The organism is Desulfosarcina variabilis str. Montpellier (assembly GCF_048565275.1).
In the GTDB taxonomy this organism is placed as follows: Bacteria; Desulfobacterota; Desulfobacteria; order Desulfobacterales; family Desulfosarcinaceae; genus Desulfosarcina; species Desulfosarcina variabilis.
Window position 1 is genome coordinate 6572254 of sequence record NZ_CP159846.1, and the last position, 57671, is coordinate 6629924.

49 protein-coding genes and 1 tRNA gene (2 of these 50 only partly in view) are annotated in these 57671 nt (G+C 46.6%); 7 read left to right on the forward strand and 43 right to left on the reverse strand.

Features of this window, described 5'->3' with window-relative positions:
• The 19 genes from Dvar_RS29815 to rho form a co-directional block, all read right to left on the reverse strand.
• On the reverse strand, positions 1-367 hold the start of the coding sequence (locus tag Dvar_RS29815; RefSeq protein WP_419656769.1) for a lysophospholipid acyltransferase family protein. 554 nt of this gene lie to the left of the window's left edge; 367 of the gene's 921 nt are visible here — the first part of the coding sequence; its start codon is at positions 365-367; its stop codon lies off the left edge, out of view.
• 4 nt (positions 368-371) lie between these two features.
• Positions 372-1313: a glucosamine inositolphosphorylceramide transferase family protein gene (locus tag Dvar_RS29820; RefSeq protein ID WP_419656770.1), complete on the reverse strand. Its 942-nt coding sequence runs from the start codon at positions 1311-1313 to the stop codon at positions 372-374.
• Positions 1306-2538 carry an O-antigen ligase family protein gene (locus Dvar_RS29825; protein WP_419656771.1) on the reverse strand — a complete coding sequence of 411 codons (1233 nt, stop codon included), beginning with the start codon at positions 2536-2538 and terminating at the stop codon, positions 1306-1308. Before Dvar_RS29825 ends, Dvar_RS29820 begins: the two co-directional genes overlap by 8 nt.
• A gap of 195 nt (positions 2539-2733) precedes the next feature.
• Positions 2734-3774: a lipopolysaccharide heptosyltransferase II gene (gene waaF / locus Dvar_RS29830; protein WP_419656772.1), complete on the reverse strand. Its 1041-nt coding sequence runs from the start codon at positions 3772-3774 to the stop codon at positions 2734-2736.
• A 441-nt stretch (positions 3775-4215) separates the two neighbouring features.
• Entirely contained in the window at positions 4216-4410 is a 195-nt protein-coding gene (locus Dvar_RS29835; protein ID WP_419664177.1) for a DUF6625 family protein, read from the reverse strand.
• A gap of 28 nt (positions 4411-4438) precedes the next feature.
• The gene (locus Dvar_RS29840) at positions 4439-5254 is read right to left on the reverse strand and encodes a phosphoribosylformylglycinamidine synthase subunit PurQ (RefSeq protein ID WP_419656773.1); all 816 of its coding nucleotides are present in this window, start codon (positions 5252-5254) and stop codon (positions 4439-4441) included.
• A complete protein-coding gene (locus tag Dvar_RS29845) occupies positions 5251-8247 on the reverse strand; it encodes an AIR synthase-related protein (RefSeq protein WP_419656774.1) in 2997 nt (998 codons plus the stop codon). The genes Dvar_RS29840 and Dvar_RS29845 overlap by 4 nt, the downstream gene beginning before the upstream one ends.
• Before the next feature lie 84 nt (positions 8248-8331).
• A complete protein-coding gene (gene rseP / locus Dvar_RS29850; RefSeq protein ID WP_419656775.1) occupies positions 8332-9696 on the reverse strand; it encodes an RIP metalloprotease RseP in 1365 nt (454 codons plus the stop codon).
• Positions 9697-9707: 11 nt separating this feature from the next.
• On the reverse strand, positions 9708-10871 hold the full coding sequence (locus Dvar_RS29855; RefSeq protein WP_419656776.1) for a 1-deoxy-D-xylulose-5-phosphate reductoisomerase: 1164 nt from the start codon (positions 10869-10871) through the stop codon (positions 9708-9710).
• A 36-nt stretch (positions 10872-10907) separates the two neighbouring features.
• Positions 10908-11714, reverse strand: coding sequence for a phosphatidate cytidylyltransferase (locus Dvar_RS29860; RefSeq protein ID WP_419656777.1), 807 nt, complete (start codon positions 11712-11714; stop codon positions 10908-10910).
• A gap of 4 nt (positions 11715-11718) precedes the next feature.
• A complete protein-coding gene (locus tag Dvar_RS29865; protein ID WP_419656778.1) occupies positions 11719-12483 on the reverse strand; it encodes an isoprenyl transferase in 765 nt (254 codons plus the stop codon).
• Entirely contained in the window at positions 12473-13030 is a 558-nt protein-coding gene (gene frr, locus Dvar_RS29870) for a ribosome recycling factor (protein WP_419656779.1), read from the reverse strand. The genes Dvar_RS29865 and frr overlap by 11 nt, the downstream gene beginning before the upstream one ends.
• Positions 13031-13071: 41 nt before the next feature.
• Positions 13072-13785: a UMP kinase gene (pyrH, locus tag Dvar_RS29875; protein WP_419656780.1), complete on the reverse strand. Its 714-nt coding sequence runs from the start codon at positions 13783-13785 to the stop codon at positions 13072-13074.
• A 2-nt stretch (positions 13786-13787) separates the two neighbouring features.
• Positions 13788-14387, reverse strand: coding sequence for a translation elongation factor Ts (tsf, locus tag Dvar_RS29880; protein ID WP_419656781.1), 600 nt, complete (start codon positions 14385-14387; stop codon positions 13788-13790).
• Positions 14388-14392: 5 nt separating this feature from the next.
• Positions 14393-15292 (reverse strand): 30S ribosomal protein S2, encoded by a 900-nt coding sequence (rpsB, locus tag Dvar_RS29885; protein ID WP_419656782.1) that lies wholly within the window; start codon positions 15290-15292, stop codon positions 14393-14395.
• Between the two features lie 158 nt (positions 15293-15450).
• Positions 15451-16371 carry a peptide chain release factor N(5)-glutamine methyltransferase gene (gene prmC, locus Dvar_RS29890; protein WP_419656783.1) on the reverse strand — a complete coding sequence of 307 codons (921 nt, stop codon included), beginning with the start codon at positions 16369-16371 and terminating at the stop codon, positions 15451-15453.
• The gene (prfA, locus tag Dvar_RS29895) at positions 16349-17425 is read right to left on the reverse strand and encodes a peptide chain release factor 1 (protein WP_419656784.1); all 1077 of its coding nucleotides are present in this window, start codon (positions 17423-17425) and stop codon (positions 16349-16351) included. Before prfA ends, prmC begins: the two co-directional genes overlap by 23 nt.
• 202 nt (positions 17426-17627) lie before the next feature.
• A complete protein-coding gene (rpmE, locus tag Dvar_RS29900) occupies positions 17628-17837 on the reverse strand; it encodes a 50S ribosomal protein L31 (RefSeq protein ID WP_419656785.1) in 210 nt (69 codons plus the stop codon).
• 26 nt (positions 17838-17863) lie between these two features.
• On the reverse strand, positions 17864-19111 hold the full coding sequence (gene rho / locus Dvar_RS29905; protein ID WP_419656786.1) for a transcription termination factor Rho: 1248 nt from the start codon (positions 19109-19111) through the stop codon (positions 17864-17866).
• Positions 19112-19521: 410 nt separating this feature from the next.
• Here rho and Dvar_RS29910 point away from each other — a divergent pair, with 410 nt between their 5' ends.
• From Dvar_RS29910 to Dvar_RS29935, 6 genes are all read left to right on the forward strand, one after another.
• Complete coding sequence (locus tag Dvar_RS29910; protein ID WP_419656787.1) at positions 19522-20946, forward strand: CCA tRNA nucleotidyltransferase; 1425 nt, start codon at positions 19522-19524, stop codon at positions 20944-20946.
• A gap of 364 nt (positions 20947-21310) precedes the next feature.
• Positions 21311-21988: an adenylate kinase gene (locus tag Dvar_RS29915; RefSeq protein ID WP_419656788.1), complete on the forward strand. Its 678-nt coding sequence runs from the start codon at positions 21311-21313 to the stop codon at positions 21986-21988.
• Positions 21989-22220: 232 nt separating this feature from the next.
• The gene (gene rpsU / locus Dvar_RS29920) at positions 22221-22427 is read left to right on the forward strand and encodes a 30S ribosomal protein S21 (RefSeq protein WP_054691100.1); all 207 of its coding nucleotides are present in this window, start codon (positions 22221-22223) and stop codon (positions 22425-22427) included.
• A gap of 135 nt (positions 22428-22562) precedes the next feature.
• Entirely contained in the window at positions 22563-23858 is a 1296-nt protein-coding gene (locus Dvar_RS29925; RefSeq protein ID WP_419656789.1) for a bifunctional folylpolyglutamate synthase/dihydrofolate synthase, read from the forward strand.
• Positions 23859-23929: 71 nt separating this feature from the next.
• Positions 23930-24005, forward strand: a tRNA-Arg gene (locus Dvar_RS29930).
• A gap of 269 nt (positions 24006-24274) precedes the next feature.
• Positions 24275-25924 (forward strand): AAA family ATPase, encoded by a 1650-nt coding sequence (locus Dvar_RS29935; RefSeq protein WP_419656790.1) that lies wholly within the window; start codon positions 24275-24277, stop codon positions 25922-25924.
• Between the two features lie 85 nt (positions 25925-26009).
• Here Dvar_RS29935 and Dvar_RS29940 read toward each other — a convergent pair whose 3' ends face one another.
• From Dvar_RS29940 to Dvar_RS29960, 5 genes are all read right to left on the reverse strand, one after another.
• Positions 26010-27701, reverse strand: coding sequence for an FG-GAP repeat domain-containing protein (locus tag Dvar_RS29940; RefSeq protein ID WP_419656791.1), 1692 nt, complete (start codon positions 27699-27701; stop codon positions 26010-26012).
• Between the two features lie 69 nt (positions 27702-27770).
• Positions 27771-29120 carry a S8 family serine peptidase gene (locus Dvar_RS29945; RefSeq protein ID WP_419656792.1) on the reverse strand — a complete coding sequence of 450 codons (1350 nt, stop codon included), beginning with the start codon at positions 29118-29120 and terminating at the stop codon, positions 27771-27773.
• 312 nt (positions 29121-29432) lie between these two features.
• Positions 29433-30002, reverse strand: a complete 570-nt coding sequence (locus tag Dvar_RS29950) for a hypothetical protein (protein ID WP_419656793.1) — start codon at positions 30000-30002, stop codon at positions 29433-29435.
• A 28-nt stretch (positions 30003-30030) separates the two neighbouring features.
• Positions 30031-30735, reverse strand: a complete 705-nt coding sequence (locus tag Dvar_RS29955; RefSeq protein WP_419656794.1) for a hypothetical protein — start codon at positions 30733-30735, stop codon at positions 30031-30033.
• A 188-nt stretch (positions 30736-30923) separates the two neighbouring features.
• Positions 30924-31454 (reverse strand): VPLPA-CTERM sorting domain-containing protein, encoded by a 531-nt coding sequence (locus tag Dvar_RS29960; RefSeq protein ID WP_419656795.1) that lies wholly within the window; start codon positions 31452-31454, stop codon positions 30924-30926.
• A gap of 645 nt (positions 31455-32099) precedes the next feature.
• Between Dvar_RS29960 and Dvar_RS29965 the strand changes: the two genes are divergently transcribed.
• On the forward strand, positions 32100-33338 hold the full coding sequence (locus Dvar_RS29965; RefSeq protein ID WP_419656796.1) for an ExeA family protein: 1239 nt from the start codon (positions 32100-32102) through the stop codon (positions 33336-33338).
• A gap of 14 nt (positions 33339-33352) precedes the next feature.
• On the opposite strand, the gene Dvar_RS29970 is transcribed toward Dvar_RS29965, so the two are convergent.
• From Dvar_RS29970 to rfbD, 19 genes are all read right to left on the reverse strand, one after another.
• Positions 33353-34201, reverse strand: a complete 849-nt coding sequence (locus Dvar_RS29970; protein WP_419656797.1) for a CpsD/CapB family tyrosine-protein kinase — start codon at positions 34199-34201, stop codon at positions 33353-33355.
• A gap of 97 nt (positions 34202-34298) precedes the next feature.
• The gene (locus tag Dvar_RS29975) at positions 34299-35867 is read right to left on the reverse strand and encodes a GumC family protein (protein WP_419656798.1); all 1569 of its coding nucleotides are present in this window, start codon (positions 35865-35867) and stop codon (positions 34299-34301) included.
• Between the two features lie 121 nt (positions 35868-35988).
• On the reverse strand, positions 35989-37245 hold the full coding sequence (locus tag Dvar_RS29980; protein WP_419656799.1) for a hypothetical protein: 1257 nt from the start codon (positions 37243-37245) through the stop codon (positions 35989-35991).
• A gap of 112 nt (positions 37246-37357) precedes the next feature.
• Complete coding sequence (locus tag Dvar_RS29985) at positions 37358-38020, reverse strand: polysaccharide biosynthesis/export family protein (RefSeq protein WP_419656800.1); 663 nt, start codon at positions 38018-38020, stop codon at positions 37358-37360.
• 140 nt (positions 38021-38160) lie between these two features.
• A complete protein-coding gene (locus Dvar_RS29990) occupies positions 38161-40485 on the reverse strand; it encodes a tetratricopeptide repeat protein (protein WP_419656801.1) in 2325 nt (774 codons plus the stop codon).
• Between the two features lie 254 nt (positions 40486-40739).
• Positions 40740-42146, reverse strand: a complete 1407-nt coding sequence (locus Dvar_RS29995) for a sugar transferase (RefSeq protein ID WP_419656802.1) — start codon at positions 42144-42146, stop codon at positions 40740-40742.
• A 334-nt stretch (positions 42147-42480) separates the two neighbouring features.
• On the reverse strand, positions 42481-44097 hold the full coding sequence (gene xrtD / locus Dvar_RS30000) for a VPLPA-CTERM-specific exosortase XrtD (RefSeq protein WP_419656803.1): 1617 nt from the start codon (positions 44095-44097) through the stop codon (positions 42481-42483).
• Between the two features lie 43 nt (positions 44098-44140).
• Positions 44141-44896, reverse strand: coding sequence for a sulfotransferase (locus Dvar_RS30005; RefSeq protein ID WP_419656804.1), 756 nt, complete (start codon positions 44894-44896; stop codon positions 44141-44143).
• Positions 44897-44994: 98 nt separating this feature from the next.
• Positions 44995-47259, reverse strand: coding sequence for an endo-1,4-beta-xylanase (locus Dvar_RS30010; RefSeq protein ID WP_419656805.1), 2265 nt, complete (start codon positions 47257-47259; stop codon positions 44995-44997).
• Positions 47243-48565 (reverse strand): O-antigen ligase family protein, encoded by a 1323-nt coding sequence (locus Dvar_RS30015; protein WP_419656806.1) that lies wholly within the window; start codon positions 48563-48565, stop codon positions 47243-47245. The genes Dvar_RS30010 and Dvar_RS30015 overlap by 17 nt, the downstream gene beginning before the upstream one ends.
• The gene (locus Dvar_RS30020) at positions 48555-49493 is read right to left on the reverse strand and encodes a glycosyltransferase family 2 protein (protein ID WP_419656807.1); all 939 of its coding nucleotides are present in this window, start codon (positions 49491-49493) and stop codon (positions 48555-48557) included. The genes Dvar_RS30015 and Dvar_RS30020 overlap by 11 nt, the downstream gene beginning before the upstream one ends.
• Before the next feature lie 209 nt (positions 49494-49702).
• Positions 49703-50497, reverse strand: coding sequence for a WecB/TagA/CpsF family glycosyltransferase (locus Dvar_RS30025; protein WP_419656808.1), 795 nt, complete (start codon positions 50495-50497; stop codon positions 49703-49705).
• A 227-nt stretch (positions 50498-50724) separates the two neighbouring features.
• Complete coding sequence (locus Dvar_RS30030; protein WP_419656809.1) at positions 50725-51681, reverse strand: glycosyltransferase family 2 protein; 957 nt, start codon at positions 51679-51681, stop codon at positions 50725-50727.
• Between the two features lie 30 nt (positions 51682-51711).
• Positions 51712-52443 (reverse strand): sulfotransferase, encoded by a 732-nt coding sequence (locus Dvar_RS30035; RefSeq protein ID WP_419656810.1) that lies wholly within the window; start codon positions 52441-52443, stop codon positions 51712-51714.
• A 19-nt stretch (positions 52444-52462) separates the two neighbouring features.
• Positions 52463-53905, reverse strand: coding sequence for a lipopolysaccharide biosynthesis protein (locus Dvar_RS30040; RefSeq protein WP_419656811.1), 1443 nt, complete (start codon positions 53903-53905; stop codon positions 52463-52465).
• 27 nt (positions 53906-53932) lie between these two features.
• Positions 53933-54868, reverse strand: a complete 936-nt coding sequence (locus tag Dvar_RS30045) for a DapH/DapD/GlmU-related protein (protein ID WP_419656812.1) — start codon at positions 54866-54868, stop codon at positions 53933-53935.
• A gap of 51 nt (positions 54869-54919) precedes the next feature.
• A complete protein-coding gene (locus Dvar_RS30050; RefSeq protein WP_419656813.1) occupies positions 54920-55747 on the reverse strand; it encodes an amidohydrolase family protein in 828 nt (275 codons plus the stop codon).
• A 22-nt stretch (positions 55748-55769) separates the two neighbouring features.
• On the reverse strand, positions 55770-56927 hold the full coding sequence (locus Dvar_RS30055) for a DegT/DnrJ/EryC1/StrS family aminotransferase (RefSeq protein ID WP_419656814.1): 1158 nt from the start codon (positions 56925-56927) through the stop codon (positions 55770-55772).
• A gap of 376 nt (positions 56928-57303) precedes the next feature.
• Positions 57304-57671: the end of a dTDP-4-dehydrorhamnose reductase gene (rfbD, locus tag Dvar_RS30060; RefSeq protein ID WP_419664178.1), read on the reverse strand. It continues 496 nt past the right edge of the window; only the last 368 of its 864 coding nucleotides appear in the window; the start codon falls outside the window, past its right edge; the stop codon is at positions 57304-57306.

Below are 57671 nucleotides of genomic sequence, written 5' to 3' on the forward strand. Positions count from 1 at the left end.
CCCCTTTTCCCTTTTCAAAGGCGGCGCGGTAGTGTTCCAACCCCTCAATGTGAATCGATCGGTCCAATTCCGCATCCGATGCCCTCATGGACCAGCCCACTTCAAAAAGGATCTGGCCCAAATGATGGTATACCGACCGCGCCAGCACCCACCGTTGCCTGGCGGTCAGTTCGTCACCGAAGGCAAGAGACAAATTGTCCAGGGCGACCTTGCGGTGCCGGCGGTCCAGCCGGAAACCGAGGTTTCCCAATCCATTGCCCAGCCGGCGGGCCACAGGGCGCGGAATCCTTCCTATGGCCGATATCAGGCAGGTAATGATACCGCAAATTTTTATATCAATCGGCGTCGGTGGTTTTCTTTTGGCCATATCATCAATCTCCAAATCCATCCACGCAAGCGATCCAACGACCATCTTCCAATTGATGCGGATCGACGGTGTGCATGCCGAATTTGTTCCAGCCACTTCCGCTGGGTTGTATCACAGGGTCGGGATATTTCTCCTCCTTGTATGTCTTTCTCGTCAGCTCAGTTATTTTGAATGCCCACACCTTATTTCCATAGAAAGGGTAGCAATCCTGAGCAAAACGGACGATGTGATCGTCCACTATCGTCACCCGCCCCCCCGGGCGGGCGGCAGACAGATTTTTTTTGATGATCGGACTTTTTGAGTGTTCTTTCCATCCCTGTTTCAAATTCGTTGAGACATAAAGTCTCAAGGTCGTGTTACCGGAATCCGTCAGCAACCACCACTGGTTATCGTACCTGAAAATCGAAGCATCCGCAAAGCGTTTCCCTTTGAGAAGCGTTTTCTCAAGCCGCCATTTGTTCGGAAATGTTTTTGCTTTGTATAAGTAAATGGACCGTACGGATCGGGTTTCCGGTATCATATAATAGTCGCCATTGCATTCGAAAACATAAGGGTAGGAGAGATGAAAGGGTGCTTCAAGAACGATTCTTTCATACGTCCATAAATATCCATCCCGGCTGCTGGCCATGCCAATTTTGCCGATATTGCCCGCATCGCGGATCGTATCGACTTCAAAAAACATATACCAGGTCGACCCTTCACGAATCATAAATGGATCCGCAACAAAATTGGCATGCACATCGGTTACATCGGATGCGGTGAGCACAGGATTCATGACGGCAGGTTCAGACTGCAAATCAATGGGAGAGACACCTGCGTATATACCGATGGACCACTTGCCATTGACTTCTATTTTCGGTTCACGTTTGTTGTGGGAGAAAAGGTTCTTTATTCTTTTCATGAAAGACGGCATCGTCGACGTTCCCTGAGCTTGGATGTCAGTCATAGGCTGAGTCCTCAAACGCCTGCTGCAAGCCAACCGCCAATGATATAAGCAATGCCGTCCCGAGGTCTATTATTTGTGTATTGAATAACCCCGTCATCAACATGACCAGAATTACAGAAAATACAAAATATCCCTCCGGTGCCGTTCTGTTCCGCCAACTTTTCGAAATAACGGAGAATATAAACCAACAAAAAATCACCAGGCCAAACAAGCCGTAACTCACCCCGATGTGGAGAAAATTATTATGGGGATGGGACTGGGGCGGGATATTGGGATCAGGGTCTTTTTCCTTGAGGGCTGTTTTGTACCCCCCGGTTCCCACACCGATCAATGGATGATCTCGAATGATTCGCAGTGCACCATTCCACATATAAAACCGATCCTGTTTTTTTGTATATTGATTGCCCCATGCGGCGCCTGCATCTGCCTCAACATGATACGTCAACTCATGAATGGTTTTTTTAATGCGCTCTCGCACGACCGGGGACAGCATCATCAAAGCGGGTACCAACAGACAAATGGTAGCTGTTTTAAGCAACTTTCGCGTTTTAAAATAAGTCATTCCAATAAACGGTATCAGAAGAACAAAAGCGACATAGCTGGCCCGACTCCGTAGAATCAACAAATGGAAAAAATAGAGCCCAAGAAGTCCCCACAGGGCAACGGTGGTTGGGGTTCGCTGTTGGCTGCGGTTCAGGAAGAAAACCGTCATCATGATGCCGACAATCAGATAAGCGGACAATGTGCTGTAATCAGGCCCCAATCCCCGGTGCTGGCCGTATCTATCCTGCAAGTTGAAAATGATCTGAGCCATGGCCGCAAACACATTAATGGCCAACCCAAGCATAAATGCCTGAACCAGGCGCAATGCTGGCAATCGCCGAAATGAAATCGCCGCCACGACCAAACCAAACAGCCAGTAATATGCCTTTCCACCATAATCTGCACTCATCCCGTATTTATCATGGGTGTAAATCATTCCGATCAAAGGTAGAATTGCCATTGCGTATACCGGCATCCAGTACGTTGACCGATAAACACGTCGCTTAGCAATGGCAATTCCTGAAAAAAGCCATATTGCCACGGACAGCGCCCCGGCAATCGTCGGTGGAGCGGTTCCCAAGGGCAGGCAGAAAAATGTCAGCAGAACGGCTACGTATAGTGCCTTTTCATTGAATGTCGCATCCGAAACGGAAAACCACTCCTTGGGTGAGGCAATCATCATTGGCTAGATCCTCCATCTCTGTAACCATCATTTCCAATGACTACTTTTTATGGAGCGCTTGGGCTAAGGCCTGTTCCACCGCCTCAACCACCATCGCTACCGAAATATTTTTCCTGCAACGTCATTGGTGCACGTTCCAGGACCTTTTAAAACAGGGGCTGCAAGATAGCGCTGTGCGAATGACGGTGAGTATATTCAAAGCAGATCCTTTACGGCAGCGGCCACCATGTCTACAGTCACCTGGCGCATGCAGTCCATATGGCCTAACGGACATACCGGCTGCATGCAGGGACTGCAGGGGGTGGGCACCCTGACGATACGGCTCGTATGGCTGAAGGGGCTCGTGGTGGTCGAATTGGTCGATCCAAAAACCGCCACCAGGGGAGTAGTCAATGCCGCGGCCACGTGCATGAGTCCCGAATCGTTGGTCACAAAGGCAGCACAGCGACCGATCAGAGCCATGGCCTCGCCCAGACTGGTCCGGCCACTCAAATCAACGGCCGGCGCCGACATTTGAGCAGTAATCGACCGGCCCAGCTCACGGTCCCCGGGACCGCCAAAGACCAGGATCGTGGCGTCAAGGTCCTGGTTCAATCGATCGCCCAGGGCAGCATACCGTTCGGGAAACCACTGCTTGGCCGGGCCAAACGTGGCGCTGGGATTGAGACCGATGATCGGCCGGTCCGGCGCCACACTGAATTCGGCGAGCAATTGCCCCCCCCGCCGGATGTCCGCAGGGTCCAGGTGCAGCTCGAGGTCGGGCGAGCCCGTGGACAGTCCGGCGCCCTCCAGGATCTTGAGATAGTATCCAGTCTGGTGAATGGATCTGATCGCCCGGGTGCGGCGCACCGGATGGGTCAGTAACAGACGCCGGCCATCGCTGTCAAACCCGATACGTCTGGGGATCCCGGCCAAAAAGGCAATGATGGCCGCCTCGATGGCATTTTGCAGCAAAATGGCCGCATCATATCGCTGTGTGCGAAGATCCTTGGCCAATCTGAGGGTTCCTGGTGCACCGGCATGGCGGCCACCCGCATCGTAATTCACAATTTCGTCCACATGGGGACTATGGGCAAACACCGGTGCGACCCAGGGTTTGGCCAGCATACTGATGTGGGCGTCCGGGAAATTGCGCCGGATGGCCCGTACCGCCGGCGTGGTCATGATGGCGTCACCAATCCAGTTGGTCGATCGAATCAACAGCCGCTTGATCGCTTTTCGCGCTTTGAGATTCATTGGCAATCCGAAGTCTTTGTCTTAGGGCGCAGGAAAAAAATAATTACCCCATCTTGCTTGTCCTTGCGCCCGTCTACGGCGTTCCATCCGCCGGCACAGATTCCAAATATGCACCGGCAGATGCGCCTTGTAGACGATGTGCAAATCCGGCGCAATCTGATGTAATTATTTTTTTCCTGCACCCTTATTCAGCGTTACTGCCTGGTCCTGGGGCGCCACTTCTTCGCCCCCCTTTTGCTACAGATTTCAAATCCCTTTTATGCCACCGGTTATCATAGACCGTCACATCACCGTTATTCCATATGGAGAAGATCTGTCGGTAGTTAAAGGGTTCCACCATCATCGGTTGCAGGGATCCGGAACGACACCAATAAGCATCCCCGTTGGAAACGATCTTTAACAATTCCTCCGACTCATTGAACGAGCGATGACATTGCCTGCTCATTTCCGCCCGAACAATATCATTGTCCCCCAGCGTCCTGACCCGATCGATTCGCATACGGACATTTGTGATTCGATCTGGTCCGAATACACGAACCAATGGAAATCGTCCTTATTGGCTTCACAAGATTTGGCCCAAAATGCGAAATAAGGCGGCAGTGGACCCATGAATGGTAATAAGAAAGCGCTTTTCATGGCTATTGGTGATAAATCCAATCAGGGTTTAGTCAGCCCTGAAATAGTCTACGGCATTCTCAAAGATACGAATCCCCATCCCAACCGTCGACTCCCGGTGCCCGCCGCCGCGCTTGGCCAGTTCCCGCTGCCGGGTCCAATCCGGATGGTTGGTGGTGTGGTTGTAGGCCTCCGGATGGGGCATCAAACCGAAGATGCGCCCGGTGGGATCGCAGATGCCGGCAATATCGTTCAGCGAACCATTGGGATTATGGGGAAATGCCCCGCCTGCCGGCTGACCGTCGGTCAGTGCATACTGCATGGTTGTCTGGTGATTGGCGGCAAGGACCTTGAGCATGGAAGCATCCGCATAGAACTTGCCTTCTCCATGCCTTACCGGCAGATCGATGGCATCGATCCCACGGGTGAACACACACGGAGAAGCAGGGTCAACGGTAAGCCGCACCCACTGGTCCCGAAAATTGCCGCAATCGTTGGTCACCAGGGCCACGCTGCGCCGGGTGTAGTCACCGTCAATGCCCGGCAGCAGGCCGAGATTGACAAGGGTCTGGAACCCGTTGCAAATACCGATGACCAGTTTCTGCGCCTCGACAAAAGCCAGCAGCTGATCACCAAGATTGGTTTTCAGGCGCAGAGCCTGAACCACCCCGGCTCCATGATCGTCACCCCAGCTGAATCCACCGCCAAAGGCCAAAATCTGGAATTTTTCCAGGGTTACATCGCCGGCAATCAGGGCGTTGATGTGCACCCGCTGGGCCGTCGCGCCGGCCAGTTCAAAGGCATAGGCCGTTTCATGATCACAATTCAGGCCGAAGCCCGTCAACACCAATGCATTTGGTTTCATATCAAATCCCCGAATGGCCCGTTCCAGGCCGCCTTCATTTCCGCCACGGTTAGTGTGGCCAAAACGCTGCCATCCATGCCGGTAATTTTAAGTTCCGGCGCTTCGGTCACCGCACCCACGCAGGCCACCGGCATCCCCTCGAACAAGTTCTCAAAAGCGGTTTTGTTTGTCGGAGCGACGCTAACGATAAATCGGCCGGCACTCTCCGAAAAAAGCAGTGTGTCATCACGATCGACCCCGTTGGCCGGCACCCTGGCCAAATCCACGGTGAGTCCCAGGTTGCCGCCCATGGCCACCATTGGCAGATGAACACCCAACCCGCCCCGATACACCCCGTGACAGGAGGCCAGCAGTCCCTGGCGGATGGCCTGGGCCATACGGCCATAACACGCAGCAAAGGCATCCGCATCGACTTGGGGAACATTCAGCCCCACTTTGCTTAAGGTTGCATAATACTCAGAGCCGCCGAGCTCGTTTTGCGTGGTGCCGACAACGTAGACCCAATCACCGGGGACCTTGAGGTCCATGGTCTGGCATTGCCGTGCATCAGCAATCACGCCGGTCACGGAAAACTGCAGTGTCTCCAGCGCCGACACCTTGTTGGTTTCACCATAGCGGCCCGGCAGATGGCCATCCACATACATGGAATCCTTGCCGGAGAGCAGCGGAATGCCGTATGCCAGGCACATGGCCTTCAACGCCTGGCAGGAGCGTACCAGTTGGGCAGCCTTGTGGCGGCCATCGGGATTCTTGACCGGATCATGCTGAATATTGGGCCAGCAAAAGTTATCCACCCCGCCCAGATGCTCAGGATCACCGCCCACGGCAACGGCCCGCCGAACCGCTTCGTCGATGGTGCAGGTCGTCATGTGGTAGGCATCGATCGCCGAATACATAGGCAGCAGGGCCTGTGAGAAGACCAGCCCCTTTTTTGAGGTCAGAACGGGGCGAATCACAGCGGCATCCGTGGGCACGTCACGCTCGACGCCCACCAGCGGTTTGATCACGCTGCTGCCCTGTACCTCATGATCGTACTGGCGGCAAATCCACGCTTTGGAGCAGATGTTGGGACGGGCCAGAAGGTCCAGGATCAGCGTCTGGTAATCATCGGGCGGTCCCAGGACCGGCTCGCTCAGCCCACGCCGGGCCGGCGGCTGCCAGTGGGCCTCGAACTCCCATTTGGGGAACGCCGAGGTGAGCAGATCCAGATCGATATAGGCACAAGTGACACCGTTATAGGTGATATGGATTTTACCGGTATCGGTATAGGTGCCGATGACGGTGCTTTCCACGGCATGCAGCCGGGACAGGGTCATAAAACGCGAAAGGTTTTTTGGATCGATGGCCACGGTCATCCGTTCCTGGGATTCTGAAATCCAGATTTCCCATTGATCCAATCCATCATATTTAAGGGGGACTTTGTCCAACTGAATCTCGCAGCCGCCCGAAAAAAGGGCACTCTCCCCCACCGACGAGGAAAGCCCGCCGCCGCCGTTGTCGGTGATGAAACGAATCAGGCCTTCATCACGGGCCTCCATCAGAAAATCGTGCATCTTCTTCTGGGTGTAAGGATCGCCGATCTGCACATGGCCGGCCGGTGTATTTTCCGAAAAGGTCGCCGACGAGGCGGTTACACCGTGAATGCCATCCTTGCCGACCCGGCCGCCGCACATGATCGCCAGATCCCCGGGCAGGATGGTTTTCTGATCGGATGGCTCGCCGTCGACCACAGCCGGCATCATCCCCAGGGCCGTGACAAAGACCAGGCATTTGCCCAGGTATCCGGGGTCGAAGAGTACCTGGCCGAAAGGCGTGGGAATCCCGCTTTTGTTGCCTCCGTCACGGACCCCCTCGATCACGCCGTCCAAAAGGCGTTTGGGATGCAGGCGCGGTTTGAGCGGTCCGGGGTAATCCCGCGGGCCGACACAATAGCCGTAGCTACCCATGATCAGCCGGGATCCCTTACCGGTGCCCATGGGATCACGATAAATCCCCACAATACCGGTAATGGCACCGCCGTAGGCCTCCATGTTGGAGGGCGAGTTGTGGGTCTCACCGGTAATCACATAGAAATGATCGTCATCAAAGCGCCCGACACCGGCATTGTCCCACAGCACCGATACCACCCACGGTTTTTTGGCTTTGAGTTCCAGGGTGGGGGCTTCGATATAGGTTTTGAAAAGGCTCTCGATGGTCTGCGTTTCGCCTGTAGCCAGATCCTGGTAAGAAAACCGACCGCCAAAAGTATTGTGGTTGCAGTGGTCGCTGCGCGCCTGGGAGATATACTCCAGCTCCACATCCGTAGGATCACCCAGTGATACCTCGCCGCGCTTTTGCTTTACATCGGGGTCGAGAAAATATGCCCGGATGGTCGGGATGTCATTGGGGTTGAGCGACAGGCTGCGCTCGTCGCTGAGCCGGACCAGGGTTTCGTCACTATCGATGGAAAGCGTGGTCACTTCCGGTTGGTGATTGAGAATGACCTTGGGAATGACAAGCCCGATGCCGGTGGCCGGATCCCACCCGGCTTTATCGTACACGGCCCACTGCTGGATGATATCGTTGGCCAACAGTTCGCCGGCGATACGCTCCACATCCCGGCGCTTAAGACGGCTTCCCGTCAGGCAGTAGCGTTTCGAGGTGTAAATGGCCTCCCCGGTTTTGAGCTTGACCCGCAAGAGGTCTTCCACGGCCTCAACAGCAGTGGCACCGGGGTTGTCCCGAACGCCGGGCCTGAACCCGATCCAGATGATCCAATCGAAATTCACGGCCAGGGGCTTGATGGAGGATACCTGGGTGACCGGATTGGTGAAGATTTCACTGCGAATCGTTTCCACCTGAGAGTCCGTCAATTCAGCATCGATGGTCACCACGGTGATGGTGCGGACCGCATCGATGTGGATGCCGAAATAGTTTTTGGCCTTGAGGCGCAAGGCCTCGCCTTCCGCATCGAACAGCTCATCCTTGAGGGTTATTTCGATTCGTTGGGGCATGGGAAAACCTATGAAAACGTTTAAAGTGTCAAAAGAAAGGAAAACGAACCAACAAACTAATTAACCAATCAACCAATCAACCAATCAGTTTGAAAACAGTCGCATGATATCATTATAGAATACAAAAATCATCAGCATGATCAGGATAAAAATACCCGCCTGCTGGGCAATTTCCCGCATACGCAGATTGACCGGACGCCGGATGATTGCCTCGATAAAGAAAAACATCAAATGCCCGCCATCGAGCACCGGAATCGGCAAAAAGTTCAGGATCGCCAGATTGATACTGAGCACGGCAATGAAAAAAATAAGATTGGTTAATCCCGCCTTGGCCTGCTGGCCGGCCATCTCGGCAATCATGATGGGGCCGCCCAGGGTCTTGGTGGAGACCGTGCCTTTAATGAGTTTACCAATGCTCAGGATGGTCAGCCGCGAAATCTGGTACGTTTGCTTGACGCTTTCCAGGGCCGCATCGATTGGCCCGAGCTTGATAATGACGAGATCGGCCTCGGGAATATCGACCCCCGGAGTGGAAATCCCGATGCGGTAGCTGTTCACTTTTTCACCGAGTACGTTCTCTTCACTGAACAGCACCGGCACAATCTCTACGCTGAGGGACTCCTGCCCGCGCAAGACACGCAGGGTCAACGCCTCTCCCTTGCTCTGGGAGATAATGTCCTTCATATCGTGCCAGCCGTCCACCGGCGTACCATTGATCTCAACGATGCGATCGCCTTTTTTAAGCCCTGCCTTTTTGGCTGGATAGCCCTCGGCCACATCCCCGACAACAGCTTTTAAAGGCGGCAGACCGGAAAACCCCGCATCAAAATAGGGCATATCATCGCCCAATATATCCTTGGCCACTTTTGTTTGGGGCGTTACCGTGGTTTGGGCGAGTCTGTCCGCGTGGGTATACTGGATTTTCACGGGATTGCCATCGGCATCGGCGATCAGACGATTGATATCCCCCCAGGCGGTGACCGGGGTGCCGTCGACACTGTTGATGGTATCTCCGATATGAATCCCTGCCTTGTGTGCCGGGCTGTCGGGGGTCACATGGTTGACCACCGGCCGAATATCCTCGGTACCGATAAAAATGAAAAAGGCCGTGTAGATGATCGCTGCCAGAAGCAGGTTGAAAAAGGGGCCGGCAGCCACAATCAGGATGCGTTTATACACATTTTTGTGGGTGAACGAGTAGGGAATCAGCTCCGGTTCAAGCTCGGCGTCGGGTTCATCCCCCACCATCTTGACGTAACCGCCCAGTGGAACGGCGGAGATGCGGTAATCGGTCAGGCCAACGGTTTTGCCGAAAAGACGCGGACCGAACCCCAAGGAGAATTTTTCGACACCGACCCCAAAAAGTCTGGCGACAAGGAAATGGCCCAGTTCGTGAAAAAAAATGAGCACCCCAAGGACAATCACAAAGGCAAAAATATTCGTGGTCATAAGCGAATTTGTTAACACTCCTGACGGCGAATCAGGGACCTGGCCGTTTCCCTGGCCCAGTGGTCCGCCGCGATAATCTGATCAAGATCAGTGCCGGAGGCCCGGCAATGTTGATTCAGGGTCTGATCCACGATTGCATGGATCCCGGTGAAAGGCAGTCTTCCATCCAAAAAGGCGGCCACCACTTCCTCGTTGGCGGCGTTGAGTACCGTGGGCATGGTCCCGCCGGCTTTTCCGGCTGAGAAAGCCAGGCCCAAACAGGGAAAGCGTTCAAGATCCGGTTCCTCAAACGTGAGCGTTCCAATACGAGGAAAATCAGGCGCGGGGAGATTCAGTGGCAACCGGTGGGGGTGGGACAGTCCATAGGCAATGGCACCTTTCATGTCCGGCACCCCCATCTGGGCCAGCACCGCCCCATCGGCATAGGTCACCATGGAATGAATGATGCTCTGGGGGTGAATCACAACCTTGATATCGTCAAAATCAGTATCAAAAAGCCAGTGGGCCTCGATCACCTCAAGCCCTTTGTTCATCAACGTGGCTGAATCAATGGTAATCTTGTTGCCCATGGACCAGTTGGGATGATCAAGCGCTTGGGCAGGGGTAATGGCGTCAAAGTCACAAATTTTTCGCTCGCGGAACGGACCACCGGAGGCCGTTAGCAGGATTTCCCGGATTCTGTTGGGGCCCTGGCCGGCCATACTTTGGAAAATGGCGCTGTGCTCACTGTCCACAGGCATCAGTTTGACCCCGCGCTCTCGAACTCGCTGCATAACGATGGCCCCGGCCATCACCAGGGTTTCCTTGTTGGCCAGAGCGATATCCTTGCCGGCGTCAATGGCCGCCAGGGTAGGCACCAATCCAGCGGCCCCCACCATGGCGCCGAGAACAATATCGGCCGCTTCACAGGTGGCGGCCTGAACATATCCGTCCTCACCGTGCACAATCGCCACATCAAGGTCCGCTGGCAACAAGGTGCGCAGTTGGTCGGCATAATCGGCGTCTGCCACGGCGGCAATCCTGGGCCTGAATTCAACAATCAGCTCGGCCAGGGCGGCCGCCCGGGTATTCGCAGTCAGTGCCGCAACAGCGAACCGATCGGGAAATTGTCTTACAATTTCAAGAGCATTCGTGCCGATCGAACCGGTCGCCCCTAAAATGGATATTGATTTCATGGTGATTTTTCTCTTGGCCGTGGCAATGATTTTGAATCAGAATATACTAATTTTCAACAGATAGGCAAGCGGTGAGGCAAACAGCAACGCGTCCAGACGGTCAAGAAATCCCCCGTGCCCGGGAAGCAACGTCCCTGAATCCTTGATGCCGGCGGCACGTTTGAATTCCGATGCGAATAAATCCCCGACCTGCCCGGCAACGCCGATCAAAAGGGCGAAAACCACACATGGCAGGGTGGTTAGTTCGGGCAGCAGCACCATTTTAAGCAGCAAGGCAACAATGACATTGGCACATAGGCCACCAATGCTGCCCTCGATCGTTTTTTTGGGGCTGACCCAGGGGCAGAGTTTGTGCCGCCCAATGCTTTTACCCGTATAAAATGCCCCGGTATCGCCGGCGGCAACAATGCAAAGCAACCAAAAAATCCACTGGGCGCCCGCTTCCCCGGACCGCAAAAGGACTAAAAAGGATAAAAACAAAGGAATGTAAACCAACCCCAACACCTGTTTGGCCACCAAATGAGGCGCCTGGTCGTCGTCCTTGAAATGCGGCAGGGTCAATCCGGCCGTCACAATCAGATCGATCGCAATAATCAGGGGGGCATGGGCCATGCTTTTGTAGTTCACGACCCAGACAATGACCGGCGCCAAGACCAGCCCCAGCCAGGGCATCAGCTGCGCCGGACCCCGCCCCGCGGGTTTGAAAACCGCCCGGTAGTACTCGGCCAGGGTTACCACACTCACGGCGGCGACAAGCAGAAAGAATATCGTCTCTCCGGCCACCACCAGCAGATAAATGATGGGCACAGCGACGATGCCGGTTATCCAGCGTTTCAGATGCATGTGCCTAAGGTCCAGTACTTGCGGAAGGCACCGCGCCAAAACGGCGTTCACGGCGCTGGTAATCTTGTAGGATGCGGATAAACTCGTCTTTGCTGAAATCAGGCCACAAGGTGGGTGTGAAATAAAGCTCCGCGTAAGCAATCTGCCACAGAAGAAAATTGCTGATGCGTTGCTCTCCACTGGTGCGAATCAGAAGATCCGGGTCCGGCAGTCCGCGGGTGTAAAGGTGATCAGCAATGGTTTCGGCCGATATCGCCTCGGGATCGAGACTACCCTGCCGGGCGGACGTGGCGATTTTTCTGACCATGTCCACAATTTCCGCCCGCGCACCGTAACTCAAGGCCAGTGTGAGCACCATGCCGGTATGGCCGGCGGTTTCAGCGATGGTGGATTCGAGCTTTTGGCGCACGCCGTTGGGCAGTCGCTCGGTCTGACCGATGGTGTTGAGCCGGATCTGGTTGTCGAATAGCGTCGGGCGTTCGGTGTCCAGGAACCGCGTGAGCAGCAGCATCAGACCGGCCACTTCGGCTTTCGGGCGTTGCCAGTTTTCAGTAGAAAAGGCGTAGAGGGTCAGGGCGGCGATATTAAGCTGGCGTGCGGTGCGCACAATGGTGCGCACGGTTTCCACCCCTTTTTCGTGCCCGTTGATGCGGTTCATCAACCGTTTTCTGGCCCAACGGCCATTGCCATCCATGATGATGGCGACATGCTTGGGCAGCCGGTCAGGGTCGAGTTCATTCCGCACCAGGGAGGATGAACTAGAATTCAAGAATCTCTTTCTCTTTTTTTTTGTAGATATCGTCGATCCGATTAATAAATTCGTCGGTAATTTTCTGGACCTGATCCTGGGCTTTAAAAGCATCATCTTCAGCGATGTCGCCGTCTTTTTTAAATCCTTTGAGCAGCTCGTTGGCGTCCCGACGGATATTGCGGGTGGCGATCTTGTGTTCCTCGCACATTTTGCTGACCACTTTGACCAGCTCCTTGCGACGTTCCTCCGTAAGCGGTGGAATGGAAATGCGAATCAGCTTGCCGTCACTGGAAGGTGTCAACCCCAAATCCGATTTCAAGATGGCCTTTTCGATCTCCTTGATGCCGGAAACATCCCAGGGCTGAATGACAATCAGGCGGCTTTCGGGAACCGAGAGGGAAGCCATCTGGTTGAGTGGGGTCTGCGTGCCATAGTAGTCTACCCGAATACCGTCCAACAAAGATAGCGACGCCCGTCCAGTTCTGACCCGCTTCAGCTCATTTTCGAGATCGTCGATGGTCTTGCCCATGCGCGCTTTGGTTTCTTCAAGGGTTTCTTCGATCATGGTTTCTAATACCTCATTGGATGGATGATAGAACGTGTCTGCTAACCGCTGATGGTGGTGCCCACATCTTCTCCAAGAACGACCTTTTTTATATTTCCCTTTTCCTTCAGGTTGAATACCATGAGCGGCAGATGATTGTCCATGGCCAGTGATATGGCGGTCATATCCATCACCTTCAGCTGACGTTCGAGGACCTGCATGTAGCTGATGGTTTTAATGAATTTGGCATCGGCATGGCTTTCCGGATCGGCATCGTAAAGTCCATTGACTTTGGTTGCCTTGAGCAGGATTTCCGCGTGGACTTCTTTGGCCCGCAGCACCGCAGCGGTATCCGTGGTAAAGTAAGGATTCCCGGAACCGGCGGCAAAAATCACCACGCGGCCTTTCTCCAGATGCCGCAAGGCCCGGCGCAAGATATACGGCTCGGCGACTTCATGCATGGAGATGGCGGTCTGAACACGGGTTTGAATCCCTTTTTTCTCCAATGCATCCTGCAGGGCAAGACTGTTCAGCACCGTTGCCAGCATGCCCATGTGATCCGCCGATGTTCGCTCCATGCCGAATGAACTGGCGGCCACCCCCCGGAAAATATTCCCACCGCCAACAACAATGGCCAGTTGAACACCCAATTGACCAATTGAACCGACCTCTTCGGCCACGTAGGACAACATGTCGGGAGAAATGCCGAAGCCCTGATCACCCATCAGGGCTTCTCCGCTTAGTTTCAGCAGGATGCGTTTATATTTGGCGGCCACGGTTATTCCGCCCCGATTTGAAATCTGGCGAACCGTTTGATGGTGATTTTTTCACCGGTTTTGGCAATGGTTTCATTCAGGTAGTCGGCAATGGTCTTGTCCGGCTCCTTGACATACTGCTGGTTCATCAGGCAGTTTTCCTTGAAAAACTTATTCATTTTGCCCTCGGCGATCTTGTCGACCATCTGCTCGGGCTTACCCATCTCCAGCACCTGGGCCTTGTAGATTTCGCGCTCCCGATCAATGACGTCCTGGGGGACGTCCTCGGGAACGATGCCAACCGGGTTGGTGGCGGCAATATGCATGGCTAAATTTTTGGCGAACTCGTTGAAATCGTCGGTTTTAGCCACGAAATCGGTTTCGCAGTTCACCTCTACCATCACGCCGATTTTACCCCCCATGTGGATGTAGGATTGCACCGTGCCTTCGGAAGTCGCCCGACCCGCCCGTTTGGTGGCGGTGGCAATGCCTTTTTTTCTTAAAAAATCCATTGCCTTTTCAATGTCGCCATCGCATTCGGTCAACGCGGCTTTACAATCCATCATTCCGGCCCCGGACTTCTCCCGGAGTTCTTTAACCATTGCTGCACTAATATTTGACATGTGATTTATTCTCCTGTCGGTTCTGCTGCTGGAGCGTTTTCGCCCTCGGCGGATTCACTTTCCTCGGCGGCTGCAGCCCCTTTGCGGATAATTTCAACAACCGGTCCGTCAGTACCGTCAGAAATCACTTTGCGCTCACCAGGCTTGAGGTCTGCCGCTGCATTTTCCAATTCGGAGGGATCTTCCTCACCCTTATCCATTTCCGCCTGTTGCCGTTCCTTGAAACGGGCCTTGCCTTCGATACACGCATCAGCCATTTTGGAGGTAACCAGGCGAATGGCCCGGATGGCGTCATCATTGCCCGGAATACCATAGTCGATTTCATCGGGATCACAGTTGGTATCAACAATGGCGATAATGGGAATTCCCAAGCGACGGCCTTCACGAACAGCGATGGCTTCGTTTTTCGGATCAATGATAAAAATAGCCCCGGGCAGTTTGGTCATGCTGCGGATGCCGCCCAAGGTGTTGTCCAACTTCGTACGCTCTTTACCCAGTTTCAACCGTTCTTTTTTAGGAAACAGGCTGATGGATCCATCATTTTCGATGGTATTGAGATAATTCAGCCGGTCAACGCTTTTCTTGATGGTCTGAAAGTTGGTCAGCATGCCGCCCAACCAGCGGTTATGCACGTAAAACATCTCAGCGCGGTTGGCCTCTTCATAGATCGATTCGCGGGCTTGCTTCTTGGTCCCGACAAACAGCACCGTTTTGCCGCCGGACACCGTATCGACGATAAAATCGTAGGCGTCACGAAACATCCTCACGGTCTTTTGCAAATCGATGATATAGATGCCGTTTCTGGCCCCAAAGATATAGGGTTTCATTTTGGGGTTCCAGCGTTTGGTCTGGTGACCAAAGTGGACACCGGCTTCCAGTAATTCTTTCATTGTTACGTAAGCCATTGCTTTCTCCTTGTGGGTGGTTAATCCTTCCGCCCGCTTCAATCCTGCATCCGACTTTCTTTGTGGAAAGCACCGGGATGAGGTCCACGGGCGTGCGGTTTATAAAAACGATTTTAGTTAACAAAAATTGCATGGGGTCGCAAGCAATTTTTCAGTTATCAGCCCACCATTTCGGATTTTGAGGACAATTTCCGCATCGTCGCGACCCGGTCCAATTTGCTATAATCTTTTATGATCTGTATATTTTCGTATTGACCGGTACAGTTGGCAATCTCGATAACGGCGGCAGCCTGATCCCAGCCCATCTCCAGGGCCAGCATACCGCCGGATTTCAGATAACGGTAAACCGATTGGATAATCGTGCGCAGGCAGCTCACCCCATCAGGGCATCCATCCAACGCCAGGCGGGGCTCATAATCGCGCACCTCGGTTTGCAGCCCATCGATATCGCCGCTGGGTATGTAGGGTGGATTGGATACAATCAGATCAAAGGTTTCCTGCTCCGGTTTCAGTGGCGCATCCCAACTGCCGCAGTACCAGACAATGTGCGGGTCCACCCCGTGTTTGCGGGCATTTTGGCGGGCCATCTTGAGGGCGGCAAGACTATGATCCATGGCCACAAATTGTCCCTGGGGATACTCGTGGGCCAGGGCTATGGCAATGGCCCCGGATCCGGTGCCCATGTCCAGGATTCGTTTGCATCCGCCGGTATCCCCATTTTGCAAAAAGGGCAGTACCGCTTCCACCAGACATTCGGTTTCCGGCCGGGGAATAAGTACCTGCGGCCCCACCATCAATTCCAACGACCAGAATTCACGCCTGCCGGTGATGTAGGCCACCGGTTCGCCACTCAAGCGTCGTTTAATGAGCGCCTTGAAGTACCCGCGCTCCTTTTTGTCCAGCGGCTGATCATGGTTCAGATAAAGATCAATCCGCCGCACCCCCAACACATGGGCCAGAAGAATTTCCGCCTCGATGCGCGGATTTTCAAGCTGATGGGAACGAAAATAACTGGTGGTCCAACGCACCAGTTCGATAATCGTCCAGATCGGCTGCTCAGGCGTCGAGGCGTTCGGCATGTTGCAGGGCCTCGCTCTGGTAATGGGTAACCAAGGCGTCGACGACCTCGTCCACGTCACCTTGTAAGATCGCCTCCAGCCGATAGAGCGTCAGGCCGATTCGGTGGTCGGTCACCCGCCCTTGAGGAAAATTGTAGGTACGGATACGCTCACTGCGGTCTCCGCTACCGACCTGGCTGCGACGATTCTGGGATCGCGCCTCGTTTTGTTCGCGAACCATCTGGTCCAGCAAACGGGATCTTAATACCTTGAGCGCCTTGGCCTTGTTTTTGTGCTGGGATTTTTCATCCTGGCAGGTGACCACCAGCCCTGTGGGCAAGTGCGTAATGCGCACCGCTGAATCCGTGGTGTTGACGCTCTGACCGCCAGGACCGGATGAACGAAACACATCGACCTTAAGATCGTTGGTATCGATGTTGACTTCAACCTCTTCCGCTTCAGGCAAAACAGCGACGGTTACGGCTGAGGTATGGATGCGCCCCTGGGTTTCAGTGGTCGGCACCCGTTGTACCCGGTGGGTTCCGCTTTCGTATTTCAAGCGGCTATATGCCCCTTTCCCATTGACATTGGCAATGATTTCCTTGAGCCCCCCCACACCCGTGGTATGGTGGTCCATTATCTCCACCTTCCATCCTTTCCCGTCAGCATAGCGTTGGTACATTTTAAACAGGTCGCCGGCAAAAAGACCTGCTTCATCACCGCCGGTGCCGGCGCGAATTTCCAGGATAACACTTTTTTCGTCCAGCGGATCCTTGGGGATCAAAAGGATCTTGAGTTCGTCGGTCAACCGCTGTTTTTCTTTTTCCAGCCGATCGACCTCCTCAGCAGCCATCTTTTTCATTTCAGGATCGTCATCGGCCATCAGCTCAAGGCTGTCATCCAGTTCCCGATCCACCTGCTGATATTCCCGGAATGCATTGACAATCGATGAAATTTCTGCATGCTCGCGGATGTACTTTTGATAGGCATCCCTGTCCTGGACCACCTCAGGATCGGACAATAGACGTTCCAATTCCTTGAAACGATCTTCAACTCCTTTTAGCTTATTAAACATATCACCCCACCAATGGTTACGGCTTCGTAAAACAGTACACAGTACCTGCCAGTTTAATCAATGGTTGTTGAAAACGGGTCTGATCGCTCGCTAATCAGATTTTAGTTCGGATAAGATAATGATCAACACGGGCAGGACACCGGTGCCGGTTTGAATAACCGGGCACCGGATTCAACCTAAAGGAAGATAAGAACGAAAGGTGCTATTGATTCTGGAATTTTTCGTATTTTTTTCTGAATCGCTCGATCCGACCGGCCGTGTCCACAAGTTTTTGTTTACCGGTAAAAAACGGATGACATTTCGAACATATTTCCACGCGGATGTCCTTTTTTGTGGATCCCACCTCTATGGTGTTGCCACAGGCGCATTGTATGGTGGTTTCTTGATAATCCGGATGGATGCCAGTTTTCATTGTTATTTCAACCCCCTATATCTTTTTTAAGCGTTCATTGACTCCAAGAAATCTGCATTATCCTTTGTTCCGTTCATTTTTTCAAGTAAAAATTCAAGGCTATCAGACGGATTTAAGGACGAAAACAGTTTTCTGAGGATCCATACCCGATTCAAGGTGGCTTCGTCTAGCAGCAATTCCTCCTTGCGGGTACCGGATTTCTTGATATCAATGGCCGGGAAGATGCGTTTGTCGGCAAGGCGGCGATCCAGCTGAATTTCCATATTGCCGGTACCCTTGAATTCTTCGAAAATAACCTCATCCATGCGGGAACCGGTGTCTACCAGGGCCGTGGCGATAATGGTCAGGCTGCCGCCCTCTTCGATGTTCCGGGCCGCGCCAAAGAAGCGTTTAGGCCGCTGCAACGCATTGGAGTCCACACCACCGGACAGAATTTTACCGCTGGGCGGCATAACTGAGTTGTAGGCCCGGGCCAGACGCGTAATACTGTCCAACAAAATGACGACGTTTTTTTTGTGCTCGACCAGACGCTTGGCTTTTTCAATCACCATTTCCGCCACCTGGACATGCCGTTCTGCGGGTTCGTCAAAGGTCGAACTGATCACCTCGCCTTTGACCGAGCGCTGCATGTCCGTGACCTCTTCCGGGCGTTCATCAATCAGCAGCACAAACAGTACAATATCCTTGTGATTTTTTACGATACAGTTGGCAATGCACTGCAACAGCATGGTCTTGCCTGACCGAGGCGGACTCACAATCAATCCGCGCTGGCCGAAACCAATCGGTGTCAACAGGTCCATAATGCGGGCGGAATAATTTTCCGGATCAGTTTCCAGATTGACCTTGTGGTCCGGGTACAATGGGATCAGGTTGTCAAAAAGGATCTTCTCCCGGGCCACTTCCGGGTCTTCGTAGTTGACCGCTTCCACTTTAAGCAAGGCAAAATAGCGTTCAGATTCCTTGGGCTGGCGGATCTGGCCGGATACCGTATCGCCGGTACGCAGGTTGAAACGCCGGATCTGTGAGGGTGACACGTAGATGTCATCGGGTCCAGGCAGATAGTTGTAGTTCGGCGCTCTAAGAAATCCGAAACCGTCTGGAAGAATTTCCAAGGTCCCTTCCCCGAAAATCAACCCATTTTTTTCAATCTGGGCCTGGAGCAGAGAAAAGATCAGCTCCTGCTTGCGCATGCCAGCAGCCCCATCGATATTGAGTTGTTTTGCCATCTTATTCAGTTCATTGATCTTTTTGTTCTTCAGTTCGACGATATTCATCAACACACCCCACCATATAAATAATTGTCGCCCATATTCCGCCCCCTTATGAAAATTTGTGTATACATCGGTGCCCAATATCTTTAAAAACAGCCGCCCCGTTTCCCTGTAGTTCGCTGGAACCTGGGCTTCGCAGCCTTGCCCAACATGTCAAATTTCGTGTTTCAATGGAACCTTTCGGGTGACTTGGGTTGGACTGTTGGTTTTTTTTGGAGGAAAATGCGTGTTTTTGTGATAGAAGTTATTGGAAAATGCCCGGCCATGCAGGCCTTACTGTGAGTATTTGCAAAATTGTTATACCATGAATTCGCCAGTGTCAAGGGAATTTGAAACAAGTCCGATACGGCGGATGATTTGCAGATTTTTGCTTACAAAATAGGCGTGGCCAACACGCCCGCCAAAGGTTTGAAATGTCAGAAATTGTCAACCTAAATCTCGATTTTCTGCCCGAAAACCGCCATGGCATTTATCTGGTTGGCGGAACGGTGCGGGATTTATTAATGGGTAGAAAGCCAGCGGATATTGACCTGGCGATTCGCGGCGATTTCGTACACATCGCGGCAACGATTGCCGACAAGTGCCAAGGCAAAGTCGTCGATCTGGGAAAAAAAGGCTTTGCCGTCCTGAGAGTCGCATCACCATCATTGACCGTTGATATCACGCCCCTGGCCGGTCAAACGATCGAGGAAAATCTATGCCAACGGGATTTTACCATCAATGCTATAGCATATGATGTCGCGGATAGGCGTCTGGTGGATTGCTCGGGGGGGCACGCCGATCTCAAACAAAAAACCGTTCGCATGGTTTCAGATACTGTGTTCACCAAGGATCCGGCCCGTCTGGTGCGGGCCTACCGCATGGCGGCGATGCTTGGGTTTGGCATTGATTCCAAGACCCGTGCGGCCATTGGTGGGTTCAGCCATTTGATCAGCCAGGTCGCCGGAGAACGGATCTGGGCTGAGCTGTTGAAATTGTTTACCCTGCCCCATGGCTCACCCATTGTCCGCCAAATGGCTGACGACGGTCTGATGGTGTCGATATTCCCGGAGCTGAAACCGTCCATCGGGTGCATCCAAAACCATTTTCACCAGTTCGATGTGTTCGAGCACAGCTTGCGAACCTATGAGCAGCTCGAAATGCTGTTGGCTGATCCCAATCATCAATTCGCTATCAGCCTGCCGGCTGACGAAATGACCGATCTGATAGATCGTGGTGCGCTGATGAAATATGCCGCCCTATTGCACGATGCCGGCAAACCGGCCACGAAAAAGAAATATGCTGACGGACGCGTGGGCTTTCCCGGCCACGCCGGCCGCAGTGCAGCCCTTGCCACCACGGCAAGCGAGCGATTGCGCTTATCCAAAGTCCAGCGTGACACATCGGTCTCCATCATCCGCAATCACATCCGCCCCCTTTTTCTATTCATGGCCATGCAAAAAGGCACGCTCAGCCATCGTGGAACTATTCGTTTTTTCAACCATTGCAGTTCCCTGACCCTTCCCATTCTTGTCCACAGCATCGCTGATATCCTGGCCAAACATCAGACACAGCAGCCAAAGGATGCGGACTTTATCTCCTTTTGTCATGGTTTAATGGGCGATTACGTCAACTTCCGAAAACGTCAATCCGCCGGCCCACCGTTGGTCAATGGGCACGACCTGATAAAAATTTTCGGGCTTTTCCCTACCCCGCGGTTTAAATGGATTTTGAGTCGTGTTGATGAGCACCGGCTGTCCGGAGAATTGTCAACTCGGGAACAAGCCCTTGATTGGGTTAAAACTCAGCTGGCGTCACGCTGGGGGGACGGTGCGCAAACGGCTGGGAAAAAGAGTTGAAGAGTTAGTTGGTTGGTTGGTTAGTTGGTTAGTTGGTTAGTTAGTTAGTTAGTTAGTTAGTTGGTTAACCAATCAAACCAATTAAACCAATTAAACTAATTAAACCAACCCAACCAATAAAACCAAAACCCTTTTCTTGACAAGCCTTTGTCATTTCTGTACTAACGCGAGGAGCTGGTGAAATGGTGTTTCACCGCCAGCCTGCCTAAATTTTAAGCTAAATAAGAAAAAAAAAGAGCGGCACCTGACGAATGCCTGGACATCTCGCGCAGCGGTTCGCCTGTGCCAGATCCGGCGCTTACGGTGCGATGGGCATTTTCAATTATCCTGTTAATGGCAACGGGAAACAGAAAGGAGAAGGTGAATGAACATCTTGTTTTTTGGTCCCAACGGCAGTGGCAAAGGCACCCAGGGAGCGATCTTAAAGGACAAGTATAACACGCCGCACATTGAGTCCGGAGCAATTTTCCGCGAAAACATCGGCAAGGGAACCGAATTAGGCGCCCAGGCAAAAGCTTACATCGACAAAGGTGACTTGGTTCCGGATGAAATCACCATTCCCATGATTCTCGATCGATTGAAGCAAGATGATTGCAAAAACGGCTGGCTGCTGGATGGTTTTCCGCGGAATAAAAATCAGGCCATCAAACTCGACGAAGCCCTTAAAGAAGCCGGCATGGCCCTGGATATCGTAGTAGAAATTCTGCTGGACCGTGAAATTGCCAAAAACCGCATTATGGGCCGTCGCCTGTGCGTCAATGACAACAACCATCCCAACAACATCTATATCGATGCCATCAAACCCGATGGGGATAAATGCCGGGTTTGCGGCGGTGAGCTGAAAACCAGAAGCGACGACCAGGATGAAGCAGCCATCAACAAACGCCACGACATCTACTACGACGCGACCGAAGGCACCCTGGCCTCCGCATACTATTTTAAAGATCTGGCCGAAGGTGGCGCGTCCATGAAATATATCACCCTGGACGGCACCCCCAGCGTCAAAGAAGTGACCGCAGAATTGGTTTCCAAACTCGATTAATTCGATTATTTCGTGTTTGACATATGACGACCGGTGAGCCACCGATGTGTGGTTTCACCGGTTTTTCATTCTTTTTCACCAGTAATTAAATCTTTAACTTGATAACCGTTTATTTTTTTGTTATTAGGTAAGGTTCAAGTATATCAATATTAACCATCACAGCTGCACTGCAAGGGGTTGAAATAAAACGCCAACTTGTCGATACGATGGGAAAAAGGGGGGTTGAGTCAGGTTGAAAGCAATTGAAGTCAAAGTATTCGACAACGATCTCGAAAAGGCCATGCGGATTTTGAAGAAAAAAATTCAAAATGATGGCCTGTTCAAACGCTTGAAGCTGAAAAAAAGCTACGAGAAACCGAGTGAGTACCGTCGTCGCAAAGAGCGTGAGGCCTTGCGTAGACAGCGCATTGCTGCCGCAAGAAGCCGAAGATATCGATAGCGGCCCCGTATATCTCACGACCCGGCCGGGATAAATTCCCTGCCGGGTTTTTGTTTGCGATGCGCGATCCATTCCAACCAGTCCAGACAAGCGGTTTAGCCGACAAGCCACGATCAAGAAAGTAGAGTCGCCGCCATGCCGACCGATGCCTATTTAGCATGCCTGGATGCCATGTATGGCATGCGCCGTTTTGGTATTGTTCTCGGGCTTTCGACCATCTCCAATATCCTCGACGGCCTGGGTAACCCACAACGCAAGTTTTCGTCCATTCATATCGCCGGCACCAATGGTAAGGGATCCATCGCTTCCACCCTGGCGACCATTCTGCAACAGGCCGGTTATCGCGTCGGCCTTTATACCTCACCGCACTTGATCCGTTTCAATGAAAGAATCTGTGTTAACGGCATCCCCATTTCCGATGACGACGTCGTGGCATCCTGGGAGGCGGTTAAAGCGGTCCATCATGGGGATCGAAACCCTACTTTTTTTGAATTAACGACAGCCATGGCGTTTTATGAATTCGGGCGCCAACAGGTGGACATCGCGGTGCTCGAAACCGGTATGGGCGGGCGGCTGGACGCCACCAATGTTGTGTCTCCGATACTATCGATCATTACAAACATCTCACTGGAACATAAAAGTTATCTGGGCAGTACGATTGCTGCCATCACCGCAGAGAAAGCCGGAATCATCAAGTCCGGCATTCCAGTGGTAAGCGGTGTGACCCAGAAAAGCGCCAAGACCGTGGTTGAGAAAACCGCTGCCGCCCAAAAGGCGCCCCTATTCCTGAAAGGCCGGGACTTCCGGGTACGTCGCAGCGGGTCCGGCGGTTTTTCCTACACGGGGATCGAGCATCAGTGGAAGGGGATGCAAACGGGGCTTGCCGGTGCCCACCAAATCGATAACGCCGCCCTGGTCTTGGCAGCCTGTGAGGTGCTTATGCGCGGCCAAGTCAACCTCACAAAAGAACAGATTCAGTATGGCCTAACGAATAACCGATGGCCGGGACGCCTTGAAGTCGTGTCTGAAAAACCGTATGTCATTCTGGATGGCGCCCACAACCTTATGGCGGCAAGGCGGTTGAGCAAATTTCTCCAAACCAGCCTGTCCGGCAAACGGATCACCATGGTCGCCGGCATTCTGGACGACAAGCCATATCAGGCAATCCTCAAGGATCTCGTGGCCCCATGTTCGCGCCTGATTATCACCCAGCCCAAGATTGACCGCGCCCTTGCACCAGAAATCCTGAAAGCCGTTGCCGAACCATTGATCGAGGAAATTGAAATCGTATCCGACGTGGGCGATGCCGTTCGCCATGCCGTCGCCACCTCAGGCCCCAATGATGCGGTCTGCGTAGCTGGATCACTGTATGTGGTCGGGGAGGCCAAGGCCGCGCTGCAGCAAGTATCCGATTTGCCATTTCAAGTTTGACAATTCGCAAGAGATTATCAAGGATAGCCTTGACTTCTTGACGGTAATCCACTATTTTCTCTCGACACAACGCGCCCGTAGCTCAGTGGATAGAGCACCAGCCTCCGGAGCTGGGTGTCGCAAGTTCGATCCTTGCCGGGCGCGCCAATTCAACGATAATAGGCCAAACAATTGCTAATTGCGGTTTGGCCTTTTGCTTTTCATTGCCTGTAGTTACCCCAATGTTGCAACATTGGTATTGTGTGCAGTCATTCGATTCGGCCGTAACAAGGCTGCTTAAAAAAGTAATGACAAATATCGTATAGGCCATTAAGATAACAAATTAATCAAATGCTACCCCTATGTTACAATCTTGCAGGTGCCATTTTCACCGGCCAATGGATTACAACGACTTATTTCCCCCATAAGGATCGTTCATGTACACATCACATTTCGGACTAACGGCTAAACCATTTAGCATTGTTCCCGACCCCAATATTCTTTTTCTTGGTAAAACTTATGAAAACGCGCTTACCTATCTAGAATATGGGCTTTCCGAAAAAGTCGGATTCATCCTTCTCACCGGAGAAGTCGGCATTGGCAAGACAACACTGATTCGTCATATGCTAAACAAAATGCCATCCCAGATGGATATTGCCGTTATCTTTAACACCAACTTTACATCGGATCAGTTGTTTCGTGGGATTCTAAACGAATTCGAACTTCCCTGCGATACCACCGACAAGAGTGTTCAGTTGGAGACCCTTTACCATTTCCTAATTGAGCAGTTTGCACAAGGACGGCATACCCTTCTGGTTATTGACGAGGCACAAAATTTATCCGATGCGGTTCTGGAAGATATCCGTTTGTTATTCAACCTCCAGACAGACAACAAGGTTCTGCTTCAAATCATTCTGGTAGGGCAACCGGACCTCAAACGGCGTATGAGCGATCCCAACTTGCGGCAGCTGGCGCAGCGCATTGTGGTCAACTATCATCTTACGCCATTAACAGAGGAACAGACATCCCAATATATCCATTTCCGTCTTCAAGCAGCCGGGGCCACAGAGAACTTGTTTTCAAAAGAAGCCTTGGCACTGATTTACAAAAAATCCGAGGGTATTCCACGCACCATCAATCTGATTTGCGATGCAGGGCTCACTTACGGGTATGGTGATGACAAAACGTTTATCGACCACACAATCATCGAGAATGTTTTAAAAGACGGCGTCTATCTGACCGCCGAAACAAAAGAACCGGCATTGCCGACCAACGCCGCGCCGGCAACCAGTGAAGCAGCCCCGAACATGATGGATCGGATCACGGCCATTGAATCGGCACTTGCCGAGCTGCAATCTGGGCAGCAAAAATTGGCCCAAGAGATTCAATCCGAATTGAATCAAAAGCTTGAGAAGCCAAAAACTGAATTGCCGGAAAGCGGGCATTCTCATCCAGACGATGAGGATATGGGCGTTAAAGCGGATACTTTTGCATTTAAGGATAGCGCCGGCGCCCACGCAATAGGACTCGAAAATGAAGGAGCGCCGCATGAGACCATGTTCTTCTCCGATACGGATCATCAATTCTCTGCCGAGCCCACCAATACAAATCCGAGCGTTTTAAAAACATCAATAAAAAAAATCGATTCAGACCTGGATCCCGCCGATACCCGGACGAGACGCTCCGCTGCCCATCGCTATTTGCTCTGGATCATTCTTTTGCTGATTCCGCTCATCGGTTTATGGATAATGATGGCTCGCGAAAATTCATCGTCAAAGCACTATACCCTAAAGCCTGGCGTGGACTCAACCCCATCATTGGGGGTGGTTAACATGAACTACGACGATTTGTCGACGTCTCCCGAGCTGGAGGCCAATCAAAAAAAAGAAACAGAAGCGCCTATCCAAAAAGAGGAAACAGAAATCATCCATACGGTTCAATCCGGTGAAACCCTTTTATCCATTGCCAAGCATTACAACATTCCAGCAAAGACAATAAAAAAAGCTAACAATATTACCAATTCGCATTTAATCTATGCTGGACAAAAATTGAAAATTCAATTGGCCATGCCCGATAAAAATCGCTAAATAGCTCATCAAACAAAAAATCCGGTTGACGGGCCAATCCATCGCCTTGGCCGTCAACCGGATTCATTTACGGTGAGTGAAAGGATTAGTCGATGATGCTTCCGAAAGCCGAAGTGAAATCACCCATATCAACGCCGCCTGGATGAGCGACTAAGATCGCCAGATCCTCACCATCCACATCACCATCTTCATCCAAGTCAGCAGTACTGTCGTCGACGGCACACCCAGTGCGATGAAAATTCCCTCTCCCCGTGCCCCACTGGACGGTTGCGTTGGATGTGCCTGGCAGATCATAGGCAACCACACCACTGTGAGCCGTGTTAACAACCACTTCCAAATCGGCATCGCTGTCAATGTTTGCCAGGGTTGGTGCGGCCAATCCACCATTCCAGTCCGGGCTGCCAAAAGCCATGGGCAAGGCTACGGCATATACGCTACGGCCGGAATAATCCACGATATGCAACTGCCCGGTTTTTTGCGATTCTTTTTGGGTCCATGTGGTAAAGAGAACTTCGGACCGACCGTCGCCATCAAGGTCGGCGACCAAGGGTTCGGAGGCAAAGCGCAAAATACCCTCGGAGGCCTGATTCACCGTAAACGGCCAACCGCCGTGCTCGGTTTTATCCAGCCAGAACGCATGCACGCGACCGTCGTATGATGCAAAAAGAATCTCTTTTTCTCCATCACCGTCCAAGTCGGCCAGCACAGGGTTGGGCTGGCAACTTTCGATGACGTTGTAATCCTCCATCAATGGCTCACCGGTATCCACAGGAATAGTCTCCCAATCAATGGCACCGGCCTGGAAACGGCTGCGGTCCGCGTTGAACAGGTAAACCCCCGTATACCGACTATTATCTGAATCTTCCCCGCAATCGTAAGTATTGCCGGTCACGGCCACTTCCAGCACACCGTCACCATCCACATCTCCGATGGCAGCGGCACCGTGAGCAAAATTGGTTCGATAGCGCTCCTCACGCAAATCGCTGTTGCTGCAAGCGCCCCACCCACGGATTTCAATATCAATGTTTTCCCATACCCCGACCTTACCCCAAGTTTTGGCCCCATAAATCCCGTTGGCGGGGACAAGCGTACCGTCTGGCAGGTAGGTACAGATATAGTGCACATCCGACGGAACGACGATCTCGCCAATCCCGTCGTCATCCAAATCGGCGATGGCGGCATTGTCATTGAACACTCCCCAGGCGTACCCGCTGTCATCGTCCAACTGCGGCCAGCCGCCGCGCAATGTGCCGTTGTGCTCGTATACCCAGGTGTTGGTTTTGCTGCCAATGGCGGCATTGACCACGATCTCCAGCGTGCCGTCATTGTCCAGATCGGCCACGGACAATCCGCGCAGTTCCTTGTCGGTCGGCTGCCGGGACCACACCGGATCACCATCCTGGTCGAATACATGCAAATACCCTCCGCCATGGCTGGTTACGATTTCCAAATCCTTATCATCGTCCAGGTCAGCCACGACAATCCCCGGCCAGATCCGATCGCCTTCCGGATCAATCCGCCGTATCAGCGACCCGTCAGTACCATTTATCATGAAGATCGAATAGGAGCCAGTAATCACCTCGACGCTGCCGTCGTTATCCAAATCAGCCGCTGCCGGAGAAGCATACCAGCCGGTCTCGCACCATGAGGAATAACATCCCCCATTTTGCCATTTTAATACAGGTTTTGAAAAAGATGCCTGGATAGTAGTTGGGAACGATAACAGCAAAAGCGTCATTACTAAAAACAAAGTCGATTTTACGCATATCTTCGCCATGGCAACATCTCCACTGAGAGGGTTAAGTTTCAACGATTAAGTGGTAACCGGAGAACCGGATATATTGATTCAAGGGCACTGAAGGGTTCCATATGCCGCACAAAATGATTGCATATTTGAATCCGTCAACGTGATGGCATGGGCGTTGGCCCAAATCGCCAGATCCACTCCATCAACATCACCTTCTTTTCCCTCGGAATCTCCAAAACAATCATCAGCAACAGCAGCGAAAGCGGCATCAGCATCGATCCGGCCATGGCCATAATCCTCATCCCATCCGACCGGTCCCAGGTCAGTGGCAGTATTCTCTATGACCGTCTGTATCTGGTCAGGTGTCCATGCCGGTTTTACCGCCCAGATCAAGGCAGCCAATCCGCTCACAAATGAAGACGCCATGGATGTTCCCTGCATGTAGTCATACCCGGTAGAAAGAGAATATTCCCCGCCTGTAAGATAGGTACCCGATTGCGTCGGCATTGTACTATAAATGCCATCCGGGTCATCAAGATTAGACATCTGGCCGCCTGGCGCGGCAATGTCACAATGATCACCATATTGTGAATAGCTGGCATAGGTATCGTCACGGGTCGTTGCCGCCACAGCCAACACGTTGTCACAGGCCGCCGGATATATGATGGGATTGTCATCATGATCATTGCCCATGGCAGCCACCAAAAGGCATCCCGCTTCGTGGGCGCTATTGATCGCTTCTTGCAGTGTTTTTGAGTATCCCTGCCCTCCCAGGCTGAGGTTAATCACCAAGGCACCCTGCGCTGACGCCCAGGTAATCCCATCACTTAAATCGCTGGCCGTACCACAGCCGGAATAATCCATGACTTTTACCGGCATAATTCTGGCATGCCAATCCATGCCGGCAATACCGTTACCATTGTTCGTGGCGGCGGCTGCAATGCCCGCAACATGGGTGCCATGGCCGTTCAGGTCATCGGGTGAGTCATCATCATCCACAAAATCATAGCCGTCAACAATTTTACCGCGCAAATCAGGGTGGTTCGCATCAACCCCCGAATCAACGACAGCAATGACAATATCGGAACTGCCAATGGATACGTCCCAGGCGGATAAAGATCCAATCACCTCTTGATGGACCCATTGCTCGCTAAAACGCGGGTCACTGGGCGTGGCCAGAATATGATAAATATAGTTTGGCTCGGCAAACAGCACATCCTCTCGGTTATTGAGCTGCTCGGCGAATTCCTCTTCCTGTCCCTCGGGCACTTGCCAGACCTGCGTCCGGCTACGCCTCAGTGTGCGCAGACGTGAGGCCTGTTGGTCCCCAAGCACCTGCATCAATGTATCACTATCGCTTTCGGCCCTGAATTTAATTAAGATTTCCCCAGCCTTCACATTATTTTGCTGCGCAGTTGAGACAGCCTCGTTATTTGTGCCAGGAATCATCGGGAACGTTTCCTCTGCAAAGCCAGTCTCGGTCCAGTATAAAAAGCTAAAAGCAATGAAAAGCATTTGGATATAAAAACGATATTTCCACAACAACCATTCAAAGTCCCTTCCATCATTCATTTTCAATAATTCCCATCAAACAGTAGTCATGTCAGAGGGCCCAACGCAAAGCCAAAAAAAGTATAGGTATTTACAAATATTTCAAAAATTGCTTTTAAAAATAAAAACCGGCATGATGGATTTGAAATTTTGAAAATCATTATCGTCCACCATGCCGGTTTTATTTTTTACTTAAACTTTATTGTACTGTTATTTAATCTTCTTTCGAATACCCAGCATTCCGAATAGGCCTCCGCCTAAAAGAAAAATGGCTGAAGGGATGGGAGTGGGAGTGGGGGTTGAGGCATTTGTAAGCACTAAACTATTTTCATCAAAAGCCCCCACCTCTATTGTACCGTTTCCATAATAATCAGTGTTGTTAAGATCGGGTAATTTTATCTGAAAATAGTCGATGATAGTACCATCGTATTCAAATGAAAATAAAGAACCAGAGCTCATAGGACTTAGATCTTGTGTCTCCAATGCTGCGTATAAATCACAGTATCCAATTTTGAAAACAGTTGAACCAGATTCTTCGTCTATTACAATATCTCCTAAGTTTGTATCTGCTATCCAAGCATCCGGAATTGCGGAACCAGTGCTAAACAGATTTTCATCAACTGTAAAATCATCTCCCACTTCAAACCATACAGTAAACCCTGAGAGGTCATAAGATTCAACATCTTCAATTGAAATATCAAAAGTCGTCGCATTAACTGTTAATGAGAAACCTATAGCACATAAAATCGTAAATGTAATAAACAGTGTCTTTTTCACCATTCTTCTCCTTTATCAGCTTTGATTTTAATCACATATTATTCCGAAGCCAAAAGAAATCAGAATTCGTAATGTATCCATCATTATCGCCATCTGCATATACACGATAAACATTGTTCTGCATCAGCTTTCTAATTTCAAAAAGATCAGAATTCGTCAAATACCCATCAGCGTCGGCATCTCCACGTTTTTTGATGGTTGTTTTGAATTCTATCGCTCCATCAAGAACTCCCCCATCCACATCAACAAAGTTTTTGTAAGAGTCGCTTTCGGCACCAGTTCCTCGTCCATAGGTTACCGAAACGCCGGAAAAATCGGTCACACCGGATTCATGGGTAAATGTTACCGTACCGAGCAGTACACGATTCCCTTCCACACCATCGGTAGGGTTGCTGTCATCCAGTTTACCGCCGATAATCACCACGTTGGACCCATCATCCTCAGGATCCATATAGGTCTGCTTTGACGATTCATTGCCAAAATACCAGACTGATTCGTTCTTGGTTGCACCGGCATAAGTCAGGGTGGATGGATACGTGACCTTGACACCAAAACTGAGTATTGGTCCGTCGGTAATATCCGCATATATATATAGCTTCAGATCGCTATCTGTATACGCGCCTTCCGCGTATACACTAACATTGGCACCGAACACTGAACAGGGCATGCTGACCAGGCATACCCCCAAAAGGGCACCCATCAAAAACAGCCTTTTCATCACACCATCAATTTTCATCCTAATCTCTCCCATTTTCACAGATCCATTGTAACTGAATTTAAAAGGCTCAGTTTATTTGGCATTGGCTATACGTAACTATTACATCATCAACTTGGACAATACCTTTTGAAACAAACACACGAAAGGCTTGGATGACTACACACCAACGGTTAAATCCCACCGTTTTGAATTTAGCTCTTCAGCTACTACAGTTTTTTTCTTTTCAATGCTGTTAAAGCGGCCAGCCCCGAACCTAAAAGTAGAAGACTGGCAGGGATTGGAACCGAGGACAATTGGACTGTAAAAGTGTTATCTATGGAACCAAAACCTTCGGATTCAATGGCAGAGTAGTCACTGACGCCAAAGATAGTCAGAGACAGTGTTGATGTTGTATCATCAAGTGCAAAAGAAAATTCACCGCTTTCTTCATCGAACAAGCTAGTGCACCCAAGAAACGTATTGGGTTCGGCTACAACATAAAGAGAAAGCAAAAGAAATCCTGAAGAAGGTCCAGTTGTATCGGTAAGTGTAGCAAGATAATTACCAGCAGGAACATCGGTAAAAGTCAGGTCAATCCGTTGTGCACCATCAATGGTGCCTTCGTAGATGTTCTCATAGGCACTGTACGAATTGGTGGTTTCGCTGCTATTAAGGCAGGCCGAAACCTCACATGCTGGAGCTCCAATTAACACCATTGTCACGATCGCCGCAATTGTCACGCAGAAGCTTTTTTTCATTCTCTTTCCCTCATTTCGCATTGTTTTTGGTTTTCCATTGTAAAAGCAAGTTCATGTGAGGATTTATAATTACAGGACATCTGCACATCTATTTTTTGCAGTATCCCACTGTTGTGACAAACTTAACGTGGAGCAGAGAATGGACATTGAGAATTTTTTGAGCATTGATTTTTGTCCAATTACATCCTTTGCTCATAATTTTCAACGATAAATTGCAAGAGAACAACGCTATCGCATAATCTCAATCAATTCTGCAGAATAAATATCTTGTTACGTTCCTAACCGTTATAGATTTTCTCAAAAGTAGAATTTCTCTACGGCTGCACAGGTGGCATTTAATTAGCAACCATTTGATTGACTATTGATGCAAAAAAGGCACCATGAAAAGCGGTAATACAACAAATTATCAAGAATCTGTTTCTTCGTCTTTTTATGGTTTTTCTTGGTTAACGTCCACATCTGTTCTATACAATTGTATTTATATGAATTTTTCACTCAATAAAATAAAATCGGATTTTTTTCAAATGCGTATTTACGGTCAACCACTGGCCATTGAACGCTGGCCATGTCTTTTTTTTTATGATAGCGTCTTTTTCCACAATTACGGAAATTACGATTTCTGCAACTTTGATACAAAGGTTTCCCATGTATGAATCACATTACGGGTTGACAGCAAAGCCATTCAGCATCGTCCCTAATCCCAATATTTTATTTTTAAGTAAAAATCATGCGAATGCACTCACCTATTTAGAATATGGTCTCAGCGAAAAAGCTGGATTTATCCTGCTCACCGGTGAAATCGGCGCCGGCAAGACAACCCTTGTTCGGCATATGTTAAAAAAAATAGGGTCTAAATTTGAAACTGCGGTCATATTCAACACCAATTTTTCTTCGGACCAGCTTTTCCGGCAAATTCTCGATGAATTTGAGATCCCCTGCGATACCAACGAAAAAGACAGGCACCTGGCCCAATTATATGATTTTCTGATTGAACGATATGCCATCAGACAAGATGTCCTTCTCATCATTGATGAGGCTCAAAATCTGACGAATGATGCATTGGAAAACATCCGCATGCTTTCCAATCTGCAAGCAGACGACCAGACACTGCTCCAGGTTCTTTTAGTGGGTCAACCCGAATTCAAAGCGCGTCTTAAAATGCCTGAGTTTCGCCAGTTGGCCCAACGGATCGCCGTTAATTACCACATTAGCCCCCTGGACAAGGTCCAAACGAAACATTACATTGATTATCGCATGCAAAAGGCCGGCGGAAAGGGAGATATCTTTTCACAGGAAGCCATCGACATGATTTTTGAACAATCGGGAGGAATTCCGCGGACCATCAACCTTATCTGTGACACTGCACTGGTTTATGGATTTGCAGACAATCTGTCAAAGATTAATCAACCGGTTATAAAGCATGTGATTAAAGACAACATCTGCATGGCCGTTAATGAGAAAAACGAATCCGTTAAACAAAATAAAGATGCAGTTTTAAAAAACGATGCAGGGCCAGACGTTTTAAAACGGATTCGTCGCATGGAGATGTCCATAAAGAAAATGAAAACGCTTTATGAAAATCTCATACAGAAGGTAAACAACGATTTGATCGGAAAATATCGGCAACTGTTGATCGCGGAGCAACGGCGTAACGATCAACTGCTGGAAAAATATTACCAATTAATCAGAAGGATGCAGATATCCGAGGAATCGCCCTGTGATGGAGACGATTTGGAAGCTCATCAAGGGGGGGGATCTGTAACTAAATTTTCACATTTGATGGATATGGCGGATGCTCAAGATGCCATTGATAAGGAAAGAACGAAAATATCAGAATTATTGGTGAAGAAGATTGGAGGGAAAAATCAAAGAAGTGATTTTTAAGCTAATTCAATTACTCATGCCACTTTGCGACCATAGCGATATCCATATCGACCGTACAACTTATTAGGATTTTTATGCCGATTGAGAATAAACCCGGCAATTTTATCCTGAGGAAGCAATCCGATGGCCTCTTTTAAATCGTTGCGACTAGTAATACCAGCACCCACGACAATAACAATACAGTCGACCAAGGGGGCGAAAGCCAAGGTATCGGCAACGCCCAGAATCGGTGGCGCGTCGAAAATAACAAAACGATCATCATAACGATTTTTAAGGTCTTTCATTAGCGATTGCATACGAGGTGAACTGATCAACTCGGAACTGTCATCAATCACCCGCTCACCAGAGATAATCGTGAGTTTTTCTATTCCTGGCCATGAGATGATATCTCTCATGTCTGCATTACGTTCAAGGTAATCCAATAGCCCCAAACGCCTGTGATATCCCAGGTAACGATGGATCATTTGCATTCTCAAATCCGCGTCTACTAGCAAAACCGTTTGGTTGTGTTCTCGAGCAAATGTTGCCGCAAGATTGATAGAGGTCACCGTTTTACCCTCATTGGCAGACGTGCTGGTAACCATTATTGTATTCCACTTTTTGCGTTTGCTTAATTGCCGCAGCTGGGTTCGCAACACTTTGTAATAGTTATTCTCTTCGAAGGATTCGGCCAGTGCAATACAATGATTTTGAATCGCTGTCTTAATATTGATGGTAACTTTTTTAGATTCGGAATAAACCGGTGGTTGCCAACCCGGGGCAGAGACTTCAGGTCTACTAATTGTGCCCGGTGAAACATCGTCAAGGCAGATCTGCTGTTCCCGTTCTTTTCTTGCTCGATCCAGCGCTTTTCTCAAATTCATTTCAAATTTCCTGACTATTATCTTTTCTGAGAATTCACTATAGTCTTGCGATCTCTCATCTAATATTTTTCTATCGACCAGTCACACGCGTTCATTCCTACATCGGTGGAATCTTTCGCATTACCTTGGCCCAGAATATATTTAAATCCATGACCCACACATGGAAAGCAAACACGCACGCAATCAAACCAACCACCATGGCAAGGCTCCATGCCATCTGTTTTGCGCGCCTTTTTTTCCGATCAGCAGGGGTAAGGATATCCGGGACGGTCACCAAAATGGGAAGTGACGAGACCTTTGCCAGTTGCTCTGAATTGTGAATGGCTTGGTCGAAAAACTCACGCAGGGCAGCAAAACCGATCCCCGCCCCCCCGCCCAAAATGATACCGACCAGCACGATGGCCAAACGATTCGGCTTGTATGGTTTTTCGGGTCGACGTGCCGGGTCGATCAAGGTAAAACGTTCGCCCTTGTGCTCTTTTTCCAACCCCATGGCCACTTTGGCTTCCATCACCTTTTGCAGTAAGTCTTCATACTTGGCTTGGGTATTGTTCCGGTCAAGCAGCATGGCGTTGTAATCCTGCTCAATTTTGGGCGTATTTTCGATTCGCATGCGGTATTCTTCAGCCTTGGCCATTAAATCGGATTTCTGTTGATTAAGGGATTTGATTTCCGCACGCGTGCTGGAAAGCTGTGCTGCCAAGGTAATAAATGCTGTATTATCCGGTGTTTCTCTCTGCTCGTCCGACATTGCCGCTTTATTGGCCATGCGCTTTTTCAGCTCGGCAATCTCGCGTTGCATCTTTCTAACATCCGGATAATCATCGGTAAAACGCGTCTTAAGGTCCACCAACTCCAGTTCAAGGATCCGCAGGCGATCCTTTTCCGTGTTCTCTGTTTCCGGGATACTGGCCAATTGCGTCTGCAGATACCCTTCACGCTCTTTCAACATGCGCATCTGCTCATTAATGCGCTCATTGCTGTTCTCATAATTATCCAGCGCTCTGAGATTGACCTGCATCATTTCCGGCAGCGAATTGATGTGTTGCTCTTTGAAAGCGGATATTTTTTTTTCCAATGCATCCAGCTTTGCCCTGACGCGCTGGGACTCATCCTCCAAAAACTCGGTTGTTTCGGTTGTTTGGCGCTGCCGCACCTGAAGGTTTTCACTTAAAAATAGAGAAACCAAGGTATCGGTGACGCGCTGAACGGTTGCAGCGTTTTTGCCCTCGTAGGAAAGGGTGAAGGCGATCGTGGCGGCAGTTGGACGGCCGGTACGGCGATCAATGGTATCGACACTGATCAGCTCCAGTTGGATATCGTTACTCAATTTTTCGATAATTTCATCCGTAGACCAGCGGTCCTGATATTCCGAATAAAGATCGAAGCGCTGGATAATATCCATGAGCTTATTTGAACTCATGATCCGCTGCTGGGTAGTTTGAATGCGCTGTTCTGCATAGCCCGTTACCGTCGTCATGACAAAATCGGCGGGGATATCCTGCTCTTCGATAAGAATGGTCGCTGTCGATTTATAAATCGACGGCAACAGCAACGCGACGATGCAGGCGACACCAACCACCAGAATGGTAGGCAGAATCAATGCCCACTTTCGACGTTTGAGAATATCGACAAAATCGCTGATTTCAAAGTTCTGTTCATCCATAACAGCGAAGTGACCTTTCATGGTTCGTTTGTAACGTTAGGATCGTTAAATCTGCATATGGGTTTGATTGGTTCAATTTTTTTGAAAGGTTTCACTGATTGAGACGTTAAGTATTTGCCATCTATTCCAACCAATCATGATGCGCCTCTAATGTAAGCATGGCCTTGTTGCGATAGGCAGAGGTATCATCGTCGCGATCGTCCAAAAATGTGTACACATAGCTGGCCGCCAAGTCGAAATTATTGTTTATCACCCAGCGAAGCCCACCACCGAAATTCCAGGTCTGGGTATCAACGTAGCTCTGAGACGTGTCGTCCTCATCGTTTTCGTTTCGGTACCATCGAACATAACAATTAGCCGAAAGCCGCTCTAACAATCGCAAACGGCCGCCGGCACGGACCGTTGTGCGATTGACGGCATTGTTTTCACCGCTGACCGGTTGAAGATCGTGTGAAAGCAGCAGGTCGCTGCGGAAACGCTCTCCTCGGTAACTGAAGTCAATGCTGCCCACGAACCCGTAACTGTCGTAATCCTCATTAGTAATCGATGGAGCCGGTAAATACGTTGGTAAAACTTCAAGATAGCGTTCTGAAACGGCATACCGGCCGCCCAAATCCACCGTCAAATCCAAACGCTCCGTTATAGCGCTCAGTGCACCGACCGTCAGGGAAAAGTTGTCCAACTCATAATCATCAATATACCGGCTTAACGTGCTGGGTTTATAATAATCCCGTTCAAATTCATAGTGACTGTAGCTCAGGTGCAACTGGCCGCTTGTACGTGCCAGCCACGCATCCAGGCTCCGGGTCATGGATAGAGCGGCATGGTAATCTTCACGATCCGATGTTTGCGAATCATCAAAGTTCTCACGGTTAAATGTGAGTGAAACCCCACTGGCCATTAGCTCGGAGATGGTGTAATTGGCAGACGCGCCTGCATTGATGCGCCGGCGCTGGATATTGTTTAGAATCAGTCCGGTCGTCTCAAGATCACGGTCCGGCCGGTTATCGTCGCTGGCATGTGCGTCTGCCCCCAACTGCCACCGTTCCGTAGGCATAGCCTCGAGTGAACCATTGTACCACTGATCCATATCGTCCAACTCATCATAATCCTGAAATCGGTAAAACTCCAGTTTCCCATCGGCAGAAACCGTGTACCGCTCACTATGTCGGACCAGCTTCAGCTTTGGCGCCACAGTGGTGATATTGTCGGCAAGTTCGTTGTTGACATTGAGGCGGATATTGTCATTGTACTCGTGGATCAACGCCACGGATGTAATCAATTGATTGTCGGCAGCCATTATCGTTTCAAGGTCGGCCGCGATCAGTATCAACACGACGACCGTGAAAAATAAAATTCGAATCGGTCCCCGTTTCACGGTTTGATTCGCACCTTTCTTTGTTCGTTAACTCCGTAGACCACATTGGAAGCGAGACAATAGCAATCAACGTTGAGCGATTATCATCGTTCGCTATTCACTTAACCGTTTACTATTTAACCACAATCACATCCCCCGCCTGCAGCAGGATGTTCCCTTTCACATATGCGTCTTCCGTAACACTTTTATAGTCGAAGGTCATGACCTTGGTTTTGCCGGCTGTTTTTCGAAAAATTCGAATGTCTTGCTGATCGGCAAAAATATTGAGTCCACCAGCCATGGACAAAGCCTGCAAGACGTCAATATTCCATTTTAGCGCAAAGTGGCCGGGACGATTGACTTTGCCGATAACATACACCACCATGCTGTTGACCTGTTGAATGAGGATGGTCAGCTCTGGTTCAGGCACATACCGGCTGACTTGTCTTTCCATTTCTTTCTGAAGCTGTTCCACAGTCTTACCGCCGGCGACAAACCGACCTAACAACGGAAAGGTAATGGTGCCATCGGGCAGAACCACCACAATCCGCGACAAATCTTCATTTTTCCAAACGCTGATTTCCAGGACATCGCCTGGACCAATGACATAATCAACCGGCATTTTTGAAGACGGCAACACAACAACCTCAGATTTTTCATTGGCTTGCGTATCCGGCGTGGCATTGGCAACGTGTTCCTGGTGTGCACAGCCCATGCTGAACATTGCCAACGCACTGGCGACAATGGTGCAAAAACAAAAAAAATGCTTCAAAATTGGTCGCTTAACGCTTTTCATAGAGAATCTCCTTGCACATGACGAGTTTTACCGAAGACGACAGTTTCTGATTATTGTTTGCGATTGTAAATGTCTTGTTTGTGTGCTTAAATTCAGCGCTGCAAAACATCACGGGTAGCGATAACATAAAAAGGTTTTATTCAACTCTCACTGCTCTGAATTTCTTTCAATAACGCCCTGGCGTCGGCCTTCTCTGAAAAATCAGCATCGACGGCCAAAGCCTTTTCCAATTTTTCCCGAGCCTCGACCGGCCGTTCGCTGGCAACCAGAACCCGTGCAAAATGGTAATTGATCACACCGCTGTCTGGATTCTTTTCAAGGGCCTTTTCAAAGACAGGCAAAGCCTTTTCATTTTCTCCCCTTTTATAATGAATCCACCCCACCGTGTCCATTACCGTCGGTTCCTCCGGCCTTATTTTTTCGGCTTGAGTCGCCAGTGTCAAAGCCCGGTCCAAATCACTGTCTGAATCAGGGTACTCCGCCAGTAAAAACGCCAGGTTGTTCGAAGCCGCCCAAAGGTTAGGATCCTCGGCGAGGATTTTCTCATAGGCTCCCTTGGCTCTTAAAAAATCGCCACTTTTCTCAAATAAAAAAGCCAGCGTCATGTATGCGGTTTTGTTATTTGAGTTATTACTGACGGCATCCTGCAAATTTTTAATGGCTTGGTCTGTTTTTCCCTGGGAAAGGTAAAGCCGTGCCAAATTGTCATATGGAACGTTCCATTGGGGACTTTTCTGGATAGCCTGTTTCAAAGCGGCTTCAGCAGCCTTGGTATCTTTTTCGGCAAGGTTTATCTGGGCCATAAGATTTTGTAAAAAGGCATTATCCGGATAAACACTAATTTTTTCTTCACAGAGTTGGCGTGGCCGTTCGCTTTGCCCCTCCAGGGTGTAAATTTTCACTAAAGCAGCCAAAATTTGGATTGAATCCGAGTTGTTGGAATATCCTTTTTCCAGGCTGTCGATTGCCGCCTGTCGATTGCCCCGGACTTGATAAAGGCGTGCAAGTTTCAGGTAACCGGCCGACGCCTTGGGCGCCTTTTCAACGATCGCTTCGTATTGCTCTTGCGCGGCATCATACTGTTTCCTGGATAATTTAAAATCGCCAAGATCACCTTTTGCCTTAAGATCATCCGGATTTTCCTGGACAATCGTAGCCAATTGCCGTTCAGCAGAAGCGAAATCTTTATTCGCCATGTAAACCCGTGCCAGCACACGATGCAAATCTTTGGATGATGGATGCTGACGAACACCTTGATTCAGCACATCAATGGCCAGAGCAATCTCTTTGTTCATCAAATGGGCCTGGCCAAGCGCGATAAACCCTTTGACATTGTCCGGGGCCTCTGCAACCGCGCTTCGGAAGGCTGTCACCGCATCCGCACTTTTACCATCGGCTAAATAAATTTGACCGGAGACAAACAGCCCTTCCGCGCTTTTTGGATTTTCTGTCAGCACTTCATCTGCAAAGGTGCGCGCCAACTCAAGCTCCCGGCGCATCAAATAGATCTCAGCCATTTTGGACTTGGTCGATAAAATTCCAGGTTCTGCAGGATCCTTTGAGAGGCTCAAATTCTTTTTTAGGATAGACAGTGCCTGATCACTCTCCTTGTTTATTAAATGGATTTGGGCCAATGCTTCCCGAAGCGCAAAACTAGAAGGAATCTTGGAAATTCCATCATTTAACAGTCGCATCGCCGATGATATGTCCTTTTTTTTCTTGTAGAACTGAGCCGAAGCAATAATGTGTTGGTCCATATCCGGCTCCAAGGTAGCCAGGGCATCAAGCACAGAATCGGCTTTTAAGCGCTGTCCGTCTTTCCAATAAAAATCTGCCAGCATCAGCCGGTGACGTACATTGCTCGGATTCATCTCAACCATCTGCTGCAGGATTTTCTCGGCATAATCCTTACGGTCGCTTTTTATGTATAGGTTGGCCAGCAACATGCGCAGCGCAACAGCATCAGGGTTGCGGTCAATGCCCTCCTTGAGCAACGCTTCTGCCCGGTCAAGGTCATTTCCAACAGCATATTGGGAAGCCAGCATGATAAACAGATCCGGACGGGATTCCCCCTCCTGATGCAGCGCAGTTAAAATCGCCATTGCGTCGTCATTCTTTTTTTCCTTGATCAATAGCGCAGCTTGTACCAGTCGGGCGGTGCCATGCCTGGGATCTTTGGCCAGGATCGACGCCACAGTCTCACGGGCCTGATCCGGCTGACGGGCAGCCATAAGAATACGAGCCATTTCTGCCTGGGCATCCAAATGAGAATCGTCCAGACTGACTGTTTTTCCAAAATACCCAAAGGCCTGCTTGATCTCACGTTGCGCCAGGGCAGTCTTCCCCAACATGTAATACGCATCTGTGAATTTGGGATCGATCTGCAATGCGTTTTTGAATTCAAGAGACGCTTTGATGTACTCTGCGTCCTCGAACAAAGCCATGCCCTTGTTATAAAATTTCATTTTTTTCTCTTCCTTTGAACCACAGGAAACAGCCATCATCAGGAAGATGCAGGAAAGGATTAGGACCAGCGCTTTTTTGATCATTGCTTTGACTACTTTCTATACAAAAATATGATGAGTAATGCTCACAAAGACCGTGAACGATTTATTGGTTTTGCACATATTTGATCATCGATAACAAATTTGCCAGTTTTTTTCCAGGCTTGCAGAGCCTTGTGATTCCTTTGATACGCTTGCGCTTTACAGTTCACGAATCAAATCGCACCTTTGCGCTGCAACACCACACTAACCGTCTTTACCAAAATTTTAAGGTCATGGAAAAACCGCCAGTCATCAAGATACTGGCAATCCAGTTCAACAATCTTATCAAAATCGGTGATCTTATTTCTGCCCGAAACCTGCCACAGGCCCGTCAGACCAGGCTTGGCTGAAATGCGCTTCAAATGTTCGGGTCTGTATTTCTCTACCTCATCCAAAGTGGGTGGACGCGTCCCCACAAGGCTCATCTGACCGCACAACACGTTGATGAACTGAGGAAATTCATCTATCGAGGTGCGCCGCAAAAAACGGCCGACCCTCGTAATACGGGGGTCGTTCTTGACCTTAAAAATGGCGCCATGCATCTGATTGGCAACCACCAGTTCAGCCTTGCGTTGCTCGGCATCAACACACATGGTACGAAATTTGATTAACTTGAACACGCGTCCATGCTGGCCCATGCGCTGTTGCTTAAACAGCACGGGACCGGGGGAATCGAGCTTGATGGCCACAGCCACTATCGGGTACATGATCAAGAACAGCAGCGTTCCAACCAATCCGCCGACGATATCCAAAAGACGCTTATAAAGCAAGCCGGATGCGTTGAATGCAGCCGGACGCATGGTCAAAAAAGGCACACCCTGGCAACTTTCCATGGAAAGAAAACATTCCTGGTGGCTCCACAATGAAGGTAAAATACGCAATGGAATGCCAACCTTATGACAGTACCGCAAATACGGTTCGAGTTTCACCGACCGATCCCCAGAAATGGCAAACACCACCTCGTCGATGGCATACCGGGTAACGACTTCGGGAAGATCATCAAGGGTGCCAAGCACAGGGTTGGCTGATACGGCTGCTTCCTTGCCAACTTGCAGTCGCCCTACAATCTGATGGCCCCAGCTCATTTGCTTGTCCAGCAGCCGTTCCACTTGGCCTGCACGATCCGCTTCGCCCACCACGAGAATGCGGATGACATTGAATCCCTTCACTGATATCTTGTCCAGATACCACTGCACACCAATACGATACCCCAAGATCATAATCAGGGTCAGTGTGGCGAAATAAAATACGAAATCCCTCGAATATTCAATGTTTTTAAAAAAATAGAGTCCTGCTGAAAGAAAAACAAAATCCAAAAAAACGGCCTTGATAACCGCCCAGATGAACACCAAATAGTTTTGCGGGCGGACCTCGCTGTAAAGGCGAAACTTGCCCATGGTGTAACTGTTAATAAACATCACACTGAGCATGGTAAAAATAAAAACCATGGAGTCGATGGGTACAATTCCATCTGAAGCAAAAAGACTCCAGTAAAAAGCACCATGCCCGGCTGCAATCACACACAGCGCGTCGACGACCAGCAGGAAATTATTGATTATTACAACTTGCTGTTGAAGCATGAATAAATCAGTTATCGGTTTTCGGTTTGCAGTTTACGTTTCGGTTTTTTGGTTTGTTATGAGCGCGTCGGAGCATTGAAAGCAGTTTTAGGTTTAAGTTTACCAAGAAAAGTTTACGGTTGTTGGCTGCCGGTTGATTTCTTTTTCAATGATTTATGAAGTGATTGAAGCATTTGATCTTTGAGTCCATAATCGCGGCAATCCCTTAATAACTTATATAGTCGTACCGATAATCGGCAAGATTTCTTCCAAACCTCCAAATCCTCGAATGAAGATGACATAGTTTTTTTCCAATTTATTAACTGCCAACTGCAAACTGCCAACCGTCAACTATTTATATTGGTACATACTCAGGTAGGATCTCATAAACCAGCCCCAAAAATCCCTCCAACATACGATATGAATCCTCAGCAGACTGATGAGATGGTATAGGCATTTCGGCGCGAACAAGCGCACCATCGGTGCGCTGACGGGTGAAGGCATCCACCATCAGCCAGTATTTATTCATCCATGGACTGGTGATGGTGCGCCCGCGCTGAAAAAAGAAATAGCTGCCCAGTACCCGCGTCTCCCCCTTCTCCCACATGGAGGCCATGATGGGAAACCGGGTGCCGTCATCGGTGGTCACAAAACGCTCTTTGGAACTGATCAGTGCCCATCCGCCGCCGAGCATGCAAGATTGAGGAGCATGGGCGGTGTGCCGGGTACCCTGATACTCATAAAAAGGAATCAGCAGGTTAATGGCATGGCTGCGGTCCCCATTGATATAGGTGGCGTTTAGATAATCGTCTGACCATAGATTCTCCAGAATCTCTTGGGATAGATAATTGCGTTTGGCCTGCCAGTTGCCGATTTCCATTGGAAAGGTTTCAAATGAAGTGCGGGCGGGCAAGTTGGCTGCAGATGGCAAACGCTTCAGCGAATAACCGCTTCCCAGAAACAGCAGACAGAGAACCGCCGTTATGGTAAGTGATTTTTTCAATGGGTTGGAGGGCTTTGGAGCATTTAGATCGTTGGGCGCTGTGTTTCTTCCCCTCTGCTCTTCTTGCCCACCTATCACCTTTCTCTCTCCGCTATTTAAGCTTTTAGCTTCTACCGTAGACCTTATACCTTCTACCTTTTTTAATCTATTCCCCATGCGCCTTAGCAAAATCGAGCTCCCAAAAAGAATGGCTCCTGCCAGCATAAACACAATCCACCCAGAAAAATCGTGGAAAAAATCCTCGGCCAATTCAGGTTTTCCCCAGACATGTAGCATACCGGTTAAAATAATACGCATGCCATTGACTACAATTGACAACGGGATGACGGCTATCAGCAATATGGCATTCTGCCACCACCACTGGCAGTAAAAATAGCCAAATAGCAAGGCCATGAGGATCAGTGGCATCAGGTATCTTAATCCGCTACATGCGTCCACCACCTGCAATTGGGCGATGCCCAAATCAATGATATTACCGTCCTGTAATACGGATATGCCGACAAGGCGAAGCATTGCCACCGATAGAGAACTGGCCGCCAGCTTTAAGTGAAAGGTCATCATTCTGTTGATAAATGGCGGCAATGGAATAATAAAAACAAGAATTAATAGGGGAAACCATAACTGAAATAATCGCGTCCCATAGATTGTAACCATCGTACCGATAATACAACCCCATAATCCTATGTACACAAAGGTTTCAATTGAGCCCAGTTCCCCGGCAAAAATCAACAGTATAGACATCACCACCGGGAAAAGCCCCCAGATATTCCAGGTGAACTCGCCGAATCTGAAACTATCCTTCTTTTCCCAGCACAGATATATAAACAGTGGCAAAATCAGGTAGCAATAGCTGTTATCACCGCTGTCCCATCGGATGGTCATTTTTTGCAAAAAGGTCAAGAGACCCAGCAAGAAAGTAATAAGCATCAGTCCAGGAAGAGAATATTTAATCAGATTCTGGTTGGTCATGGGAGGTCCGTTTCAGGTATTTAACCGTTAATATCTTTAAAAGCTATTTTTCGAAAAAGGATTGCCATTTTGTACCCTGAAATGCCATTCTTATTTCATCGTAATTTGTTACTAAATCTTTTATTTCCTGATAGTTCTGCCTTTTTAATGATGTTTTTGGTTTGCTATATTTAATACCAAGGAATTCAGTGATTTTTCTAAAAGTAGCCTCACGATTACTAGCTAAATCTTCGTAATATATCGTAATCAAATCGTGATTTTTAAATATTTTATCGCCTTCTTTTTCCCAGCATCGTGTCTGGTTAAATCCCTCATCAGCTTCTTTTACGGTGAAGGTTACTTTTTTGGAATTCTCTTTGGAAGTTTTTGTTGTCCACCAAACATTTTGATTACCTGCAATTTTGCGTGATATCAAAGTCCTAAAGATATTTCTTCTTTTTAAGTGTATCACTTTAAGACCTTCTATACTCTTAAGAGCATTGAAAACCTTATCAGATCTGCCATCTATAGGATGATAATAGAATATTTTAAATCCTTTCGCCTTTATATAGAATGGTTGTTTTGAAAATACCTTTGAGAGTATATTTTTATAGCTTCGCCCGTTTAATCTAGCAAATATTTCTCTTTCCGAATAAACACTCGGATGTGAATTCAAAAGAGACACGAGTAAATTTGATCCAGTCCGAGATCTTGTAAGTATAATAAATTTTTCAAAGCTCGTGTTCCCAATCAATGAGAATAATTGATAATAAAGCAGAAATATAGCCAACCGAAGATAATTTAATGTTTTATAAAACAAATTTAGTACCCCTTCGCCATTTCATTCAAACAAATCCAATTTCATTTTACCTGCAAAAATTTAAGTTCATCACCAAAAAAATAAGCTTTAGCACGGATCTATTTTTTCTTTTTTTGATGAAGGAAAATATCGATATTTATTCTATCCTTTGTAAGCTTAATCAATTTTGTTAATCTTTCTCCGTTTTTTTCAGCGACAATTTCATAGTCACCAAGAAAACAACGATTTTGAAATATTCCTTTTTTATCTGTTGTTCCATTTACATCTGTCCACCATTTTTTAAATACCAGATTATTCCAAGCCTCGCCATTTGGCTTGATCGTCCAATCCGGACTATATAATGAAGCACTCGGTTGGTAGAGATGCCCTTCCCAGAATCCCCACATTACAATTCCAACAACCGCTGGGTGGCTAAACATCACAGTCATGAAATCCCGGGTATAATCGGCCTGAAGCCGAAGTTCCTCTTTTGAAAAATTATATATTTTTTTAGGTTTAGCGAAGCGAATATCGAATTCAGTTACTTGCAATGGCAATCCAAAAGAAGCAAAACGTTCAACAATTCTATAAAGATCAGTAGGCGCAGTTAATCGTTTTTGTGTAAAATGCCCCATAAATCCAATGCCGTCTAATGGCGCTTCATTATCAATAAGATATCGAATAAACTTTTCATACTTATCTCTTTTCTTCTGATTAAATTTTCCATTTCCATTGGGAAGAATACCCCCATCATTTACATAGAGCTTAACATTAGGATTTATTTCTCTTGCTGACTTAAGAATATCTACATAGATGTTTTTTCCAAATAATTCATCCAAATTAATAAGCTTATCATTCCAAGCGATGGGATGATTTATTGCATCCCATTCATCGACCAAGTTATTAACAGCAGACATCTTATCTTTTATATGCGCAAACAGCAGTTGATAAAACTTTTCTGGATTAGAATTGTACTTTTTATAAGTCTGTAATTTTTCTACAGGCCCCCAACTTATATAATGACCACGCACTGCGATATCATTTTTTTTTAACCACTGCAATGCCGCGAAAGTTTGCGGAAGATAATACTTGCTGCCTAATGGACTGGTCTTACTTGCATTCCACGGATCCCATTTCAAATCATTTTCTAATACAACTTTATTGTATTGATTCAATACGAGCGAACGATACCGCTCCGATTCTTCATCAGTTTTGGTTAACATTCGTGCACCAACAGCCGCCCCAAATGCAAAAGCGTGTTTTTTCATTTTTACATGTACTTTCACGCCTTCCATCTTCTTACCTTCATCATTTAACACTTTTATAGTTAAGTCAGCCTTACGGTAAGATTCTATTCTCTGTTCTGCTTTTTCTCTCCAATCCGCGTCTAGATTACGACCTTTATATGCAAATGCAGTAGTAGAAATAAGAAATGCAAAACTGCAAAATACTATTATTAAAGTTTTGCCCACAGCAAAAGTATTGTTTGATTTCAGGACAAAATTTACTAATTGTCTATAAATACGTCTTGGCACAAATGCTCTTGCTGCAGAATGAAATGTACGATTGAGACTTGTCCCACCGAACAACAAACCATTTAATAGATCAATTATTGTTCTAATAGGCTGCGCTGCGGCAATTTCATAACTAAGGATATTAGCCCTAAATCCGTAATAAGCACGGCTGCTAATTTTTTCTTTGCTCTTTATCAACCATGATTCTAAATCGCTTCCACAATTAACGTGAGAAACTCTATTTTGGGAAGTTTTATCCGTCCAAATTGATAGGGGTTCTTCAATAAAAAAAAATTTTGCCCTATTTGAAAATAAACGTATGGCAAAATCTATATCTTGCCCCTTTTTTAGCCCATCTTTAAACTTTACTTTTTTTGCAACAGAGCTACGCACAATCATCGTTGACGTTTGTATTGTTTCGCATGAACAGAATAAAAATTCATCAATTGGTTCATTATTTTCTATAGGCCTGCTGGGCTTCAAAGCAGTGGTTTCATTTCCTCTATCAACAATTGCATAAGAGAAATACACATCAGCTTCGATATTAGCTATTATTTTAAAAACTTTTTCAAGTTTATTTGCGATGAATAAATCGTCGGAATCAAGGAATGCTATATACTCGCCAGTTGCAGTTTTAATACCAGTATTTCTTGCCTTTGAACCTCCTCCGTTATCCTGATAGAGGTATAGTATTCGAGCATCGTTGATACCCGCGATAATTTCCTTGGTATTATCAGTAGAGCCATCATCCACAATAATCAACTCAAAATTCTGAAAGGATTGTTCCAGAACAGAATCAATCGCTTTTTTTAATACATGTCCCCTATTGTATGTTGGCAAAACCACACTAAACTTAGGGTGTTTTCCCATTTTTATGTAATCCTCTTTTTGAATAAATCAAGATTGCTTCGGCTACCGCATAAACAAATAAAAAGGCGATCCATGCGGATCTTGTCCTATCTAACAAAGAAGTTTCTAAAAGTTCGTGAAAGATTAGAAAAGCTAAAATAGCGTACATTAACTCAGCCATGATCTGAAAAGAAGAATGAGCCCACCTTGTAATCTGTAAAAATGGGGTGATCAAAAATGCAAAAACAGTTAGAAAACAACCGATAATACCAGTTGATGCCAGTACATCAAGGTAACCATTATGACCGTGAACTGAATAAGAAAGCCAAGTAACCGTTGGGTTATATATAACAGTACGAATCCCTGTTTTGTAGATAGAACCATAGCCAACCCCCATAAAAGGGTTTTCAACAATCGTACTCCAAAGGGATTTCCAAAGGGTCATCCTTCCAGTAAATGCGGTAGGGTCATCAAGAATTGCAGATATTTTATCACCTGCTATGATCAGTGTCATCGTAATTATCGTAATCAAGCCTATTGCTGTAAAAAGCGTAACAATCGCACGAATATCGCGACGTGCTCCCTTAAGCTTTCCAAGATAAACGCCAGATAGAAGCGATGGTAAACATAGTATAAGGGATGTTTTTGATCTTGACATTACTAAAAGGATTATCCCCGCAATCGCAACAGCCAACCAAACTTGCCCCTGTTTCATACGCCAAAAAAAGAAACTGAATAGCACGCACAAGGCAGCCGCCAAACCAGCATGGTTCTTATGGAAGAAAATTCCGCGCCATGCACCAATTAGATTGACATTATGCTCAGTTGGCGGATGCACTGCACTGGGTAAAGTTAAACATGCTAAAACGCTTACTACTGTTAAAATCGCAATACAAAGTGCAAAAAGACGTAGCGCAGACCATGGGCCAAGACCTTGCACTACTGAAAAGACAGATAAAGCTACCAGCATTGTTAAGATAAGACGTCGGAGTCCAATAAGAGGAACAGAAGACCCGAATAAAGTCAAGACACACCAAACAAAAACCAAAAAGATTGGAAAAGGAAGAATCCTTCGTACTTTCCCAAAATCACCATACATATAAAGAATAGTGACCAAAATGACCAAGCATCCTAAACCAACGATAATGATTTGGCTAGTCCAGCCAATTTCTGCAACATCTGACACCCCATCAAAACCTGTACGAAATGCAAATGACTTCAAGCCGCCAAAAGAGATGAACAAAAAAGAAATCCAAGAACATGACAGTAAACCTCTCGCCAAAGGGTTCTTAACAAGTCCTGAATCATCAAAACCATTATTTTCCATGTATAACCCTATAGATTTGTGGAGGACTGCCAAACACACCATTCAATTTACCGAATTGACGTGCAAGCTTCACACAACCTTGCATATGACGACTCGGTAACGATGCAGTAACAAGAATAAACAAAAGATGGACGGCTATAGCCCCTGGTATTTTAATCAGCTCGTAAATCAAATCTCGTTTCGATACTTCATGGAGTCTAAAAATCCTGGCATCGCTACATCCGATCTGATATGCCCTTCTCAAAGCCCATCGCCTTGTCATCCGGCTGGAGTTTATATATTCATAACTTATAGCTTCAGGAGCAAATCCAAATGAGGCTCCTTTCTTCTTGAGCCTTGTAAAAAACTCTTTATCTTCTCCACCAGTAAGTCCAAAAAGCGGATCAAAAACACATCCACTAAACTTTTCATGTATGCTTCGGCTTAAGAAAACATTTCCTGTTCTATGAAGAAAGGAAATAGTACCTGCTTTGTGAATCTTACGCCAATAAATTGTCAATCCGCATGTCCATCGTGGAGGATGCAGTTCAAAGTCAGGCAATATATGTCCTCCCACAACATCATAATTTCCTTGTTCCTGCATTGCGACCAGTTCTGATAGCCAATTGGATTCTACGGTTTCATCGTCATCAACCATTGCCAATCCATCTGCTCCAAACATTTCAAATGCATTTTGCATCAATGCATTTCGCACCTGAGAGATGCCTCGTTCTGATACAATAATCCCTGTTATTGGAAATGGATATCCATTTTTTTTTGTTTGTTCGACTATTGAAAGTCCTTGTTTCTTATCTTTATCATTATCTGCAACTAGAATATGCAGGTCGAACTGGACATTCAATTTTCCGATTGACGAGAGTAGCCGAGATAGCCCCCAAGGTCGGCGAAAAGTCGGTATGCCTATTACAATTCTTTCGATCTTTTCCATAAAGGGGGACTCCATAGTCACTGAATAGTAAGTGTCTTTATTGATTTTGAATTTCGCAATGAACTAGACGAAATAAAAGTAATTAGTGTTCACTAACATTGATGTGAGTAAAACAATAATTATGTTCGAAAAATGTTTTCTTTATTTCACTTATCTGATTGGCTAATAATGGTTTGTTTTTCAATCAATAAATACCCTCTAATAAAAGTTTACATCTCTCGCCGTAAACATAAAAGAAATGTTGCATGTATATTTGTCGTCAAATAACGCCAAAAGAACCTCCTTGGATCTTGTATCAAGCGATGCAGCCATTCAAAACCTGCAATCTGCATCCATTTTGGGGCGCGTTTATTGCGTCCACCTAAAAAATCGAATAATCCGCCACAAGTAATTAGCCATCCAATCCCATTTAATCGTTCCTTATTTCGGATGCAGAATAGTTGTTCCTTTGGTTTACCTAATCCAATCCAGAGTATATCTGTACCACAAGAAACTATCTCTTTACAGATAGACAATTCTTCTTCTTTTCTGAAATATCCGTGTCGGTGCCCAGAGATCAGTAGTTCTGGATAGAGTCTGCGAATTCTATCAACAGCGGTAGTATTAATTTTTTCACTAGCTCCTAAAAAGTACATCCGAAGATCCTTTTTTTGGCTAACCAAGGCTGCATCATGGAAAAAATCCGTTGTGGCAATGCGTTCAATCAAGGGAGTCTGGGATAACAATTTCGATGCAAGAACTAGTGATTGTCCATCAACATGGATGTAATCCGCTTCTTTTAAGGCTTTCCAATATTTGTGGTCAGTCTGTGCCATAGATAAACCATGACCATTAATATCAAAAACCAACTTTGGTTTTAGTTCATTAGTGTCCTTACGTGCAGCAAAGCAATCAACTACCATTAATTTTGCAAAGTCTTGCCGATTTACCCTCACTACTGGCCATCCGCCAAGCATAATTGATGGGACCAAATAGTCTGATCTATGTATATTGATATTCTTCATTTGATTTGAGTTGGTTTCCGTTTAATAAAATTAATATACATTATGATCTGAGAAAACAATTGAGATAGTAATACCAAATCGTATTGCTCACAACGATGAGTATTCCATTTACGATAGATTTGGAAAGTGGGGGGGGGGGGGTAAGCAAAAAAGCTTATTACATTCCTTAGCTGGTGCATTGGTTATAAAATACTTAATAATTTAGATCCAATATGAGTCTGTTTAATTCATGGGACAAAGCTTTTAGTGATTTTATATTTGTATTTAAATAAATTTATCAAATAAGTAAAAATTACATTTGGTTTGGTTTTTAAATACAAATAAATATTTTTAAAAAAGGAACCAAAATTTTTACTTTTAATACTTACCTTTGCTATGTCTAAATAATTTACTGCAATATGATCTTTGAAAATTGATTTAAAGTTATGATTTAAATACGAATCCAAAGTTCTATAATATATTATTAGCTTTTCTAAATCTCCAATTTTACGATTAAAATTATAGGTGACTCCTTGTTTTCCTCTTGAATAAATTGAAGTAATTCTATTAAAATATTTTAATTTTCCTTTTTGCAGCAGCAAAATGAACAACGGCGTATCTCCGGCTATTAATCCGTTAAATTCAACAGGAAATTTTATGCAGTTTCTAAATAAAATAGATGCAGTTGCAAACTGTCTATTTTTTATAACTTCTTCAATTTTTATGTCTCGAGAAGGTTTTTTACTGAACAAGATTTCGCGTCCGTCATCATACCGTACTATAGAATTTTCTGTAACGGCTATGTAATCTTTATTTTTTTCAATAAAATTCATTTGATTTTGCAACTTCCTCGAATCAATCCAATGATCGTCTCCCTCGCACAGAGCAATATATTTTCCTCTCGCTTTAGGCCAGACACATGATGGGTAAATTTTTACACCTCTTGAATATTGGTTTTCTTCTTGCCAAATAGGGAAGATTAATTTCGGATATTGCTCTGCATAGTTTTTTAGTATTTTGGCGGTATTATCGGTAGAAGCATCATCATGAATTACTATTTCAAATGGAAATTCAGTTTTTTGGATTAAAAAGCCTTCAATTGTACCACGTATATATTTTTCGTGGTTATATGTAATACAACAGATGCTTACTATCGGATTTGAAGGATCACCCTTCCAAGTCCTCATAATTTCATTTTCTGTCATGAAATATTTCATCAATAATCACTATTATATTTAGTTTAAACGAGATGTAATATTATGAGCATTGGATTTGTTAGAATGGACATTATAATTATTCTTCACATTTATCCCTAAAAATTTTCCTAGTTTATGCCATTTTTCAGAATCATACAAGCTACACAAAAAAAATTGATCTTTCGATACTTTTGACAAAAATTCTGTAGCTTCTCTATTATATTCCTCATATACCATTTTATAATGGTTTCTACTGCGTTCCTCTATTAACATTAGATTATCAACAGTATTGGCAGTTGGTTTAAATCCTTTTTGACTATCTAATTTCTGATAAAATTCGGATAGACGTCTATATATCTTACAATGCCTATATGTATTTCCCAATGTTTTTCCATCAGAGTGCCTGACCATAGAATCAAACCAATCATCACTATTACGGTAAAAAAGTATAAACTTAGATTTCGGGAACCGGTGATACAAAACTTTATAAAAATCCGGCATCCACCAAGGATCATCTTCATAAGCTTGAAATGATTTAAATGCAATACTGTTAAATATAGTTTCAAAATCACCCAAACTCCAATGATAGGTCCAATTGTTATTAACAGAGTCTTTCCAGCGAGCGACTCTAATGCCGTGCTCAGAAAGGAAATCCCCCACAGATGTAGTGCCATTCCTTTGCATGGAAATACAAAAGATTTTTTTTCTTCCAACTTGAAAAGGAAAGTGTATCAAATTAAATATTTTTCTAATTTTATTATTTTTTAACAATCCAACATTCCCAAAATATTTATTTTATGAAATTTTCTTTTAAACTCCAAATTTCAAAGAAAAACCTTCTATTGAATAAGTATTGAAATAATATGTATAGCGTTAAACAAACAAATATCCTTACTATCAAAGCAACATACATATTTTCAACACTCAAAGTTATAGCGTACCCAATAAGACCTGATAGAACAGAAGAAATAATTAATTGCTTAATGTCTCTTAATTGATCTATGATTCCATAACATATAAGACGTTTAGTGTAAAATGTATTAATAACTAAAGATAGTACGGAGACAAAAATTTCACCTAAAATTATAAAAACAATTCCCCATCTATACATTACAGCAATGTTTAATATACGAAATGTATTCTTAATCAATGCCAATCTAAAGTTTAGATTGCTTTTGCCCTGAGCTTGCAGAAACTGTACATTGACCAGATGAATAGGATAAAGTATACCAATAATGCATAGTAACTGCATGTATGGAATCATTGGTGACCATTTTTCAGTTAAGACAACTAATACAAAAGGCTCTGTTATTACAATTAAAGTAATCATTAGTGGTAGAATGATTGCTTGACTATGAGTTAAAAATTTACTTAGACTATATTTTAATCTTTTTTTATCTTCTTGAATTTTAGATAATACCGGGAATGCTACTGCAGCTACAGCTCCTGCAAATTGAACAGAGGATAATTGCTGGAATTGCTTTGCTTTTGTATAGAATCCCAGTTGCGCTACCGGAAACAACTTACCAATTATCAAAAGGTAAATATTATCGAAGACAGTACGAATTATACTTGAAGCCAACACCCATGCCCCAAATGAAAAAAGTGTTCGAAAAGATTCGAAAGAAAAAGACAAGGCAGGTTTCCATTTGGACGTAATCCAATGGCCAGCAGTTGTTAAGAATATGGTTGCCATCTGGTGGATCACAAGACTCCATACCCCAAGCCCATTACAAGCAGCAGCGATTCCAGCTACACCGGAGACCAACCCCGTTGTCAAAGCAATCTTCGTTTTTCGCTTGAAGTCTATTTCGCGGCAAATCCTCGCAATTTGAATCACATTAAACGCATTAATGATAATGATCAGTCCCATTACTCTTATCAGATCAACCAGGGCCTGCTGCTCATAAAACCCCGCTATTGCGGGTGCGCCCATCCATAGCATTCCATAAACGAATAAACTGATCGCCAAATTCGTGTAAAATATTGTATTTGCATCAACTTCAGTAACTTCCTTTTTTTGAATATAAGCCTGTCCAAATCCACTCTCTACAAACACTTGGGCAACAATGAAAAATACGGATACCATACCAATCAATCCAAAATCTGCAGGAGTGAGTAAACGAGCGAGTATGATGCCTATGATCAACTTCAAAACTTGGATTCCGAATTTCTCTATAAGGCTCCAAGTTATACCGCCGATAGCTTTTTGTTTTAGAATAGTAGAACTCATATAGGCATTCATTGTAATTGATTGATACTATACAAATGGAGAAGGAACACCGGATTGATTTTTTTTTGTTGATTGAATCCCTTTTGCTGGACAGCCCACTAGCGTCATTCCGCTATCAATGGTGTCCTTTACAACTACTGCACCAGCACCGATGGTTGTATCATCTCCCAATGAAACATGTGGCCTTACTGATGCCCCTGATCCAAAAAAGCAATTTTTTCCAGTTTTAACGGATCCACCGATGGACACATTGTTTGCAAAGTGGTTTGAATAACCAATTATTACACCATGCCCAATCATAGTTCCATGGGATATCATTGTATTGCAACCGATTACAGTTGGTAAATTCTCGAATGCACCGCGGACCACACTAACATTCGATCCAATGAAAACGTCATCTTCTACTATCACATGTCCACTTTGATAGCATCGAATCTTCCGTCCGTCCTCACTCCACGCCCACATAACGCCTATTGCACCAATAACTGAATTTGCCTGTATATGAACATTTTTTCCAATTACAGAATTTCTGTGGATTTTAACACCCGATTCTATTACGGTATTATCTCCAATGCTACATTTCTCAATTGTACAAAATGGACCAATACTGACATTTTCCCCAATGCAAGCATTTTCATCAATCCATGAATTTTTGTTGATTGTTGGTTTTTCATTTTTACCACCCAAACCTGAAACAAGATAAAAACACAACTGCGGATGATCAGTTAAAATATAAGAATTACCAGTTTCTATATCGATATCAAGAGTAGGCTTACAGAAAATAATTGATCTTTTAATTCCCGCCAATAAGTCTTTTTCATCACCGACGTAATAACAAACAGAATCACGGACACTGCTTCCTATTGCTGATACTTTTTCTACAGATGAAATATCACCAACGACTTCAAACTTGATATCATTATTCTTCAAACACTTTTGAATCATATTCAATGTTATCGTCATACTGATTGATCCGTTTTATTGTTATTTTATATTTTAATTTTAAAATCGACTTTAAATTGGATCCCCAAAAAAACAATTAATTGCGTTTTCATAAAAGAACAATTTTCTATTTTCTGGCTTAAGTGCATCAAACCAAGCATTTTGGCCATGACTAAAATCCACTAAAGGATAATCGGTGCCGAAAAGACATCTGTTTTTTAAATATGAATTCACAGCCGTTAGTGTTGCTTCAGGCAAGTATTTTGGCCACAACGCACTGAATTCTAGGTATATATTGGGGTGTTTTTGTGCGACTGCCAATCCCAATACGCCAAACCCATTTCCCGCGTGCGAAATCACAAGTTTCAATTCAGGAAAATCCATGCATATTTCGTCCATATACTTCGGGTCACCGACCCACATACTTTGAAATCTGTTATAGTGCAAACTACCATGCACAATTGCAATCATTCCGTTCTTTTCACAATAAGCGTAAATGGGATACAAGACTTTTGAATTCGCTTTTACCCCCCAAATGTATGGGCTAATGTTCACTCCCAGGAAGCCATTTTCTCTATATTTATCAAGTATTGTTAAATTTTTTCTTATTCCATAGTTTGGATGTATGCCCGCAATATAGAAAAATTTTTCTCCAAATTGAGAATTTTTCACTTCGAGTAAATGTTCATTGTCTTCAATAGTCCCCCCACATACAACAGCTTTGCTGATTCCTTGATCATTCATATTATCAACAAACGCCTCAACACTTTGTTCCGCCAACCGTGGTTTCATATGATACAAATCAATATACTGCTTGAAATGCGGAGCAGGATTATTTATATCCCATGGTTTTAGCATTTGTGATGTTCGCAGACGCACCCTGAAATCTATTACCTTCATATCATATTACCCTCACATTGGATTAAGCTGCGGCAAATGTTTTCTTTTTATATCTTCTTTGTTTTATATATTCGATAATGTCACATATTTTATAAACATCTTCCAAATCAAGATCATAATAGATAGGAAGCGTTAGAATTTTTTCAGCCACTCTTTTCGCAACTTTTAGTGGATCTCCGACAGTATTTTTTTTGTAACATGCATAATCACAAATCAAAGGGTAGAAATATCTTCTCGAAAATATATTGTATTTTTTTAATTCATCGTAAAAATGATCTCTGCTCATTCCAAATTCATTTTCATCTATTTCAATAGGCATGTAAGCAAAATTATAATTGAGTTCCTTTGCAAATGCTGGTCTCAATCGAATACCAGCAAGGCCATCCAATCTTTCAAAATAGGTTTCAGTTATTAGCCTTCGCCTATCGATAATATTATCCACGTGTTTAAGCACGATGCTTCCCATAAGGGCTTGCATTTCGTTCATCTTGGCATTGGTTCCAGGCATCACCACCTCTATCTCATTTTCAAAACCAAAATTTTTAAGGTAGTTAAAAATTTTTTTCATACTCGGTTCTTGAAATGTTAACATTCCGCCTTCGATTGAGTGGTATAGCTTGGTGGCATGAAAACTAAACATGCTAAGGTCCCCAAAATGTGAAATCGATTCGCCATTTACACGCACGCCAAAGGCATGTGCCGCATCATAGATCAACTTCAGGTTATGTCTGTTTGCAATATCTGCAAGAGCTTCTAATTGGCATGGATGGCCGAAAACATGAACCGCTAAAATAGCCGTTGTCCAAGGTGTTATGGCCGCCTCCACTTTTTCTGGATCAAGTGTATAATAATCAGGTTCAATATCTACAAATACAGGTCTTATTTTATTCCAAAACAAGGCATGTGTAGTAGCCACAAAAGTAAACGGTGTGGTGATCACCTCACCCGCTATTCCCATCCCCTGCAAACCGATCTGCAGTGCCAGGGTTCCATTGGTAAACAGACATACATTTTCAGTTTCAAAATAATTCGATATTTCCTGACTGAACCGCTTGACAATAGGGCCATTGTTTGTCAACCATTGATTTTCCCAAATTTCTTCAAGTCCTGCGCAAAACTCTTCGAGTTTTGGTAAAAAAGGCTTGGTCACGTATATTGGTTTTTCAAATGGTTCAATCATAAAAACATTACCTCTTATGCTAATTTTATTGATTCGGTATTAATCACTCTTCGGATTCGGTCTAAAACTGAAATGTTGCAATTCACTTATCGTTGAGTCTGTTAGTAGGAGAATAAAAATTCAACTTGAAAAAGACCGATTCATAGTTTTTTATTTTTTCGTGTAGGTCGGTGGAAAAGCTGAAGAGAACAAATGAAGTTTGTTGATTGGCGTGTTTAAGTAAATGAAAGACGGCGTTTTTTAGTACTATCCGTTGATGTCTGGATGATCCTTATTGATGCACAGATTCATCGTTTACCCAATTTTATTTGTATGAACGGATAGTCGATTCTACAATTATTTCGCGACAGTTATCCCCAACGTTGCAGCATTGGGGTTATGCTTGGACACCGCTCAAGGAATCCAACATTTGCCGCAATGCCACGCGCCACTGGACCGGCTGAATATCCAATGCCCGCCAGGAGGCGGTACTGTCCAGCACGCTATACGCCGGACGCGCCGCCAAGGTGGGATACTCGGACGTGGGGATCGGATGAATGGGAATCGGTTTTTCGATCAACCCGCGGGATAGGCCTTCCTCGGCAATGGCAACAGCAAAATCATACCAGCTGGTCACCCCCGCATCCGTCCAATGCAAAATGCCCTTAAGGTCTTTCTTCGCCACGATTTGCCAGATCGCCCCGGCCAGGGTGGTTGCCCAGGTTGGCCCTCCGACCTGATCGGCCACGACTTTTAGTTCAGGCT

Excerpts from the sequence above, each read along its gene's own strand:
- Dvar_RS29915 (WP_419656788.1), top strand. The coding sequence starts at position 21,311 with ATGAACATCTTGTTTTTTGGTCCCAACGGCAGTGGCAAAGGCACCCAG.
- Dvar_RS29990 (WP_419656801.1), bottom strand. The coding sequence starts at position 40,485 with ATGAAATTTTATAACAAGGGCATGGCTTTGTTCGAGGACGCAGAGTAC.
- Dvar_RS29935 (WP_419656790.1), top strand. The coding sequence starts at position 24,275 with ATGTACACATCACATTTCGGACTAACGGCTAAACCATTTAGCATTGTT.
- Dvar_RS29970 (WP_419656797.1), bottom strand. The coding sequence starts at position 34,201 with ATGAATTTGAGAAAAGCGCTGGATCGAGCAAGAAAAGAACGGGAACAG.
- Dvar_RS30030 (WP_419656809.1), bottom strand. The coding sequence starts at position 51,681 with ATGACAGAAAATGAAATTATGAGGACTTGGAAGGGTGATCCTTCAAAT.
- Dvar_RS29985 (WP_419656800.1), bottom strand. The coding sequence starts at position 38,020 with ATGAAAAGCGTTAAGCGACCAATTTTGAAGCATTTTTTTTGTTTTTGC.
- Dvar_RS29860 (WP_419656777.1), bottom strand. The coding sequence starts at position 11,714 with ATGCATCTGAAACGCTGGATAACCGGCATCGTCGCTGTGCCCATCATT.
- Dvar_RS30010 (WP_419656805.1), bottom strand. The coding sequence starts at position 47,259 with ATGGGAAAACACCCTAAGTTTAGTGTGGTTTTGCCAACATACAATAGG.
- xrtD (WP_419656803.1), bottom strand. The coding sequence starts at position 44,097 with ATGACCAACCAGAATCTGATTAAATATTCTCTTCCTGGACTGATGCTT.
- Dvar_RS29845 (WP_419656774.1), bottom strand. The coding sequence starts at position 8,247 with ATGCCCCAACGAATCGAAATAACCCTCAAGGATGAGCTGTTCGATGCG.
- Dvar_RS29995 (WP_419656802.1), bottom strand. The coding sequence starts at position 42,146 with ATGCTTCAACAGCAAGTTGTAATAATCAATAATTTCCTGCTGGTCGTC.
- Dvar_RS29940 (WP_419656791.1), bottom strand. The coding sequence starts at position 27,701 with ATGGCGAAGATATGCGTAAAATCGACTTTGTTTTTAGTAATGACGCTT.
- rho (WP_419656786.1), bottom strand. The coding sequence starts at position 19,111 with ATGAATATCGTCGAACTGAAGAACAAAAAGATCAATGAACTGAATAAG.
- Dvar_RS29840 (WP_419656773.1), bottom strand. The coding sequence starts at position 5,254 with ATGAAACCAAATGCATTGGTGTTGACGGGCTTCGGCCTGAATTGTGAT.
- Dvar_RS30045 (WP_419656812.1), bottom strand. The coding sequence starts at position 54,868 with ATGACGATAACATTGAATATGATTCAAAAGTGTTTGAAGAATAATGAT.
- Dvar_RS29950 (WP_419656793.1), bottom strand. The coding sequence starts at position 30,002 with ATGGTGAAAAAGACACTGTTTATTACATTTACGATTTTATGTGCTATA.
- Dvar_RS30040 (WP_419656811.1), bottom strand. The coding sequence starts at position 53,905 with ATGAGTTCTACTATTCTAAAACAAAAAGCTATCGGCGGTATAACTTGG.
- Dvar_RS29910 (WP_419656787.1), top strand. The coding sequence starts at position 19,522 with ATGTCAGAAATTGTCAACCTAAATCTCGATTTTCTGCCCGAAAACCGC.
- rseP (WP_419656775.1), bottom strand. The coding sequence starts at position 9,696 with ATGACCACGAATATTTTTGCCTTTGTGATTGTCCTTGGGGTGCTCATT.
- tsf (WP_419656781.1), bottom strand. The coding sequence starts at position 14,387 with ATGTCAAATATTAGTGCAGCAATGGTTAAAGAACTCCGGGAGAAGTCC.
- frr (WP_419656779.1), bottom strand. The coding sequence starts at position 13,030 with ATGATCGAAGAAACCCTTGAAGAAACCAAAGCGCGCATGGGCAAGACC.
- Dvar_RS29975 (WP_419656798.1), bottom strand. The coding sequence starts at position 35,867 with ATGGATGAACAGAACTTTGAAATCAGCGATTTTGTCGATATTCTCAAA.
- Dvar_RS30025 (WP_419656808.1), bottom strand. The coding sequence starts at position 50,497 with ATGAAGAATATCAATATACATAGATCAGACTATTTGGTCCCATCAATT.
- waaF (WP_419656772.1), bottom strand. The coding sequence starts at position 3,774 with ATGAATCTCAAAGCGCGAAAAGCGATCAAGCGGCTGTTGATTCGATCG.
- prfA (WP_419656784.1), bottom strand. The coding sequence starts at position 17,425 with ATGTTTAATAAGCTAAAAGGAGTTGAAGATCGTTTCAAGGAATTGGAA.
- Dvar_RS29820 (WP_419656770.1), bottom strand. The coding sequence starts at position 1,313 with ATGACTGACATCCAAGCTCAGGGAACGTCGACGATGCCGTCTTTCATG.
- Dvar_RS29960 (WP_419656795.1), bottom strand. The coding sequence starts at position 31,454 with ATGAAAAAAAGCTTCTGCGTGACAATTGCGGCGATCGTGACAATGGTG.
- Dvar_RS29925 (WP_419656789.1), top strand. The coding sequence starts at position 22,563 with ATGCCGACCGATGCCTATTTAGCATGCCTGGATGCCATGTATGGCATG.
- Dvar_RS29825 (WP_419656771.1), bottom strand. The coding sequence starts at position 2,538 with ATGATGATTGCCTCACCCAAGGAGTGGTTTTCCGTTTCGGATGCGACA.
- Dvar_RS29835 (WP_419664177.1), bottom strand. The coding sequence starts at position 4,410 with ATGAAAAGCGCTTTCTTATTACCATTCATGGGTCCACTGCCGCCTTAT.
- Dvar_RS29855 (WP_419656776.1), bottom strand. The coding sequence starts at position 10,871 with ATGAAATCAATATCCATTTTAGGGGCGACCGGTTCGATCGGCACGAAT.
- Dvar_RS29965 (WP_419656796.1), top strand. The coding sequence starts at position 32,100 with ATGTATGAATCACATTACGGGTTGACAGCAAAGCCATTCAGCATCGTC.
- Dvar_RS30020 (WP_419656807.1), bottom strand. The coding sequence starts at position 49,493 with ATGGAAAAGATCGAAAGAATTGTAATAGGCATACCGACTTTTCGCCGA.
- Dvar_RS30055 (WP_419656814.1), bottom strand. The coding sequence starts at position 56,927 with ATGATTGAACCATTTGAAAAACCAATATACGTGACCAAGCCTTTTTTA.
- prmC (WP_419656783.1), bottom strand. The coding sequence starts at position 16,371 with ATGCCGAACGCCTCGACGCCTGAGCAGCCGATCTGGACGATTATCGAA.
- rpsB (WP_419656782.1), bottom strand. The coding sequence starts at position 15,292 with ATGGCTTACGTAACAATGAAAGAATTACTGGAAGCCGGTGTCCACTTT.
- Dvar_RS30050 (WP_419656813.1), bottom strand. The coding sequence starts at position 55,747 with ATGAAGGTAATAGATTTCAGGGTGCGTCTGCGAACATCACAAATGCTA.
- rpmE (WP_419656785.1), bottom strand. The coding sequence starts at position 17,837 with ATGAAAACTGGCATCCATCCGGATTATCAAGAAACCACCATACAATGC.
- Dvar_RS30015 (WP_419656806.1), bottom strand. The coding sequence starts at position 48,565 with ATGGAAAATAATGGTTTTGATGATTCAGGACTTGTTAAGAACCCTTTG.
- Dvar_RS29945 (WP_419656792.1), bottom strand. The coding sequence starts at position 29,120 with ATGATTCCTGGCACAAATAACGAGGCTGTCTCAACTGCGCAGCAAAAT.
- Dvar_RS29955 (WP_419656794.1), bottom strand. The coding sequence starts at position 30,735 with ATGAAAATTGATGGTGTGATGAAAAGGCTGTTTTTGATGGGTGCCCTT.